General features: G+C 69.5%; 52 protein-coding genes and 1 pseudogene (1 of these 53 running past the window's edge). 44 read left to right on the plus strand and 9 right to left on the minus strand.

Features of this window, described 5'->3' with window-relative positions; all coding sequences use genetic code 11:
* Positions 1–107: 107 nt before the first annotated feature.
* A pseudogene (locus tag Q9R26_RS15615) lies at positions 108–302 on the minus strand (helix-turn-helix domain-containing protein); the annotation flags it as partial.
* A 154-nt stretch (positions 303–456) separates the two neighbouring features.
* On the opposite strand from Q9R26_RS15615, the gene Q9R26_RS15620 reads away from it, so the two are divergent.
* The 3 genes from Q9R26_RS15620 to Q9R26_RS15630 are packed head-to-tail and all read left to right on the plus strand — an operon-like array spanning position 457 to position 3,339.
* Positions 457–1,743, plus strand: a complete 1,287-nt coding sequence (locus Q9R26_RS15620; RefSeq protein ID WP_311227797.1) for an FAD-dependent monooxygenase — start codon at positions 457–459, stop codon at positions 1,741–1,743.
* Between the two features lie 43 nt (positions 1,744–1,786).
* Positions 1,787–2,578 carry an SDR family oxidoreductase gene (locus Q9R26_RS15625; protein WP_311227798.1) on the plus strand — a complete coding sequence of 264 codons (792 nt, stop codon included), beginning with the start codon at positions 1,787–1,789 and terminating at the stop codon, positions 2,576–2,578.
* The gene (locus Q9R26_RS15630) at positions 2,575–3,339 is read left to right on the plus strand and encodes an alpha/beta fold hydrolase (RefSeq protein WP_311227799.1); all 765 of its coding nucleotides are present in this window, start codon (positions 2,575–2,577) and stop codon (positions 3,337–3,339) included. Before Q9R26_RS15625 ends, Q9R26_RS15630 begins: the two co-directional genes overlap by 4 nt.
* 28 nt (positions 3,340–3,367) lie before the next feature.
* Here the strand turns inward: Q9R26_RS15630 and Q9R26_RS15635 are convergent, their stop codons facing one another.
* Positions 3,368–4,366: a LacI family DNA-binding transcriptional regulator gene (locus tag Q9R26_RS15635; protein WP_311227800.1), complete on the minus strand. Its 999-nt coding sequence runs from the start codon at positions 4,364–4,366 to the stop codon at positions 3,368–3,370.
* A 187-nt stretch (positions 4,367–4,553) separates the two neighbouring features.
* Here Q9R26_RS15635 and Q9R26_RS15640 point away from each other — a divergent pair, with 187 nt between their 5' ends.
* From Q9R26_RS15640 to Q9R26_RS15675, 8 genes are all read left to right on the plus strand, one after another.
* Positions 4,554–5,939, plus strand: a complete 1,386-nt coding sequence (locus tag Q9R26_RS15640; protein WP_311227801.1) for an MFS transporter — start codon at positions 4,554–4,556, stop codon at positions 5,937–5,939.
* A 71-nt stretch (positions 5,940–6,010) separates the two neighbouring features.
* Positions 6,011–8,533: a glycoside hydrolase family 2 TIM barrel-domain containing protein gene (locus Q9R26_RS15645; RefSeq protein ID WP_311227802.1), complete on the plus strand. Its 2,523-nt coding sequence runs from the start codon at positions 6,011–6,013 to the stop codon at positions 8,531–8,533.
* Positions 8,534–8,611: 78 nt separating this feature from the next.
* Positions 8,612–10,888 (plus strand): glycoside hydrolase family 3 N-terminal domain-containing protein, encoded by a 2,277-nt coding sequence (locus tag Q9R26_RS15650; RefSeq protein WP_311227803.1) that lies wholly within the window; start codon positions 8,612–8,614, stop codon positions 10,886–10,888.
* Positions 10,885–13,185, plus strand: coding sequence for a family 78 glycoside hydrolase catalytic domain (locus Q9R26_RS15655; protein ID WP_311227804.1), 2,301 nt, complete (start codon positions 10,885–10,887; stop codon positions 13,183–13,185). The genes Q9R26_RS15650 and Q9R26_RS15655 overlap by 4 nt, the downstream gene beginning before the upstream one ends.
* A 28-nt stretch (positions 13,186–13,213) precedes the next feature.
* Complete coding sequence (locus Q9R26_RS15660) at positions 13,214–13,777, plus strand: RpiB/LacA/LacB family sugar-phosphate isomerase (RefSeq protein ID WP_311227805.1); 564 nt, start codon at positions 13,214–13,216, stop codon at positions 13,775–13,777.
* Between the two features lie 31 nt (positions 13,778–13,808).
* The gene (locus Q9R26_RS15665) at positions 13,809–14,588 is read left to right on the plus strand and encodes a class II aldolase/adducin family protein (protein ID WP_311227806.1); all 780 of its coding nucleotides are present in this window, start codon (positions 13,809–13,811) and stop codon (positions 14,586–14,588) included.
* A gap of 23 nt (positions 14,589–14,611) precedes the next feature.
* Positions 14,612–16,096 (plus strand): rhamnulokinase family protein, encoded by a 1,485-nt coding sequence (locus Q9R26_RS15670; RefSeq protein WP_311227807.1) that lies wholly within the window; start codon positions 14,612–14,614, stop codon positions 16,094–16,096.
* Positions 16,093–16,848: an SDR family NAD(P)-dependent oxidoreductase gene (locus Q9R26_RS15675; protein WP_311227808.1), complete on the plus strand. Its 756-nt coding sequence runs from the start codon at positions 16,093–16,095 to the stop codon at positions 16,846–16,848. Before Q9R26_RS15670 ends, Q9R26_RS15675 begins: the two co-directional genes overlap by 4 nt.
* An 81-nt stretch (positions 16,849–16,929) precedes the next feature.
* Here the strand turns inward: Q9R26_RS15675 and Q9R26_RS15680 are convergent, their stop codons facing one another.
* Together Q9R26_RS15680 and Q9R26_RS15685 are read right to left on the minus strand one after the other, a co-directional pair.
* Positions 16,930–17,532, minus strand: a complete 603-nt coding sequence (locus Q9R26_RS15680) for a helix-turn-helix domain-containing protein (RefSeq protein ID WP_311227809.1) — start codon at positions 17,530–17,532, stop codon at positions 16,930–16,932.
* Positions 17,533–17,566: 34 nt separating this feature from the next.
* On the minus strand, positions 17,567–19,435 hold the full coding sequence (locus tag Q9R26_RS15685; RefSeq protein WP_396136836.1) for a glycoside hydrolase family 3 protein: 1,869 nt from the start codon (positions 19,433–19,435) through the stop codon (positions 17,567–17,569).
* Between the two features lie 117 nt (positions 19,436–19,552).
* Between Q9R26_RS15685 and Q9R26_RS15690 the strand changes: the two genes are divergently transcribed.
* The gene (locus tag Q9R26_RS15690; RefSeq protein WP_311227810.1) at positions 19,553–20,824 is read left to right on the plus strand and encodes an MFS transporter; all 1,272 of its coding nucleotides are present in this window, start codon (positions 19,553–19,555) and stop codon (positions 20,822–20,824) included.
* A 16-nt stretch (positions 20,825–20,840) separates the two neighbouring features.
* Positions 20,841–22,688: a glycoside hydrolase family 3 N-terminal domain-containing protein gene (locus tag Q9R26_RS15695; protein ID WP_311227811.1), complete on the plus strand. Its 1,848-nt coding sequence runs from the start codon at positions 20,841–20,843 to the stop codon at positions 22,686–22,688.
* A gap of 8 nt (positions 22,689–22,696) precedes the next feature.
* Here Q9R26_RS15695 and Q9R26_RS15700 read toward each other — a convergent pair whose 3' ends face one another.
* Entirely contained in the window at positions 22,697–23,563 is an 867-nt protein-coding gene (locus Q9R26_RS15700) for an AraC family transcriptional regulator (protein ID WP_311227812.1), read from the minus strand.
* Positions 23,564–23,655: 92 nt separating this feature from the next.
* Here Q9R26_RS15700 and Q9R26_RS15705 point away from each other — a divergent pair, with 92 nt between their 5' ends.
* The 30 genes from Q9R26_RS15705 (at position 23,656) to Q9R26_RS15850 (ending at position 52,879) form a co-directional block, all read left to right on the plus strand.
* Positions 23,656–26,964: a DUF5107 domain-containing protein gene (locus Q9R26_RS15705; protein ID WP_311227813.1), complete on the plus strand. Its 3,309-nt coding sequence runs from the start codon at positions 23,656–23,658 to the stop codon at positions 26,962–26,964.
* A gap of 60 nt (positions 26,965–27,024) precedes the next feature.
* On the plus strand, positions 27,025–28,035 hold the full coding sequence (locus tag Q9R26_RS15710) for a substrate-binding domain-containing protein (RefSeq protein WP_311227814.1): 1,011 nt from the start codon (positions 27,025–27,027) through the stop codon (positions 28,033–28,035).
* 75 nt (positions 28,036–28,110) lie between these two features.
* Entirely contained in the window at positions 28,111–29,697 is a 1,587-nt protein-coding gene (locus Q9R26_RS15715; protein WP_311227815.1) for a sugar ABC transporter ATP-binding protein, read from the plus strand.
* Positions 29,694–30,743, plus strand: a complete 1,050-nt coding sequence (locus tag Q9R26_RS15720) for an ABC transporter permease (protein ID WP_311227816.1) — start codon at positions 29,694–29,696, stop codon at positions 30,741–30,743. The genes Q9R26_RS15715 and Q9R26_RS15720 overlap by 4 nt, the downstream gene beginning before the upstream one ends.
* A 1-nt stretch (position 30,744) precedes the next feature.
* Entirely contained in the window at positions 30,745–31,836 is a 1,092-nt protein-coding gene (locus tag Q9R26_RS15725) for a zinc-binding dehydrogenase (RefSeq protein ID WP_311227817.1), read from the plus strand.
* Positions 31,833–32,807 (plus strand): hypothetical protein, encoded by a 975-nt coding sequence (locus tag Q9R26_RS15730; RefSeq protein WP_311227818.1) that lies wholly within the window; start codon positions 31,833–31,835, stop codon positions 32,805–32,807. Before Q9R26_RS15725 ends, Q9R26_RS15730 begins: the two co-directional genes overlap by 4 nt.
* 699 nt (positions 32,808–33,506) lie before the next feature.
* Positions 33,507–34,172, plus strand: coding sequence for an XRE family transcriptional regulator (locus Q9R26_RS15735; protein WP_311227819.1), 666 nt, complete (start codon positions 33,507–33,509; stop codon positions 34,170–34,172).
* A gap of 44 nt (positions 34,173–34,216) precedes the next feature.
* A complete protein-coding gene (locus tag Q9R26_RS15740) occupies positions 34,217–34,729 on the plus strand; it encodes a hypothetical protein (RefSeq protein WP_311227820.1) in 513 nt (170 codons plus the stop codon).
* A 95-nt stretch (positions 34,730–34,824) separates the two neighbouring features.
* A complete protein-coding gene (locus Q9R26_RS15745; protein WP_311227821.1) occupies positions 34,825–35,640 on the plus strand; it encodes a hypothetical protein in 816 nt (271 codons plus the stop codon).
* The gene (locus tag Q9R26_RS15750; RefSeq protein ID WP_311227822.1) at positions 35,640–36,782 is read left to right on the plus strand and encodes an alpha/beta fold hydrolase; all 1,143 of its coding nucleotides are present in this window, start codon (positions 35,640–35,642) and stop codon (positions 36,780–36,782) included. Before Q9R26_RS15745 ends, Q9R26_RS15750 begins: the two co-directional genes overlap by 1 nt.
* 419 nt (positions 36,783–37,201) lie before the next feature.
* Positions 37,202–37,897, plus strand: a complete 696-nt coding sequence (locus Q9R26_RS15755; RefSeq protein WP_311227823.1) for a L,D-transpeptidase — start codon at positions 37,202–37,204, stop codon at positions 37,895–37,897.
* A gap of 7 nt (positions 37,898–37,904) precedes the next feature.
* On the plus strand, positions 37,905–39,509 hold the full coding sequence (locus tag Q9R26_RS15760) for a hypothetical protein (protein ID WP_311227824.1): 1,605 nt from the start codon (positions 37,905–37,907) through the stop codon (positions 39,507–39,509).
* A gap of 8 nt (positions 39,510–39,517) precedes the next feature.
* Entirely contained in the window at positions 39,518–40,132 is a 615-nt protein-coding gene (locus Q9R26_RS15765; protein WP_311227825.1) for a hypothetical protein, read from the plus strand.
* Between the two features lie 19 nt (positions 40,133–40,151).
* The gene (locus Q9R26_RS15770; RefSeq protein WP_311227826.1) at positions 40,152–40,526 is read left to right on the plus strand and encodes a hypothetical protein; all 375 of its coding nucleotides are present in this window, start codon (positions 40,152–40,154) and stop codon (positions 40,524–40,526) included.
* 29 nt (positions 40,527–40,555) lie between these two features.
* Complete coding sequence (locus Q9R26_RS15775; RefSeq protein ID WP_311227827.1) at positions 40,556–41,266, plus strand: hypothetical protein; 711 nt, start codon at positions 40,556–40,558, stop codon at positions 41,264–41,266.
* Positions 41,266–42,762 (plus strand): hypothetical protein, encoded by a 1,497-nt coding sequence (locus tag Q9R26_RS15780; RefSeq protein ID WP_311227828.1) that lies wholly within the window; start codon positions 41,266–41,268, stop codon positions 42,760–42,762. The genes Q9R26_RS15775 and Q9R26_RS15780 overlap by 1 nt, the downstream gene beginning before the upstream one ends.
* Before the next feature lie 4 nt (positions 42,763–42,766).
* Entirely contained in the window at positions 42,767–44,386 is a 1,620-nt protein-coding gene (locus Q9R26_RS15785) for a hypothetical protein (protein WP_311227829.1), read from the plus strand.
* On the plus strand, positions 44,383–44,598 hold the full coding sequence (locus tag Q9R26_RS15790) for a hypothetical protein (protein WP_311227830.1): 216 nt from the start codon (positions 44,383–44,385) through the stop codon (positions 44,596–44,598). The genes Q9R26_RS15785 and Q9R26_RS15790 overlap by 4 nt, the downstream gene beginning before the upstream one ends.
* Positions 44,595–44,831 (plus strand): hypothetical protein, encoded by a 237-nt coding sequence (locus Q9R26_RS15795; RefSeq protein WP_311227831.1) that lies wholly within the window; start codon positions 44,595–44,597, stop codon positions 44,829–44,831. The genes Q9R26_RS15790 and Q9R26_RS15795 overlap by 4 nt, the downstream gene beginning before the upstream one ends.
* Complete coding sequence (locus Q9R26_RS15800; RefSeq protein WP_311227832.1) at positions 44,824–46,239, plus strand: hypothetical protein; 1,416 nt, start codon at positions 44,824–44,826, stop codon at positions 46,237–46,239. Before Q9R26_RS15795 ends, Q9R26_RS15800 begins: the two co-directional genes overlap by 8 nt.
* On the plus strand, positions 46,236–46,790 hold the full coding sequence (locus tag Q9R26_RS15805; RefSeq protein WP_311227833.1) for a hypothetical protein: 555 nt from the start codon (positions 46,236–46,238) through the stop codon (positions 46,788–46,790). Before Q9R26_RS15800 ends, Q9R26_RS15805 begins: the two co-directional genes overlap by 4 nt.
* 1 nt (position 46,791) lies before the next feature.
* A complete protein-coding gene (locus Q9R26_RS15810) occupies positions 46,792–47,868 on the plus strand; it encodes a hypothetical protein (RefSeq protein ID WP_311227834.1) in 1,077 nt (358 codons plus the stop codon).
* Complete coding sequence (locus tag Q9R26_RS15815; protein WP_311227835.1) at positions 47,865–48,617, plus strand: hypothetical protein; 753 nt, start codon at positions 47,865–47,867, stop codon at positions 48,615–48,617. The genes Q9R26_RS15810 and Q9R26_RS15815 overlap by 4 nt, the downstream gene beginning before the upstream one ends.
* Before the next feature lie 5 nt (positions 48,618–48,622).
* Positions 48,623–48,859 carry a hypothetical protein gene (locus Q9R26_RS15820; protein ID WP_311227836.1) on the plus strand — a complete coding sequence of 79 codons (237 nt, stop codon included), beginning with the start codon at positions 48,623–48,625 and terminating at the stop codon, positions 48,857–48,859.
* A complete protein-coding gene (locus Q9R26_RS15825; protein ID WP_311227837.1) occupies positions 48,856–49,575 on the plus strand; it encodes an HNH endonuclease family protein in 720 nt (239 codons plus the stop codon). The genes Q9R26_RS15820 and Q9R26_RS15825 overlap by 4 nt, the downstream gene beginning before the upstream one ends.
* 11 nt (positions 49,576–49,586) lie before the next feature.
* Complete coding sequence (locus tag Q9R26_RS15830) at positions 49,587–49,718, plus strand: hypothetical protein (protein ID WP_311227838.1); 132 nt, start codon at positions 49,587–49,589, stop codon at positions 49,716–49,718.
* Between the two features lie 17 nt (positions 49,719–49,735).
* Positions 49,736–50,011, plus strand: a complete 276-nt coding sequence (locus tag Q9R26_RS15835) for a hypothetical protein (protein ID WP_311227839.1) — start codon at positions 49,736–49,738, stop codon at positions 50,009–50,011.
* Complete coding sequence (locus tag Q9R26_RS15840; RefSeq protein WP_311227840.1) at positions 50,008–50,544, plus strand: hypothetical protein; 537 nt, start codon at positions 50,008–50,010, stop codon at positions 50,542–50,544. Before Q9R26_RS15835 ends, Q9R26_RS15840 begins: the two co-directional genes overlap by 4 nt.
* Positions 50,544–52,217, plus strand: a complete 1,674-nt coding sequence (locus Q9R26_RS15845) for a TraM recognition domain-containing protein (protein ID WP_311227841.1) — start codon at positions 50,544–50,546, stop codon at positions 52,215–52,217. The genes Q9R26_RS15840 and Q9R26_RS15845 overlap by 1 nt, the downstream gene beginning before the upstream one ends.
* Positions 52,214–52,879 carry a hypothetical protein gene (locus Q9R26_RS15850; protein ID WP_311227842.1) on the plus strand — a complete coding sequence of 222 codons (666 nt, stop codon included), beginning with the start codon at positions 52,214–52,216 and terminating at the stop codon, positions 52,877–52,879. The genes Q9R26_RS15845 and Q9R26_RS15850 overlap by 4 nt, the downstream gene beginning before the upstream one ends.
* Positions 52,880–53,176: 297 nt before the next feature.
* Here Q9R26_RS15850 and Q9R26_RS15855 read toward each other — a convergent pair whose 3' ends face one another.
* The 3 genes from Q9R26_RS15855 to Q9R26_RS15865 all read right to left on the minus strand — a co-directional run bounded on the left by Q9R26_RS15855 (position 53,177) and on the right by Q9R26_RS15865 (position 54,979).
* The gene (locus tag Q9R26_RS15855) at positions 53,177–53,521 is read right to left on the minus strand and encodes a hypothetical protein (protein WP_311227843.1); all 345 of its coding nucleotides are present in this window, start codon (positions 53,519–53,521) and stop codon (positions 53,177–53,179) included.
* 139 nt (positions 53,522–53,660) lie between these two features.
* On the minus strand, positions 53,661–54,491 hold the full coding sequence (locus Q9R26_RS15860; protein WP_311227844.1) for a DUF6036 family nucleotidyltransferase: 831 nt from the start codon (positions 54,489–54,491) through the stop codon (positions 53,661–53,663).
* Positions 54,488–54,979: a hypothetical protein gene (locus tag Q9R26_RS15865; protein ID WP_311227845.1), complete on the minus strand. Its 492-nt coding sequence runs from the start codon at positions 54,977–54,979 to the stop codon at positions 54,488–54,490. The genes Q9R26_RS15860 and Q9R26_RS15865 overlap by 4 nt, the downstream gene beginning before the upstream one ends.
* Before the next feature lie 119 nt (positions 54,980–55,098).
* Between Q9R26_RS15865 and Q9R26_RS15870 the strand changes: the two genes are divergently transcribed.
* Entirely contained in the window at positions 55,099–56,634 is a 1,536-nt protein-coding gene (locus Q9R26_RS15870; RefSeq protein ID WP_311227846.1) for an AAA family ATPase, read from the plus strand.
* An 18-nt stretch (positions 56,635–56,652) separates the two neighbouring features.
* Here Q9R26_RS15870 and mobF read toward each other — a convergent pair whose 3' ends face one another.
* Positions 56,653–57,671: the final stretch of a MobF family relaxase gene (gene mobF / locus Q9R26_RS15875; RefSeq protein WP_311227847.1), read on the minus strand. Its footprint extends 3,493 nt past the window's final position; only the last 1,019 of its 4,512 coding nucleotides appear in the window; its start codon lies off the right edge, out of view; it ends in the stop codon at positions 56,653–56,655.

The raw sequence follows: 57,671 nt of genomic DNA on the forward strand, positions 1-57,671 counted from the left end.
GCGACGGACACCCAGGCCCGCAGGTCGTCGCGGTCGGCGATCTCGTCGATGAGACGCTCACGGATCGACGAGATGACCGCGTTGTGCTTCTCGAGGATCGCCCGGACGAGGTCGAGCTTCGTGCCGAAGTGGTAGCTGACCGCGGTGTTGTTCCCCTGGCCCGCCGCTTCGCTGACCTGGCGGTTCGACACCGCCTGGATCCCGCGTTCGGCGAAGAGCCGCTCGGCGGTCTCGAGCAGCGCGGCACGGGTCGTGGCTGCCTGGTCCTCGCGTCGGTGTCGCTTCACGCCGTGTTCGTCCACTTCGCCCTCGTCATCCGTCGGCAACTCCCTCGAGAGTACACCACTCAATCACGTGCCTGAGCAAATGCGGTGAGTCGCTTCCTTAGGTCAATCGGATGACTTACGGTGATGTCAGGCGGGTGCAATCCCGACCGACCGAGGCGAGAGGACACGCATGACCACCACCACGGACCACGAGCGCCGAGCGCTCATCGTCGGACTCGGCATCGCGGGCATGGCGACCGCGATCCGGCTCCGGAAGGCGGGATGGGAGCCCGTCATCGTCGAGCGCGCCCCCGAACGACGTCCGGGCGGGCACTTCATCGCGCTGTTCGGGACCGGCCGGATCGCGGCAGAGCGACTCGGGGTCCTCGACCTCATCCACAACCGGACCAACCCCGACCACCACAGCTGGGAAGTCGACCGCAAGGGGCGCATGCGGCCCGGCCTGGGCTTCGGCACGATCCCGTCCGCGGCACCCTGGATCCTGCTCCGCGGCGACGTCGAGAACGGCCTGTTCCAGGGCCTCCCACAGGACGCCGAGATCCGGTACTCGACCAGCCCGACCGACATCCGACAGGACGCCGACGGTGTCGACGTCACGCTCCAGGACCGCGCCGCCGGCACCGAGTCGACCGAGCGGTTCGGCCTGGTCGTCGGTGCCGACGGGATGCGATCAGCCGTCCGCCGACTGACCTTCGGGCCCGACGCGAACTTCCTCAACCCGTTGGACTACATGGTCGCGACCGCCCTGCTCGAGCCCCAGCTCACGGGTGTGCCCGCGAACGACAGTGTCGTCCTGGCCGAACCCGGTCGGTCGTTCTGGACGTTCTCGTTCGTCGACCACGCGCCCAGCATGCTGTTCTCCTACCGGACCGACGACCCTGCAGGGGAACTGGAGCGCGGTGCCGTCGCATCCGTCGAGCGGGCGTTCGCCGGCAAGCCGACCGGTCCCTTCCTGGGTGAGGCGCTCGAGCGGTTCGCCGCCACCGCCCACACGGTCTTCGACTCCGCGCAGCAGGTGCGGATGCGGCAGTTCCACAACGGGCGCGTCGTGCTCGTCGGCGACTCGGCGTGGTGCATGACGCTCTACTCCGGGTACGGCGCTTCCTGCGCGCTGGCCGGCGGCGACCTGCTCGGGACCTTCCTCGAGCAGCGACCCGACGACGTGCCCGGGGCCCTGGCCGCCTGGAACGAGCGGATGTACCCGCACGTTTCCCACCAGCACAAGCTCGTCGGGCGTTCACGAACCCTCTTCACGCCGCACGACCGGCGCGAACAGGTCGCGCGCACCGCGCTCGTCCGTGCGCTGAACACGCGCGGCGTGCAGTCGCTCGCGGTGAAGCAGATGCAGCGGCACCCGACGCTCTCCATCAAGGACGGTGACCTCGCCGCGGCATCGGCACTCACCCCGACGCGGGTGGACCTCCAGGAACCCCTCATGGCCGGTTCGGTCCGATGACCGCGGACCACCCCACCACCGACACAGAACGGATCGCGACAGCATGACCACCCCACACACCGACCCGACGCCCGCCGCGGCGTCCGGCCGAGGACTCCTCGAGGACAAGGTCGCCGTCATCACCGGCGCCGGCGCCGGCATCGGAGCCGTCACCGCGAGGAGGTTCGTCGAGGAGGGCGCACGCGTCCTCGTGTCGGACATGAGCGGCGACGAGGTCCAGGTGACTGCCGCCCTCGGCGCGGCAGCCGAGCCCTTCCACGTCGACGTGACGAGCGAGTCCGAGATCGAGGCCGCGTTCGACCACGCGGTCGAGGTCTTCGGTCGGGTGGACGTGCTGGTCAACATCGCGGGAAACCCGGGCAGCCGTCGCGGCCCCGAGGTGACCGAGGAGGAGTACCACGCGATCACGGACGTGCACCTGCGCGGGACCCTCATGACGAACAAGCACGCCGCCCGCGTCATGATCGCGGGCGGCCGCGGCGGCGCGATCGTCAACTTCTCGTCGGCGGCGTCGTTCGGCGTCGACGGCAAGGTCTCCGTCGCCTACTCCGCGGCGAAGGCCGGGGTGAACGCGGCCACACGCTCCAACGCCGTGCAGTACGGCGGGCACGGCATCCGCGTGAACGCGATCGCGCCGGGGTTCACCACGAGCCTCATGCACCACGGCATCTCCCCGGAGGCACTCGCCGTGCTCGACGCGAAGTCAGCGCTGGGCCGCTCGGCGGAGTCGGAGGAACAGGCGAACGTCGCGGTGTTCCTGGCGTCCGAGCTCGCCTCGTTCGTGACCGGGGCGATCCTGCCCGTCGACGGTGGATGGACGGTGCGACTCGCATGAGGTTCGTCCTGGTCCACGGTGGGTTCCACGGCGCGTGGTGCTGGGACCGTGTCATCCCGGAGCTCGCGCGCCTCGGGCACGAGGCGGTCGCGATCGACGTGCCCGGCCACGGCGAACGTGCCGACGAGGTGCCGACGCTCGCCAGCCGGCTCGACGCCGTCGTCTCGGTCCTGGAGCCCGGGGACGTGCTCGTCGGACACTCCGGCGGCGGACACGAGGTCACCCGCGCCGCCGACGCCCGACCGGACCTCGTCCGGCACGTCGTCTACCTGGCGGCGGCACTGCCGATCGAGGGCAGGACGCAGCCCGAGGCCAGTTCGACGCGTCCGGGCGCGCACGGCGAACAGAGCGGCGTCGACGCGACGGGCATGCGGGAACACCTCCGCATCGGAGCGGACGGAACGATGGCCTTTGGGACGTTCGAGGGCGCCCGGGACTTCTTCTTCCACGACTGCGACGACGAGACCGCGCGGTGGGCGTTCGACCGACTGACCCCGGAACGCTTCGGTGAAGAGGGGGTGCTCCCGATCTCGGTGCCGCGGTTCTGGGCGGCCGAGCTGCCCCGCAGCTTCATCCGCTGCGCCGAGGACCGGTCGCAGCCCCGGTGGCTGTCCGACCAGGTCGCCGACCGACTGGGTGTGGAGCCGCTCGTCATCGAGGGGTCGCACTCGCCGTTCCTCAGCCGTCCCGCGGAGCTCGCCGAGCTCCTCGTGCACGCCGTCGGCACCTCGCCCGTCCGGGCACTCCAGCCGACCGTCTGACGGCGGCGGCACACCGGTCCCCGGCGGGTCAGGCCGTCTCGCCGGGGACCAGGACCGCGACGGGCGCCGGTGCGCCGTCGTCCGGTACCGCTCGACCCCCGTGGCCGCCGAGCTGAGCACGGAGCTCGGCGGTGACCTCGAGCACGAACCGGTGCATGTCGATCGCGATGGTGGTCAGGCGCGGGGACCACAGTTGGCCGGCCCGCGTGGCGTCGACGCCGATCACGGCGACGTCGTGGGGGACGGCGACCCCGAGCTCCCGCGCCGCTGCCACCATCGCGATGGCCGCGTCGTCGTTGTAGCACGCGAGCGCCGCACGGTCACCGCCGAGCAGCACGCGCTGCATCCCGGCCACGGCGTCCTCGAGCGTGGGGCCGACCTCGAGCTGCAGCGGTTCGGGCAGCCCGCGCTCCCGACAGAGCTCCTGGATCGCGGCGAAGCGGTCGGCCGAGTACGGGTCCAGGTGGCCGTCGTCGGTCCGCACGTACCAGAGCGGTCGGTCGCCGTGCCGCGCCAGCCGGTTGAGCTGCAGCGCGGCGATGCCCGGGTCCATGACGGCGGGCTGGTCGCCGTCCAGTGCCGGTACCACGACGGTTCCCTGCCGTCCCAACCGCCGGACGTCGCCCGCGTCGAGGACGCCGAGGTTGAGCACCGCGAGCGGACGGAGCGCCTGCACAGCGCGGATCGTGGCGTCGGGACTCGCGCTCGCGAACCGAACCACCACGTTCCCGCCGTACGGGCTCGTCTGCTGCATGATCTCGTCGACCGCGTTCTGGAGCGTGCTGCCGATCTGTGCGTCCGGGAGCAGGACGACGATCGTGTCGCTCCGACCGCTCACGAGTGAGCGCCCGGCGGTGGACGGTCGGTAGTCCAGGCTCGCAGCCGCCTCGTGCACGCGTCGCCGTGTGGACTCCGGGAACGACGACTCGTCCCCGCGGAGGATGCGGCTCACGGTCGACCGCGAGACGCCGGCGACCTTGGCCACGTCGACGCTGGTCGCGGGGCGGAGCGAGGCTGGTGTGGTCACCAGTGCATGTTCCCACGATTCGAGGGTCGTCTGGTGCCACGTGTTACCTCGTTCTCGGTGAACCGTTTCAACGCCGTCGGGCTTATCGCTTGTGCTCGGCGCTCCGTCCGTGCATACTCCTCAGTGTCACGTGGTACCAATCGCTACCCGACACCCGTCACCACCGCTGAACAATGGAGTTTTTGGCATGGCAACAGAACACGCACGCGGCGACGCGGTGGACCCGTCGGCCGCAGCCGTCGACGCACCGCTCGGTCCGTCCGCGACACTCGAGATCGGTTCCGCGCAGATCCACGGCGCGACCCAGGTCTCCGCTCCCGTCACGAAGATGAAGAAGCGCCAGCTGATCCCGATGTTCGTGGCGTACTTCACGCTCTACCTCGCCTGGATCGCGCCGGTGGGCTTCTCGCTCGCGGTCCGGATGGGCCAGCTCGACGAGGCGAGCAAGAACACCACCCTCGCCCTGGCGCTGAGTGTGCCCGGCATCATCGTCCTGTTCATCGCACCCCTCATCGGCGTGCTGAGCGACCGGACGCGATCGCGGTTCGGCCGGCGCCGGCCCTGGATGGTCGCCGGGACCCTGATCGGTGCCGTGGGCGCGCTCATCATCGGTCTGACCGCCACCATCCCGCTGGTCATCCTCGGGTGGACGATCTCCTTCATCGGGTACACGATCGTCGGCTCGATGATCGTCACCTACCTCGGCGACAAGCTGCCCGAGGAACAGCGCGGCAAGGTGATGGGCATCAACGGCTCGCTGTCGCAGGTGGCTCCCGTCGTCGGCACCGCGGTCGCGGGCGCGGCCTCCGCCTCGGCGGCCGCCATGTTCCTGATCCCGGGCGCGTTGGCGCTGGTCGGTGGCCTCGTGTTCATCGCCGTGATGAAGGACGAGCAGCTCACGACGAAGCCCCCGGCGCTGAACGTGGGCGGACTCCTGCGCGGCTACTGGTTCAACCCGCGTCGCCACCCGAACCTCGGCTGGGTCGTCCTGAGCCGCGCCATGGTGTTCCTGGCGCTGTCGTTCTTGAGCCTCTACACGGTCTACCTGCTCATCGAGCGACTCGGGTACACGGCCGCGCAGGTCGCCGGGCTGACGGCGTCCCTGGGCCTCGGCGGTGTGGTGATGGCGATCATCGGCGCGATCGGTTCGGGCTGGCTGTCCGACAAGCTCGGTTCCCGCAAGCCGTTCCTGTTCGTCAGCGCGCTGCTCCTCGCCGTGTCGCTCGTCCTCATCGCGACCATGAACAGCGTCCCGCAGTACGCGATCGCCACCCTGCTCAGCAGCTTCGCGATCGGCGTCTACGGCGCCGTCGACCAGGCGACCGGTCTCGACGTCATGCCCCAGGAGGGTGAGAACGGTCGCTACCTCGCGATCTTCAGTCTCGGCAACCAGGTCCCGCAGTCGTTCGGACCCCTGCTGGCCGCGCTCATCCTCAGCGTCGTGGGCGGGAACTACGCCTGGGTGTACGTCGCTGCCGGTGTGTTCGCCGTGCTCGGTGCCCTGGCGATCCTGCCGCTCCGGATCCCGCGTCGGAGCCGCGCCGCGGCCCCGGCTCCGGCCACCGCCGTCTGACCCGTGGCGGGGCCGGTCGACGACCGGCCCCGCCCACCGAGCCCCGCTCCCAGAACCGCACGAGGAACACCATGACCAGCAGTTCGTTCAACCACGGTTGGACCGTCGGCCCCAAGACCAGCATCTACGCAGCACTGCAGGGCGCGTCGTCGGACGCAACCGAGGTCACGCTCCCGCACGACGCCCAGTTCGCGCTCGAGCGGTCGCCGAGCGCGGGGGAGGGACCGCACAACGGGTACTTCCCGAGCGGTGCGTTCACGTACGCAAAGCGGTTCGACGTCCCGGAGTCGTACCGCACCAAGCGCGTGTCGATCGAGTTCCAGGGCGCGTACCGTGACGCGGTCGTCTTCGTCAACGACGTGTTCGCAGCACAGCGCCCGAACGGCTACTCGACCTTCACGGTCGACCTGGACCCCTTCCTGCGGTACGGCGAGACCAACACGGTCACGGTGGACGTGCGCGCCCACGAGGACTCGCGCTGGTACACGGGCTCCGGCCTCCACCGGGACGTGGTCCTGCACGTGCGCGAGCTCGTGCACCTCGTGCCGAACGGCGTCCGTGTCACGACTCCGGACGTGGACGAGGAACGGGCCGTCGTCGAGGTCGCGACCGACGTCCGCAACGCCTCGCTGTCGACGTCGACGCTCGCGCTCCGCACCGGTCTGCGTGCGCCCGGCGGTGCGGACGTCGCCGTGGACGTCGCCCCGGTCACCCTCCGGGCCGGCGAGGTCGTGACCGTCCGTCAGCGGCTGTACGTCGACTCCCCGGTGCGGTGGGACGTCGAGGACCCCGCGCTCTACACGGTGACGAGCGCGCTCGAGGACGTGCTCGACGTCGTCGACACGGCCGAGACCCGGTTCGGCATCCGGACGCTCCAGCTCGACCCGCGACGGGGCCTTCGCCTCAACGGGCGGACCGTCAAGCTCCGCGGGGCGTGCATCCACCACGACAACGGCCTGCTCGGAGCAGCGGCGGTCGGTGCAGCCGAGGAGCGCCGGGTCCGCATCCTGAAGGAAGCGGGCTTCAACGCCGTGCGCAGCTCGCACAACCCGATCAGCCAGGCGATGCTCGACGCGTGCGACCGACTCGGGATGCTCGTGGTCGACGAGCTCACCGACGTCTGGACGGTGTCGAAGTCGTCCCACGACTACTCGCTGGCGTTCCCAGAATGGTGGGAGCGCGACGTCGAGGCGATGGTCGCCAAGGACTACAACCACCCGTCGGTGATCATGTACTCGATCGGGAACGAGAACCCCGAGAACGGCGACGGACTCGCGGGACAGTGGGGTCGAGCGCTGGCCGAGAAGGTGCGCGCGCTCGACGAGACCCGGTACGTCACCAACGGCGTGAACGGCTTCGTCGCTGCGCTGGCCGAGGTCGCCGAGATGATGCAGGCGCACGCTGCCGCCGCCGCTGCCGCCGAGGACCAGGGCGTCAACGGCGCGATGAACGCCGGCGACTTCATGAACCAGGTGTCGGCGTCGCCCCAGGTCACCGCGAAGACCGCCGAGGCCTTCTCGGTCCTCGACGTGGCCGGCATGAACTACGGGGACGCGCGCTACGCGATGGACCGCGACCTGTACCCGAACCGCATCATCCTCGGCACCGAGACGTTCCCGTCCCACATCGCCGTCAACTGGGGCCTGGTGGAGGAGTTCGACCACGTGCTCGGCGACTTCACCTGGACCGGCTGGGACTACCTCGGCGAGGCGGGCGCCGGTCGCATCACCTACCTGGAGGACGGCGAGCAGCCGACCTTCGAAGCCGGTTTCCCGTGGCTCACGGCCTGGACCGGCGACGTGGACGTCACGGGCCACCGGCGGCCGGTGTCGTACTACCGTGAGACCGTGTTCGGGCTCCGGGACGAACCGTACATCGCCGTGCAGCGGCCCGAGAACCACGGCCGTCCGTCCTTCGCGGGTCAGTGGGCGTGGTCCGACACGGTCGGCGGGTGGAGCTGGCCGGACGCCGTCGGGAAGGAGACCACGGTGGAGGTGTACAGCACCGCCGAGGAGGTCGAGCTCGAGCTCAACGGCCGGTCGCTGGGCCGTCGCCCCGCCGGGCGGGCGCACGCGTTCCTCGCCACGTTCGAGGTCGTCGTCGAGCCCGGCACGCTCGTGGCGATCGCCCGCGACGCCGGCAGCGAGCGCGGACGGACCGTCCTCCGCTCCGCCACCGGGGACACCGTCCTGACCGCGTGGGCGGAGGACACCAGGATCGGCACCGACAGCGCCGCGCTCGCGTTCGTCCCGATCGAACTCCGGGACGCGGCGGGGAGCCTCGTGCACGCCGCGGACCGGCGGGTGCACGTCCTCGTCGAGGGACCCGCCAACCTGGTGGCCGTGGGGAGCGGACGCCCGGACCAGCGCGAGCGGTTCGACAGCGGCACCTCCGAGACGTACGACGGTCGCGCGCTCGCGATCGTGCGACCCACGGGCCCCGGGACCATCACCGTCACCGTCGCGGCCGAGGGACTCGCGCCCGTCACCGTCACCGTCCGCGTCGAAGCGGAGGAGCGGTCGACCGACGCACCGGGGGCGACGGCCGGGTCGTCGCGTCCCGCCCCGATGCCGACCGCGACGACGCCGGCCTGAGTGTCGACGCGGGAGACCGCGACGAACCGGGTCAGCACTGCACACGAACCACCAGAACCAGATGGAGAAGCACCACCGATGAGTACAGCGCCGTACCGGGACCCCGACCTCACGGTCGAAGCACGGGTCGCCGACCTGCTCACCAGGATGACCGTGGAGGAGAAGGCCGGGCAGCTGTCCCAGTACTTCTACATGGGGACGGGTGAGCGGGTACCGGACGACTTCGACCTCGACTCGCTGCCGCCGGAGCACCGCGCCTTCGTGGAGCAGCCGCGGATGGTCGAACGCGCGGTCGCCTCGGGCGGCGCCGGCTCGGTGCTCTTCGTCCGCGAACCGAACCTCGCGAACCGGCTGCAGCGCTCGGCCGTCGAGGACACACGCCTCGGGATCCCGCTGCTGTTCGGCTTCGACGTCGTCCACGGTCTCCGCACGATCTTCCCGGTCCCGATCGCGCTCGCGGCGAGCTGGGACCCGGAGCTCATCGAGGCCGTGCAGGGCGTCGCCGCCCGGGAATCGCGTGCCGTCGGCATCCACTGGACGTTCGCCCCGATGGTGGACGTCACCCGGGACGCGCGGTGGGGTCGCATCATCGAGGGCGCCGGTGAGGACCCCGTCCTCGGCGCGGCCGTCGCCGCTGCGCAGGTCCGCGGCTTCCAGGGCGACCTGGACGACGAGCACGTGCTCGCCGGTCCGAAGCACCTCGTCGGGTACGGCGCGGCGCGGGGCGGTCGGGACTACGACGATGCGGACGTGTCCGACGCCGACCTGTGGAACGTGTACCTCCCACCGTTCCGGGCCGCCGTCGAGGCGGGCGCAGCGAACGTGATGAGCGCCTACATGGACCTCAACGGGGTCCCCGCCTCCGCCAACCGATGGCTGCTCACGGACGTGCTCCGCGGCGAGCTGGGCTTCGACGGCTGGGTGGTGTCCGACGCGAACGCGGTGCGCTCGCTCGAGGTGCAGCACTTCGCGAAGGACCAGACCGACGCCGCGGCGCGCGCCCTGGACGCCGGGCTCGACATGGAGATGACGACGTTCGAGCCGGCGTTCGCGAACCTGCCGGCAGCGGTCCGCGACGGACTCGTCGACGAGGCCGTCCTCGACCGGGCCGTCGCCCGCGTCCTGACCGCGAAGTTCCGGCTGGGGCTGTTCGAGCGTCCGTTCGTCGACGCGGCCGCCGCCGCCGAGGTGCTCGACGCTCCGGAGCACCGCGAACTCGCCCGTACCGCCGCCGAGCGGTCCGTCGTCCTGCTGAAGAACGAGGGGGCGCTCCTGCCCCTGTCGGACACGTCCGCGCAGCGTGTGGCCGTCATCGGTCAGCTCGCGGACAGCAAGCGGGACACCATCGGCCCGTGGGTGTTCGAGCACGACACGGCCGAGGCCGTCAGCATCGTCGACGGGCTGCGCCACCGACTCGGTGACGACGCCCGGATCGAGCACGCCCCCGGCGTCGGGATCCCCGGGCGCGTCCACCCGTCGCCCTTCGACGCGATGGACCCCAGCGTCCAGCCGACCCCGGCCGACCACGACGACGACCGGGAACTCGACCGCGCGGTGGCCGCCGCTGCCGGAGCCGACCTGGCCGTGGTGGTCGTGGGGCAGCCCCAGAACCAGATCGGCGAGAAGGCCTCGGTGTCCACCCTCGACCTGCCGGGCCGGCAGCAGGAGCAGCTCGAACGCATCGTCGCGACCGGCACGCCGGTCGTGCTCGTGGTGCTCTCCGGGCGACCGCTCGACCTGCGGTGGGCGGACGAGCACGTCCCCACGATCCTCCAGGCCTGGTACCCGGGCACCCGCGGTGGCGACGCGGTCGCCGCCGTCCTCTTCGGTGACGCCGAACCCGCCGGTCGTCTGCCCTTCACATGGCCGCGCCACGTCGGTCAGGTCCCCGCGACCTACGCGCACCTGCGGACCTTCGCTCCGGAGGACCAGGACGCACGGTACTTCGACGGCGACGGCGCACCGCTGTACCGTTTCGGCCACGGCCTGACCTACGCCACGTTCGCGTACGCGGGACTGACGGTCGGTACCGACCGGTTGCCGGTCGGCGAGACCACCACGGTCTCGGTGGACGTGACGAACACGTCCGCACGCGACGGCGAGGACGTCGTGCAGCTCTACGTGCACCAGCGGCACGGGACGTCGAGCCGACCGGTCCGCGAGCTCAAGGGGTTCCAGCGCGTCGCCGTGCCCGCCGGCGCCACCCGGACGGTCACCTTCGAGCTCGGCCCGGACCAGCTCAGCTACTGGAGCGCCGCGACGCGCGGTGTCGTCCAGGACACCACGACCATCGACATCTGGGCCGGCGGCGACTCCGCCGCGACCCTGCACACCGAACTGGAGGTCTCGGCATGACCGGCGACACCGTGTGGACCGCACCCATGATCACCGCCGACACCGCGGGCGCCCCCGTCCTGGTGCGGACCGTCGCGGCCGAGACCGGACACGGCGCCGTCGTCTCGGCGCGGCTCCGCGCGACGGCGCTCGGCATCGTCGACGCGTGGGTGAACGGCGTCCGTGCCTCGGCCGACCTGCTCACCCCGGGGTGGACGACCTACGAACGCCGGCTCCGTGCCGTCGAGTGGGACGTGACCGACGCCGTCGGGGACACGACCACCGTGGCCCTGCACGTCGGCAACGGCTGGTACCGCGGGCGCCTCGGGTGGAACGGCCTGCGCGCCGCCTACGGCGACGAGCGCGCCGCCTCCGCCGAGCTCGTGCTCGAGTACGCCGACGGACACACGCAGCGGGTCGCCACGGACGAAACCTGGTCGGCTGCGGACAGCGGCACCACGGCCGACGACCTCTACGACGGCCAGACCATCGACGCGACCGGAGCGCACCCGCGCGACGCGCACCACCCGGGTTTCCCCTCGACCCTGCCCGTGCGGACCGTCGAGTTCGACGCCGGGACGATCGTCGCCTCGTCCGCGCCGCCCATCCGCGCGCAGGAGGAGCTCGTCCCGACACTGGTCGAGGTGCTGGACGACGGCGACCTGCTGCTCGACTTCGGGCAAAACATCGCCGGGTGGCTGCGGGTGACGGTCCGGGGGCCGCGCGGACACGAGGTCGTGGTGCGGCACGCCGAGGTCCTCGAGGACGGCGACCTCGCCGTCCGGCCCCTCCGCTCGGCCGAGGCGACCGACCGGTACACGCTCTCCGGCGACGAGGACACGTTCGAGCCGACCTTCACGTTCCACGGTTTCCGCTACGCCCGGGTCTCCGGGTGGCCGGAGGCCGCCGAGACCGTCACGGACCGGGTCCGCGCCGTCGTCATCGGCTCCGCGCTGCGGCGCACCGGGACGTTCGCGTGTTCCGACGAGCGGGTCAACCAGCTCCACCGCAACGTCGTGTGGGGGATGCGGGGCAACTTCGTCGGTCTGCCCACCGACTGCCCGCAGCGGGACGAGCGCATGGCGTACGTCGGAGACCTGGCTGCGTTCGCGCCGACCGCGGCCTACCTGTTCGACGTCCGCGAGTTCCTGACCGACTGGCTGGTCGACCTCTCGCTCGAGCAGGAGATGGCCGACGGGCAGGTCCCACTCATCGCCCCGAACTCCCAGAAGTTCGAGGAGTCCGTGGTCGAGGCGCCGGAGGGCGGGTGGGGCGACTTCCGTCCGGGCCCCATGGCGCTCTGGCAGGACGGTGCCGTCTGGATCCCCTGGACCGTGTACGAGCAGTACGGCGACGCCGGCGTGCTCGCCCAGCAGCGTGACTCGATCGACCGGTACGTCCGGTACGTCGAGGACTCCCTGGACGAGGCGGGCACGATGACCGCCGGCTTCCAGCTGGGGGACTGGCTCGACCCGGCCGCTCCGCCCGAGGACCCGCGTGCCGCCCGCGCTGACCGCGAGGTCGTCGCGACGGCGTGCATGTACCGCACGATGTCGACCGCGGCGCGCATCGCCGCGGTGCTCGGCGACGACGACCTCGCAGCGCACCGGACGGCGGTGGCCGCGCGCATCCGCGACGGCTTCCGGGCCGCGTACGTCGAGGCGGACGGCCGGATCCGGTCGGACGCGCCGACGGTGTACGCACTCGCGATCGTGTTCGGTCTCGTGGACGGCGACCAGGCCGCCGCCGCGGGGCAGCGCCTCGCCGAACTCATCGCCGAGGCGGGGTTCGTCATCTCGACCGGCTTCGTGGGCACCCCGTTCGTCCTGCACGCGCTGAGCGAGACGGGGCACGGGGAGACCGCGTACCGGCTCCTCACGCAGGAGGCCTGCCCGAGCTGGCTCTACCAGGTCGGCATGGGCGCGACGACCATCTGGGAACGGTGGGACGCCCTGCTGCCCGACGGCACGGTGAACCCCGGCGAGATGACCAGCTTCAACCACTACGCGCTCGGTTCGGTCGCCGACTGGCTGCACCGGGTCGTCGCCGGCATCCGACCGGCCGCGCCGGGTTCCGAGCGGATCCTGTTCGCCCCGCTTCCCGGCGGCGGCATCACCTCCGCGTCGGCGCACCTCGACACCCCGCACGGCACCGCCGGCATCGACTGGCGTGTCGACGACGGGACGCTGCGCGTGGAACTGCTCGTGCCCGTCGGCACGGAGGCGGTGCTGCGGCTCCCGGACGGGACGGAACAGACGCTGCGGGACGGCCGCCACGAGGTCGTCGCCGAGACTGCAGGAACGGTCGTCGGTGCCTGACGGCGCGGCGGGACAGGACACGAGGACGATGAGCAACACCACCGAACGACGAGTCGTCGTCGGCGCCGACTTCGCGGGCTTCGCGTTGAAGGAAGCCGTCAAGGCGCACCTCGAGGGCCGCGGATGGGCGGTGACCGACCTGACCCCCGACCTGGACGACGTCCCGATGTACCACCGGGTCGGCTTCCTGATCGGCGCACAGATCGCCGAGGCCCGGTTCCCGAAGGCGCTCGCCTTCTGCGGGTCGGGCATGGGCATCCACATCGCGGCGAGCAAGTGCCCGCACGTGCACGCCGCGGTGTGCGAGAGCGTCGAGACCGCCAGGCGAGCAGTGACGGCGAACAACGCCAACGTGCTCGCGATGGGGGCCTTCCACACCGCGCCACGGCTCGGGATGGCCATGGCCGACGCCTTCCTCGAGAGCGATCTCGGTGACGGGTACGAGGACTGGGACGGGTTCACCGAGTACCACCGGATCGGGTACGACGAGTGCGAACGATTCGACTACGAGGCGTACCGGGCGAACGGGTTCGCCGTTCCCGAACCGCAGAGCGCCGACCTCGGCCCCGAGCCGCAGCGTCTTGCGTTCTGAACGACCGGCCGAGGAAGCGACGGAGCGGAGCATGCACGACGACCAGACCATCACCACCCTCAGCGAGCTCGCGCGGGAGCTCGGCCGTCCGGAACGCGATTGGGCCACCCTCGCCGAGGGCAACGTCTCTGGCCGCGGAACGGGTGGGCTCGTCCACGTGAAGGCCAGCGGCGCCTTCATGGCGAACGCGACCGACGACGACATCGTCACCGTCGCGCTGGCGGATCTGCTCCGTCTGATCGACGACCCGGACGCCGGCGACGCCGAGGTGGCAGCCCTGTTCGACGCCGCCGCGGCGTCGAACGGCGGACGGCGTCCGTCCGTGGAGGCACTCCTGCACGCCGTCTGCCTGGAGGTACCCGGCGTCGAGGTGGTCGGCCACACGCACCCGGTCGCGGTCAACTCCCTGCTCTGCTCGGTCCAGGCAGACCTGCTGGTCCGGGGCGCGCTCTTCCCCGACCAGATCGTCGTCCTCGGCGCCGACCCGATGCTCGTCCCCTACGTCGATCCGGGCCTGGCCCTGGCTCGGACGGTCCGGTCCCTGCTCCGGGAGCGGACGCGGCCGCCGCGCGTCATCTACCTGCGGAACCACGGGATGTTCGCGCTGGGGGCCACCGCAGCTGATGTCGTGCACATCACCGAGATGGCCGTGAAGGTCGCGAGGGTGCTCGTGGGCGCGAGGTCGACCGGCACGGTCGAGTTCATGGACCCTGCTGAGGTGGCACGCATCGACACCCGTCCGGACGAGCTCCTCCGACGTGCATCGTTGGCCGCGACAGCAGTGCTCACCGACGCCTCGACCGGACCATGACGGCGTCGCGGACACTCGCGGCCGTGGACCTCGGTGCGTCCAGCGGTCGTGTCGTCCTCGGCCACGTCGAGAGCGGCAAGCTGGTCACGCGGACCGTGACGCGCTTCGCGAATGATCCGGTCGCCCTGCCCGACGGACTGCACTGGGACGTCACGTCGCTCTACCGGAACGTCGTCGCAGCGCTGGCAGCGGCGGAGCGCGCTGCGCCCGGCGACCTGATCAGCGCTGGGATCGACACCTGGGGGGTCGACTACGGGATCGTCCGCGACGCGCGCCTGCGCGGCATCCCGCACCACTACCGCGATGACCGGACAGCCCGGGTGATCGCCCCTGTCCACGCCGCGGTGTCGGCCGAGGACCTGTACCGGCGGAACGGCCTCCAACACCTTCCCTTCACGACCCTGTACCAACTCGCCGCCGAGGCGGAGGACCTCGGTGGGGCGGACCGGATGCTGTTCGTCCCCGACCTGCTGTGCTTCTGGCTGACCGGACGTCAGGCGACCGAGGAGACCATCGCGTCGACGAGCGGGCTGCTCGACGTGACGACGCGCACGTGGGACGAGGACCTGCTCCGTCGACTCCAGCTCCCCGTCTCACTGGTGTCGGACCTGGTCCAGGCGGGCACCACGATCGGAAGTGTTGCAGGAGCGCCGTCGTCTGTGATCGGACGGCCACTCGACATCGTCGCCGTCGGAGCCCACGACACCGCGTCCGCGATCGTCGCCGTGCCGAACGTGGGCCGTGACTTCGCGTACGTGTCGTGCGGCACCTGGGGGCTCGTCGGTCTCGAGCTCGATGCACCCGTGATCTCTGCCGATGCACGCGAGGTCGGGTTCTCGAACGAGGCCGGCGTCGACGGACGCACGACGTTCCACCGGAACGTCATGGGACTGTGGTTGCTCTCGGAGAGCCTGCGGTACTGGGAACCCGACGCCGGCGATGCGGAACGATCGAGCCTGTTGCACCAATTGCTGCAGCGAGCAGCGGAGGTGCCCTCCGGTCAGCCGGTCTTCGACGTCGACGACACGGTGTTCCTCCGCCCCGGCGACGTCCCCGGGCGCATCGTCGCGTGGTTGGAGGACCGCGGACTCCGTCCACCGTCCGGCCGGGTCGAGACAGTCCGGTGCATCGTCGAGAGCATCGCGGCGGGCTTCGCTGAGGCGCTCGGAGCCGCACTGGACCTCGTACCGACGCACCGGGTCGACGTCGTGCACGTCATCGGCGGGGGCGCCCTCAACGAACTGCTGTGTCAGTCGCTCGCCGACCGGACCGGGCTCGTGGTGATCGCCGGCCCCGTCGAGGCGACGGCCATCGGCAACATCGCTGTGCAGGCCCGCGCTGCCGGCCTGCTCGAGGGCGGCCTCACCGCCCTGCGTTCGGTCGTCGCCCGGTCCTGCAGCACCCGCCTCCACCGGCCGCGCGGCGCGAGCGCCGGCGCGGTAGGGAGGGGGCGCGCATCCGCTCCCGGTGGTTCCTCCACCGGGTACCCCCAGGAAGGAAGATCATGACCACCTCCACCTCCCGGTTCTCCGGCAAGGTCGTCATCGTGACGGGAGCAGGCTCCGGCATCGGCAGGGCGACTGCCGAACGCATCGTCAGTGAGGACGGCGCGGTCGTCGCCACGGACGTCGTGCAGGCGGGGCTGGACAGCCTCGCCGCCGAGCACCCCGGATCGGACATCCGCACCGTCGTCGGTGACGTGACGAGCGACGAGACGATCCGGGCGGTCCTCGCCGCAGCCGGCGGCCGCGTCGACGGTCTCGCGAACGTGGCCGGCATCATGGACGGGTTCCTGCCGCCGTCGGAGGTCGACGACCGGACATGGGACCGGGTGTTCCTGGTCAACGTCACCGGTCCGATGCGACTCATCCGCGCCGTCCTGCCGCTGATGGTCGATGCCGGCGCAGGTGCCATCGTCAACGTCGCGTCGGAGGCGGCGATCCGCGCGTCGGCGTCAGGAACCGCGTACTCGGCGTCCAAGCACGCGGTGCTCGGGCTGACCAAGAGCGTGGCGTTCTTCCACGGCCCGCAGGGAGTCCGAGCGAACGCGGTGCTGCCCGGGGCCGTGGCGACGGGCATCGACGGCGCGTTGAAGAGCGAGTACGCGGCGTCGCGGGTCGGCCCGATCATGCAGGCGGTGCTCCCCGCACCGGCGACCGCCGCCGAACTCGCGTCGTCGATCACGTGGCTGCTCAGCGACGACGCCGCGAACGTCAACGGTGCACTGCTCGCGTCCGACGGCGGTTGGTCGACGGTCTGACGCACGCTCCGCAGGACGGGAGGTCCGGTGCCAGCTGGCACCGGGCTCCCGTCCTGCCATCGCCCGTTCCTCGCGGACCGGTCAGGACCCGGTCGGCAGGACGGACAACGAGCTGACGAACGCACGGACGGCGCGCTCCGGGTCGAAACCGGGACGGAGTTCCTGCTGCAGCTCGAACCCGTCGAGGAGCGCCACCAGACCCGCGGCGACGGCGCCGGCGTCGAGGTCCGGGCGGATGCGTCCCGAGCGCTGCTCCTCCCTGACAGCACGTTCCGTCTCCACGTGTTGCCGTTCGTAGCGACGTCGGAAGTACTCGTGTGCCGGGTGCTCCTCGGCGACGGCCTCGGCGGAGAGGATGACGAAGACGCTGCTGAGCTTCCTGTTCTCGCGGTTGTGCGCAGCGATTACCGCCATGCGTTCGAGCAGGGGCGGCGCTCCGTGCCGTGCAAGCGCTTCGTCGACCTGTCGGTCACGGAGCTCCACCACCTCGGTCAGCAGGTCCTCCTTGCTGGCGAAGTGGTGGAGCAGTCCCGACTGCGTCAGGCCCGCACGGGCAGCGATCTCCCGCATCGAACCGCTGGAGTAACCCCGCTCCGCGAACACGTCGAGCGCGGTCTGGACGATCTCGCGCCGCCGCTCGACGCTCTTCCGGTAGGGGCCACGGGTGCCGGTCGACGTGCTCACGGGGAAACCGTAGCGGCGGGGGCGGTGCGCGACGCTACCGCCGCTCCGGGATCGGCACCCGCAGACGCAGACCGGAACCGACCCGGAAGAGCGGGTCGACGGTGTCGTTCGGCACGTCCGCCTTCGACCGGCGGACCGCGTCCATGGTCCGGGGGACTTCGACCGGCAGCCGACCTTCGGGAGGCGTGACACCGGTGAGTGCCCGCAGCAGTGCGTCGTCGGACACGCCGAAGGTGACGCTGAGCGCGGTGCTCGCCTCGGCGATCGGTGTCAGCACGGCCGGTCGGTCGAGCGCCACGTCGACGACCAGCGGGACGCGGGCGGCCAGTGCCCGCAGCCGTGCGACGAGTCCGGGGCGGAACTCGAGTGAGCCCTGGTGGAAGTAGGCCTCGAGGAACAGGTCGTCCCGTGGGTCGAAGGGCGCCGCCAGCCGGACGATGGCGAGGTCGGCCCGGTCGGGGTCGTCGACGACGGTGTATCCGTCCGGCACGGCCTCGGGGGCGACGCCCTCGAGCCAGAGCGCCGATCCCGCGCGGAGGGGCAGCACCGGAGTGCCACCGAGGTCACGGTTCTCGAGGACGGTGACGGACCGGGCCTGCGCGGACGCACCCGCCGCTCGCGAGACGGTGCTGCCGACGATCGCTTCGGCGGCGTCCTCGTCGACGTACGGGTCGTCGAACAGGCCGAGCTGGAACTTCACCAGGAGCAGGCGTGCGGCGGACTCGTCGATCCTCTGCTCGCTGACCTGGCCGCTCCGGACGAGGTCGAGCAGCAGGTCGGTGCACTCCTCGCCCCCGAACTGGTCGGCGCCGGCATCGAGGATCTTCCGCATCCGGCCGGCGGCGTCGAGATGCTCGACCCCCCAGGCCCGCGCGGGGAGCACCTGGGAGCCGACGACGTTGTCGTTGACGAGTTCCCAGTCGGTGACGATCACACCGTCGTAGCCGAGTTCATCGCGAAGCAGTCCCTGCAGGATGCGACGGTTGTACCCGAAGCCGACCTCCTCGACCGGTTCGCCGTCGAGGACGAGCCCGTGGGGCATGCCGTAGTAGGGCATGATCGCCGCGGTCTGCTGCTCGATCGCCGCCCGGAACGGCCGGAGGTGCTCCGCGAACATCCCGCCCGGGTAGACCTGCTCGCGCCCGTACGGGAAGTGCGCGTCCTCGCCGTCGAGCTGGGGGCCGCCGCCGGGGAAGTGCTTGGTGGTGCACGCGACGCTGTCCGGTCCGAGGGTCTCGCCCTGGAATCCGCGGAGGTACGCGCGCGTGTAGGCGACGACCCGGTCGGTGTCGGACCCGAAGGTCTGGAGCTGCCGTCCCCAGCGCGGTTCGGTCGCGAGGTCGATCTGCGGGTGGAGGGCCGCTCGGATGCCGACCGCTCGGTACTCGTCCCGCGCGATGCGTGCGAACCGCTCGATCGTCTCGACGTCGTCCAGCGCGGCGAGGCCCATCGACTCGGGCCACTGCGAGAACGGCCCCGCCGAGAACGAGAGACCGCTGTTCTCCGTGAACGCGTGGCGCGGGTCCGTGGACACCGTGACCGGGATGCCGTGCGGCGTGTCCGCGGCGAGGAGCTGGAGGGCGTTCGACCACCGGGCGGCGTTGCGTGCGGACGCGAGCGCGTGCACGTTGAAGTGGTTCATGTGCTTGCCGAGGACGACGGTGCTCGTCGGTGACTTGCTGATCGCTCCCGGTGTCTCGAGCAGGGTCCCGTCGGGGCCGCTCTCGATGACGGTCTGGAACATCAGCCCGACCTTCTCTTCGAGCGACAACCGCGGGACGAGGTCAGCGACCCGCTCCGCCGGGGAACGACGGGGGTCTTCGTACGGCGCCATCACCCCGTCCCCGTCGAGATCGCGGAAGGGGATCCCCTCCGCCGTGGTCCTGCGTGCGTCGTCCTCCACGTGCCCGTCCTCCTCGCGTCGTCGCCTCGGGAACAAAAACCATTCAGGCGAACGGTTTTGGTGTTACTGTAACCGAGTTCCCGGCCCCAGCCACCAGCAACGTCGCGAGGAGATGCAATGTCGCAGGCCGTCCCCACATCCACCACCCCGGCCGATCCCGACGGCCCCGACGCTGGTCCCCGTCAGCGGGAGAAGCTCGGTGCCCTCGGCGTCCTCCTCTTCCAGGCCAACTTCGGCTGGATGCTCGCAACGGGCGTGTCCGGCACGCTCCTGCCCGCGCTCATGGAGCAGGTCGACGCCGACGCGAAGGTCGCGCTATACGGCACCCTGACGTCGATCGGCGCCGTCGCGGGTCTCGTCGCGAACATCGTGTTCGGCTCGCTCTCCGACCGCACGCGCTCGCGATTCGGCCGCCGCAACCCATGGATCCTCGGCGGCGGACTCGTCGCGACGCTCGCGCTCAGCGCGATGTCCCTGGTGTCCGCGTTCCCGCTGCTCGTCCTGCTGTACGTCGTCTTCCAGGTCGGCCTCAACGCACTGCTCGCGCCGTTGGCCGCCGTGCTCCCGGACCGGGTCGCGCCGGCACGACGCGGCGTCGCCTCGGCGTTCATCGGGTTCGGCACACTGCTCGCGCAGAGCCTCGGCTCCGTCGTCGGGGCGGCGTTCCTGTCGAACATCCGCGTCGGCCTCGGGCTCGTCCCGTTCGTGCTCGCGCTCACCACGATCCTCTTCGTGGTCTTCGCCCGGGACTCGTCCACGCGTCACGAGCCGAAGCGGACCCTGACGTTCCGCGAGATCCTCGTCACGTTCCGTGTCCCGATGGACCGCGACTACCTCCTCGCGCTCTTCGGACGCCTGGTGCTGCTGCTCGCCTTCTACTGCGTCGTGCTCTACCAGTACTTCGTGCTGCAGGACTACGTCGGACTCGACGCAGCGGGCGTCGCCGGTACGGTCGCCCTCTCCGGCATCGTGCTCGCGGTCGCGTCCGGCATCGGCACCCTCGTCTCCGGACCGCTCTCCGACTGGATCAAGCGTCGCAAGCTTCTCGTCGTCATCGCGTCGCTCATCATCGCGGCGGCCTTCGTCCCGCTCATCCTCTGGCCCTCCACGGGCACCTTCCTCGGCTTCATCGGGGCTGCGGGTCTCGCCTACGGCGTGTACATCGCCGTCGACCAAGCCCTCATGAGCGACGTCCTGCCGAGCGACGCCGAGCACGGCAAGGACATGGGCATCCTCAACATCGCGAACACCGCGCCGCAGTTCATCGCGCCGGGTCTCGCGGGCATCGCGCTCGGAACCGGCATCGGGTACGGCGGGCTCTTCACGGTGGGAGCTGTGCTGGCCGTCCTGTCGGCGGTCCTCATCGGCTCGATCCGACGCGTCCACTGAACGGAGGGGAACCATCGTGAGCACGACGCGGTTGCAGACCCGGACGGCGCCCGACGGCACGGAGTTCCGTGACCTCAACGGGAACGGCGTCATGGACCCGTACGAGGATCCGCGCCTCCCGGTAGCCGACCGTGTGGCGGACCTCCTCGGTCGGATGACCATCGAGGAGAAGGTCGGCCAGTTCTTCCAGCCGAGCATCGAGGCCGGTGCGGACGGCTCGCTGGTCGAAGAGGGTGCCCTCGTCATGCCCGAGAGCACCACGCACACCGTCACCCGGCAGCACATCAGCCACTTCAACGTGCTGCAGCTCCCGACGGCGACGGCGGCCGCGCGGTGGCACAACCGCCTGCAGCAGCTGGCTGAGGGGACCCGACTCGGCGTCCCGGTCACCATCTCGACCGACCCCCGGCACTCCGAGCTCCGGAACGAGAACATCGCCACGGCGCTCACGGCAGGGGCCTTCTCGGCCTGGCCCGAGGCGATCGGACTCGCGGCACTCCGCGACGTCGACGCGGTCCGCGAGTTCGCACGGATCGCTCGCCGGGAGTACACCGCGGTCGGCATCCGTGCTGCTCTCCATCCCCAGGTCGACCTCGCCACCGAACCCCGCTGGGCTCGCCAGTCGACGACGTTCGGCCCCGACGCGGCACTGTCGAGCGCCTACGTCCGCGCCTACCTCGAGGGGTTCGAGGACCGGTCGGCCGACGGCGCCCTGCAGGGCACGAGCGTGGCCTGCATGACGAAGCACTTCCCCGGAGGCGGTCCCCAGCGGGACGGCGAGGACCCGCACTTCCCCTACGGGAAGGAGCAGGTCTACCCCGGCGGGATGTTCGACCACCACCTCGAGCCGTTCCGGGCGGCGATCGACGCCGGGACGTCGGCGATCATGCCCTACTACGGGGTGCCCGTCGGCGTCGTGCGGCACGGTCGCGCGATCGAGGAGGTCGCGTTCGGGTTCAACAAGCAGGTCATCACGGGTATCCTGCGCGAGGAGCTCGGGTACGACGGCGTCGTGTGCACCGACTGGCAGCTCGTCAGCGACGTCACCATCGGTGGCGCGTGGCTCCCTGCCCGGGCGTGGGGCGTGGAGCACCTCGACCGGGCCGCGCGCGTGGCGAAGATCCTCGACGCGGGGTGTGACCAGCTCGGTGGCGAGACCTGTACCGACGTCCTGCTCGGACTCGTCGAGTCCGGCCAGGTCGCCGAGTCCCGCCTCGACGAATCGCTCCGCCGGACACTCGCGGTGAAGTTCGAACTCGGACTCTTCGACGACCCCTACGTGGACGAATCGGCGGTCCTCGACCTGGTCGGGTCGCCGGACGCGGTCGAGGCCGGTTTCGCCGCGCAGCAGCGCTCGATGGTGGTGCTGTCGGACGACGACAGCGTCACGGTCGACGCTTCCACCGCGGTCTGGGTGGAGGGACTCGACGCCGAGGTGGCCGGCACCGTCGCCCGTGTGGTCGACCGGCCCGAGGACGCCGACGTGCGGGTCGTGCGGATTGATCCTCCGTTCGACCATCGGGACGAGTTCGTGCTCGAGCCCTTCTTCCACGCGGGCACCCTCGAGTTCCCCACGGAGACCATCGCCCGGCTGCGTGCGCTCCGGTCGAGCGGTCCGCTCGTCGTGGTCGTCCAGTTGGAGCGCCCTGCGGTGCTCACGCCGGTGCTCGAGGTCGCGGACGTCCTCATCGGGGACTTCGGTGCGACCGACGCGGCGATCCTCGCGGTGGTGGCGGACCGCGCACGTGCCCAGGGTGTGCTGCCGTTCGACCTGCCGCGCTCGATGGCGGACGTGGTGGCGGGCGCGCCCGACGTCCCGCACGACCTCGCGGACCCGCTGTTCCGGGCGAAGCTGTACGGCTGAATCGACTGTCAGTCGCGGGCACGCTCCCGGTACACGGTCGGCGCGACGTCGTGCACCGAGCGGAACACGCGGCTGAAGTAGAAGGGGTCGTCGTAGCCGACTGCCCGGGCGATCGCCTCGACGCTGTTCGCGGTCGTCAGCAGGAGTTCGCTGGCGCGCCCCATGCGCACCTGGGTCTGGAACCGGAGCGGACTCACACCGACCCGCTTCCGGAACTGCGCAGCGAAGTGGGACGGGCTCATCCGTGCCATCGCTGCGAGCTGCGCCACCGTCATCGGCTCGGCGGGGTGCGCGACGATGTAATCTCGTGCGGCATCCACCACGGGGAGCGCTGTGGCGCCGGCGACCTGCTCGGCACACAGCTGCGCCATGAGGTGCCATGCTGCGCCGGACGCAGCGAGGAGGCTGGCGTCGGTGTCGCCGTGTTCCATCGCGCCGACGATCTCCTCGATGAGGGACACCGGCCGGTAGACGTCCCTGAGGTGACGAACGGGTTGGGCCGCGGTCATGCCGCTCTGCCGCAGGAACTCCTCGAGGTCGCGCCCGAGCACGTGCACCCACCAGAGCGTCCACGGGTCGGCCTGGTCCGCCTCGTAAGCGTGTGGGACGTTCGGCGGCAGGACGACGACCTGGCCGCGCTTGACCTCGTGGACTGCACCGTCGACCCGGACACGACCCGCCCCGAGGACGCACACCAGCACGACGCACTGCGGAGTTCCGGCTGGCCGCTCCTTGCCGTGCGCCTGCGCGGTGGGGAAGTAGCCGGCGTCCGTGACGACGAGGTGTGCGATGCCCGGCTGGGTGAGGGCCTGACGGACCCGACGAGCGGGGAGGACACGGAGCCGCTGGCCAGGGAAGCCGTCTTCGATGAGCACGCCCCATCATTGCGCCGAGAAAGTCGTTTCGTCCAGGTTTTCCATCGGATCACCCGTTCCGGGCGCATCTGTGTCGTCCGTACGATCGGTGCATGCTCAACGAAGAGTCGAGGCTCGACCTCCCTCCGATCCCAGCGGACCAGCAGAACCTGGCCGTCGCCGCCTGGTCCGAACCGCTCGTCATTGACACGTACGAGCCACAGGAGCCGGACCGGTTCCCGCAGTTCCTGGACCGCCGCGTCTACCAAGGATCGTCCGGGCGTGTGTTCCCGTTGCCGTTCCACGAGCGGATCGCGTCCGAGAAGCGCCCGCACCGTTGGGAAGCCGTGCACCTGGAGAACCGGTGGGTCCGCGTCGTGGTGCTGCCGGAGCTCGGCGGTCGCATCCACATCGGGTACGACAAGACCGCCGACCACGACTTCTTCTACCGGAACAACGTCATCAAGCCGGCCCTGGTCGGGTTGACGGGGCCGTGGATCTCGGGAGGGGTCGAGTTCAACTGGCCGCAGCACCACCGTCCCGCGACCTTCCTGCCGACGGACGTCTCCATCGAGCGCGAGGCCGACGGATCGGTCACGGTCTGGTGCTCGGACCACGACCCGTTCGCCCGGATGAAGGGCATGCACGGGATCCGGCTCCGACCGGACTCCTCCGCAATCGAGGCGCGGGTCCGCCTCTACAACCGGAGCGAGCGCACCGAGACGTTCCTCTGGTGGGCGAACGTCGCAGCCGCGGTGAACGACGACTACCAGAGCTTCTTCCCGACGGACGTGCACCACGTGGCCGACCACGCCAAGCGGGCGGTCGCGACGTTCCCGGCGGTGGACGGCACGTACTACGGCGTCGACTACCCGGCGCGGGTCGACGAGGAGCACCCCGACGCGGACCGCCTCGACTGGTACCGCAACATCCCGGTGCCGACGTCGTACATGGTGACCGACACCGACGACGCGTTCTTCGGGGGGTACAACCACGGCCGCGAGGCGGGCTTCGTGCACTGGGCCGACCGCACGATCTCGCCGGGCAAGAAACAGTGGACGTGGGGCGACGCGCCCTTCGGCCACGCCTGGGACGCCAACCTCACGGACGCCGACGGCCCGTACGTCGAACTGATGGCCGGCGTCTACACCGACAACCAGCCGGACTTCTCCTTCCTCGAACCCGGCGAGACGAGGACCTTCTCGCAGTTCTGGTACCCGATCAGCGCCATCGGCCCGGCCATGCAGGCGACCCGTGAGGCGGCGATCCGCGTCGACCTGCCGGAGCCCGGCACGCTGCGGATCGGCGTCGCGGTGAGCGTCATCGCAGAGGACGCCGTCATCCGTGTCGAGGCCCCGGACGGCGCGCCGTTGGCCGTTCTGGAGGCGCGACTCACCCCCGACATGCCGGTGGTCGTTGACTGGGTGGCCCCGTCCGGCACGGACGCGGCGACCCTGCGGGTCGCCGTTGTGAGCGGGGACCACGAGCTCGTCCGGTTCGCCAGGCGACCCGCCGACGGCGCGGTCGAGGCTCCCACGCCCGCCGTCGCGCCACCCGCGCCCGAGGACGTCGGGACGATCGAGGAACTCGACCTCATCGGCGACTACCTCGAGCAGTACCGGCACGCGACCAGATCACCCGAGCCGTACTGGCAGGAAGCGCTGCGCCGGGATCCGAACGACGTTCGCGCTCACGTCGCGCTCGGGACCCGTCGGTACGCGTCCGGCGAGTACGACCAGGCGGTCGAACACCTCCAGTATGCCGTCGACCGGCTCGTGTCGTGGGCGCCGAACCCCTCCGACGGGCGAGCGCACTACCGTCTCGGCATCGCGCTGCTCCGCGCAGGTCGCATCGACGAGGGACGCCGCGCGCTCGGGAAGGCCACGTGGAACGCCGCCGATGCCGCCCCGGCCCACCTGGCGCTGGCCCGCAGCACCGCTGTCGAGGACCCGGCCGGTGCGTTCGAGCACGTGCGTGCAGTCCTGCGGAAGGACCATGAGCACCTGCAGGCGCGGGACGTCGCCGTCGTGCTGCTCCGTCGACTCGGCCGTGCTGCCGAAGCGGAGGTCCTGCTCGCGGAGACGCTCGCGGTGGACCCGTTGGACCAGTGGGCGCGTCACCTTGCGGGGCGGCCGGTGAGCGACGACGCCACGGTGCTGCTGGACGTCGCCCTCGAGTACGCCTCCCTCGGCGCGACCTCCGAAGCGCAGAGCGTCCTGGCCCTGGCAGAGCAGCGGGCGGACCTGCAGGCGCTCGGCCAGGTGAACGTCCGACCGCTGGTCGCCGTGCACATGGCAGACCTCGCGCTCCGTGCCGGGCGCCGCGAGGACGCCCACCGCGCCGTCGCGTACGCGGCCGCCGTTGATCCGACCAATGCCCTGCCGTCCCGGCTCGACGACGTCGACGCCCTGCGCCGCGTCCTCGCGTTCGACCCGTCGGCGTCGGTCCTCTGGTCGATGCTCGGCTCGTGGCTCTACGACCGTGGGCTCAGTCGGTCCGCCGTGGGGGCTTGGGAACGCGGCGTGACGGCCGGGCCCGACGAGCGGAACGCAGCCGTGCTGCACCGGAACCTCGGGGTCGCCGCGGTCAACGTCGATGGTGACCTCGACCGTGCGGCCGACCACTACGCCGCGGCACGGACTGCGCTGCCCGACGATGCCCGACTCCTCTACGAGACCGACGAGCTCGCCGCTCGTTCCGGTACGCCGGCCGCGGACCGCCTCCGGGCGCTCGACGAGCGACCCGACCTGGTGTCGGAGCGCGACGACCTCACCCTGAACCGCGTCGGCCTGCTCCTCGACCTCGGTCGGATCGATGACGCTCGCGCCGTGATGGCCGGTCGGCGGTTCCAGCCGTGGGAAGGCGGTGAGGGTGTTGCCCTGGCTGCCTGGGACCGCACCTCGTTGGCGATCGCACGCAGGGCACTCGAAGCCGACGACCCCGTAGCTGCGGCTGACGCGATCGAGTCGGCCCTGCACGCACCCGACTCGTTGGGGGAGGCTCGGCACCCGCTCGCCACGACCGCGGACCTGCACCTCGCTCTCGGTGACGCGCGCGCCGCGCTGGGGCGTGCCTCCATTGCGCAGGTCGCGTGGCGGACGGCCGCCGCGGCGACCGGCGACTTCACCGAGATGGCGACCGCTCCGTTCACGGAGCGCAGTGTCTGGTCCATCGCGGCGCTCGACCGTCTCGGACGGAAGGACGAAGCCCGTCTTCGTCTCGATGAACTCGAGCGCTACATCGAGGAGCTCGCCGTCGCACCGACAGATGTCGACTACTTCGCGACGTCCTTACCGACGATGCTCCTGTTCCACGCGGACCAGGCCGCCGAACGGGATGCGACCGTCGCGCGGCTCCGGTCCCTCCATGCGGAACTCTCCGCCACCCTCACCACTGACGTCGCGGACGCCGTCCGCGACTGACGACGCGGGCGATCCGCTCGACCCGGCAACGTCGCCGGCACCCGAAAGGAAAGCATCATCATGACCCGAACCCACCTCCGACGGGGCGCGATCGTGGCTGCCGGCATCGCCGCAGTCGCGTTGGCGCTCAGCGCGTGCTCCGTCCCGACCGCCGGCACCGGCAACGGATCGAGCCTCCGCATCGGCGCCATGTACCTCGACTCCCAGGGCTTCTACGGCGGTGTCAAGAAGGGCGTCGAGGGTGCAGCCGACGCCAGCGGCACCAAGGTCAAGTTCCTCGAGTCCACCTCCGCCGGCGACGTGTCGAAGGAGAGTTCCTTCATGAACACGCTCGTGTCCTCGAACGTCAACGCGATCATCATGTCGGCCGTGTCGACGGACGGCAGCCTCCCCACCGTCAAGCAGGCATCGAAGGCCGGGATCCCCGTCGTCTGCTACAACACCTGCGTCTCCGACAGCGCCGTGAAGCAGTACGTGTCCGCCTACGTCCTTGGCGACCCGGCGAAGTTCGGCTCCATGCTCGGTGACGAGGCCGCCGAGTACTTCAAGAAGGAGGGCATCGATTCGCCCAAGATGGGCGTCATCAACTGCGAGCAGTACGAAGTCTGCAAGGAGCGCTTCGCCGGCTTCAAGGACGCCCTCACGAAGGCGCTACCCAAGGCGCAGTTCGTCGCGAACCAGGAGGGTGCTGAGGTCGACCAGGCGGTCCCGACCGCCGAACAGATGCTCAGCGCCCACCCCGACCTGAACGGCCTCTACGGCGAGGCCGGCGGCGCGACCATCGGCGCGTACAAGGCAGTCGAGAACCGCGGACTCGTCGGCAAGGTCGCCGTGTTCGGTTCCGACATGACGAGCGACATCGCGAACGAGCTGAAGAAGGGCACCACCCTGAAGGCCGTCGTCGACATCTCCGGCATCGAAGCCGGGAAGCTCGCGTACAAGGCGGCTGCGAAGGCGATCGACGACAAGGGCAAGGACGCCAAGGGTGAGGTCATCCCCGCCCCGATCGACCTCTACCAGCCGAACGACGCAGCCAAGTGGCTCGAGACCCACAAGGACGGGCTGCCCTGATCGACGGCGCCCCTTGACGGTGGGGCTGTCGCTGACCGCTCCACCGTCCCCACCTTCCCCACGAGAGGTTCGTCAATGACGACAACACCACCTCCTGCCACTCGCACGGCCATCGCCGAGGTGCGCGGAGCACGCAAGCAGTACCCCGGAGTCCTCGCGCTCGACGACGTCGACTTCACCATCACGCCAGGGGAGGTCCGGGCGCTCCTCGGCCAGAACGGTGCGGGGAAGTCGACCCTCATCCGGCTGCTCTCGGGCGTCGAACGGCCGGACACGGGCAGCATCGTCATCGACGGCTCCCCGCTCACCGGCGGCGTCACCGAAGCCGGTCGACGAGGCGTGGCCACCTGCTACCAGGAGCTCTCCCTGATCCGTGACATCACCGTGGCGGAGAACCTCAGTCTCGGCAAGTGGCCCACCGGGCCGTTCGGAATCGACCGGCGTCGCATGGTCCGCTCCGCCCGCGTAACCCTCGAGCGCCTCGGTGCCGACATCGATCCCGACGCGGTGGTCAGCTCGCTCACCCTCGCACAGCAGCAGATCGTCGAGATCGCCCGCGCCGTGCAGGAAGAGCCGAAGCTGCTCATCCTCGACGAACCGACGTCCGCCCTCGCGACCGCCGAGGTCGACATCGTCCTGGCGACGGTCAAGCGACTCTCGGCCGAAGGCGTCGCGGTCCTCTACGTCAGCCACCGGATGGACGAGATCCGCCAGATCGCCGACACCGCCACGGTCATGCGCAACGGCCGAGTCATCGAGACGGTCGACATCGCCGGTGCAGACACGAACCGGATCATCCACCTCATGCTCGGCGAAGCACTCGAGTCGGCCCCGAGCGTGCGGAAAGCTAGCACGAGCGGCGAGGTGCTGTTGCGCGTGGAGGACCTCGTCCTCGCCCCGAAGCTCGACGGTGTCACCTTCGAAGCCCGAGCCGGCGAGGTCCTCGGGATCGCCGGACTCCTCGGCACCGGCCGCACGGAACTGCTCCGGGCCATCGCCGGGTACGAGCGCAGCCGATCCGGCATGATCAGCATCCGCGGCACCATCGCGACGAGGCCGACGTCACGGCGCATGCGGCAGCTGGGCGTCGGAATGACCCCGGAGGACCGGAAGGCTACCGGCATCATCCCGGGCCTCGGGATCGACGAGAACATCGTGATGTCCGACTGGAAGCGCGTCTCGGCCGGGGGCTTCCTCGCGACCGGACGGATCCGAGCCGCCACGAAGGCGCTCGGCCAACGGCTCGCGATCAAGGCCGACGACCTCTCCCGACCGATCAACACACTCTCCGGCGGCAACCAGCAGAAGGCCGTCATCGCCCGATGGCTGCACGCCGATAGCGACGTGCTGCTGCTCGACGAACCCACCCGCGGTGTCGACGTCCAGGCGAAGGCGCAGATCTACGACATCATGCGCCAGGTCGCGGACAGCGGGAAGGCGGTGGTGTTCGTCTCAAGCGAGGCAGAGGAACTGCCGCTCGCCTGCGATCGGGTACTGGTGCTCCGCGGCGGCCGGATCCGCGAGGAGTTCGTCGCGCCGGACATCACCGTCCCGGACGTCCTCGCTGCCTCCATGGGCGACCACCTCTCCGCGACCAACCCCCACTCCCAACGCACCATCCCGACGGACGTCGACGTCCACCGAGTGAAGGACCCATCATGACCACCACCGTCGAGACCATCCGAAGCACGACGACCGACGGACCGGGAGACGGCCGTCCGAACGCGTTCACTCGAGTCCGCCGATCGATCGGAGGGAACACCACGCTCGTCAACATCGTCGGACTGCTCGTCGCGATCGTCCTGCTCTACGCCTACCTCACGTTCAACGCCGTCGGCTTCTTCACCACGGCAAACCAGAGCGGCCTCCTCCGCGACGCCGCGCTGATCGGCGTCGCCGCGACGGGGATGACCCTCGTCATCATCGCCGGGGAGATCGACGTCTCCACTGGTCCCGCAGTCGCACTTTCGAGCGTAGTAGTGGCGTCGGGCATCTCCCAGTGGGGCCTGCCGACCATCGTCGCGATCATCGTCACCCTCGCCATGGGTACCGCGTGGGGTGCCGTCGCCGGCGTTCTCCGCGCGCGCTTTGCGGTGCCGTCGTTCATCGCCACCCTCGGCCTCTGGAGCGTGCTCCGCGGGCTGGCGCAGTTCGTGACGAACGCCCTGCCCGTGCAGATCCCGGACTCCGACCCGATCATGGACTTCCTGAACGGTGACGTCCTCGGGCTTCCGACCCCCGCCATCGTGATGATCCTCGCGTTCCTGGTGTTCGGCTTCATCGCGCGGAAGACGTCATTCGGTCGCTCAGTCTTCGCCGTCGGTGGCAACGCGCCCGCAGCACGGCTGGCCGGTATCGGTGTGCGCCGGGTCCGTGTGACGCTCTTCGCGATCATGGGCTTCCTCGGCGCACTGTCCGGCGTGCTCCTGACCGCACGACTCGGTTCCGGGAACTCGACCGCCGCGAACGGCCTGGAGTTCGACGTCATCGCCGCGGTCGTCGTCGGCGGCACCGCGATGACCGGCGGCCGAGGCAGCCTGATCGGCACTTTCCTCGGTGTCATCTTCATCACGCTCATCGGCAACGGTCTCGTGCTGCTCGGCGTGAACTCCTTCCTGCAGAACGTGGTCCGCGGCGTCATCATCGTGCTCGCGGTCCTGCTCAACGTGACCCTGTCCCGCCGTCGCGGGGCGCGAGAGGACGACTGAAATGACCAACACCGACACCACCACCATGCACGGCGTGTACCTGCCGGGCGACGAAACCGCCGAGCTGCGCAGCGTCCCCGTCCCCGAACCCGGCCACGGCCAGGTACTCGTCCAAGTCGGCGCCTCCGGCGTCTGCGGCAGCGACATCGGCTTCATCTACCGCGGCTACAAGACCCACAAGGGCCTGGACGGAGCACCCGCGTACAAGGGCGTCGTCGCCGGGCACGAGCCCTCCGGACGCATCGTCGCCGCCGGTCCCGGTGTCACCCGTTTCGGCGTCGGCGATGACGTCATCGTCTACCACATCCAGGGGTGCGGGCGCTGTCGCAACTGCCGCAGCGGCTACTTCATCAGCTGCACCGACCAGCCGCACAAGGCGTCCTACGGGTGGCAACGCGACGGCGGTCATGCAGAGTACGTCCTTGCCGACGAGTCGACGCTGGTCCCGCTGCTCGGCGACCTGACCTTCGTCGACGGCGCGCTCATCGCATGCGGGTTCGGCACGGCGTACGAGGGGCTGATCCGGACCCGCGTGCACGGCGGCGAGGACCTGCTCGTCGTCGGACTCGGACCCGTCGGACTCGCCGCCGCGATGCTCGGCCGGCTGTTCGGCGCCCGACGGGTGATCGGCGTCGAACGGAGCCAGGAGCGGATCGACTTCGTGGAGTCGACCGGTCTCGTCGACGACGTCGTGGTCGCGGACGAGCACGCTGTGGACCGCATCCTCGAGCTGACCCGTGGAGTCGGCTGCCAGGTGGCGGTCGACTGCTCGGGATCGGCTCCTGGCCGCTCCACCGCGGTCGAGGCAGCTGCCGAGTGGGGCCGGGTCGGCTTGATCGGTGAGGGCGGTCGCCTCGAGACGGAGGTCTCAGACACGCTGCTGCACAAGCAGCTCACGCTGACGGCGTCCTGGGTGACATCGCTGCAGGGGATGGAGGACGTGACCCGGATGCTCGCCGAGGGCGGCCTCCACCCGGAGATCGTCGTGTCGCACCGCCTCGGTCTGCTGGACGCCGACGAGGGGTACCGGATTGCCGCAGCGGGAGCGACGGGCAAGGTCGTGCTCGTGCCGCACACGGCTCCCGCCCGATGAGTGATCCGCTCCCGCTCGTCACCATCGAGAGGGGGCCGCTCCGTGCAGTGTTCGCCCCTACCCGGGGTGGCCGCCTGATCTCGCTGCGCGCAGGCGACGAAGAATTGCTCTGGCGGAATCCCGCGCTCGTCGACGAGCATCTCCGTCCAGTCCTGCCCGTTGAGCAATGGCCACGCGGTGAGGGCGGCATGGGGACGTGGGCCAACGTCGGAGGCTCGAAGACCTGGCCTGCCCCGCAGGGATGGTCCGGCCCGGACGAATGGGCCGGGCCGCCGGATCCGGTCCTCGACGCGGGTGCCTGGGATGTCGTGGACTCGACTGCCGCTTTCATCCGGATGCGCAGCGCCCACGATCCGCGGACAGGCCTGGTGATTGAGCGCGCCTTCGCCCTGGTCGGTAACGGATTGGAAGAACGGATCACGATGACGAACAAGGGAGATCGGACGACGCACTGGTCACCGTGGGAGGTCTGCCAGGTCCGCACGGATGACGGCGGGACGGTGGTACTCGATGGCGCGACCGCCGCCGACGAGGTTGACCTCGGCACCTGGGAGGGGACGGTCAGCAGCACATCAACGGCGACCGGCACTGCACTGTCAGTCGGGACGGGTGTCGCCAAGCGCGGGTACCGGAACGGCCGCACCGTCGCCTACCACCGCAAGTCGGGCACGGTGATCGCGCTCTCTGCGATCGAGGAGTCCGGCGCCAAGGGGCCGTTCCCCGATGGGGGCGCGATGTTCGAGGTCTGGCTGCAACGGCCAGTTGCATCGTCATTGGTCGATCTCGAGGGACTCCGTCCAGACGCACACCTCGTCGAGCTCGAGGTGCTCGGGCGCCGCGTCGCACTCGCCCCCGGAGACCAGCGGACGACCACCATCCGTTGGTCCGTCATCCTGGCTGACCAGACACCGCTGGCCCCTGGTCTGATGAGGCCTTCCGGCCAACCGGAGGACGAGTCACGGGAGCGCTGAGGAAGCGCTTCGAGGAAGGCAGGGAACGGCGCGGCTCGAGTGGCGGCGAGGACGCGCCGGGACCCAGCGCCGAAGCTGCGGCGCGGTGTGGGATCGATGAACGAGCGGAAGCAGTACGGAGCTTCGATCAGAACACGCGAACACCCCGACACGGAGGTCAGGAGCCACCAGGCGTCCCGCAGGAGACAGGCACGACGCATCGGGTGAAGTAGCAGCGAACAGAAGGGGAGACAGCTCAAAGCCGGCTGAGCTAGGAGACACCCCGGTTTTCCGACAGATGCGCTAGAAGCATCCGACGATGACCCTCGGGCTGGTTGATGGCCTTGCCCACGCGAAGATCACCGCCAGTGGCACCGCAACCCACGTAGCCGTCACTCCCCCATCATCCTCACGGAGGAACTGTCGGCTCAGTTTCAGCAAGAAGGTACGAGAGTTGTCGCCGTGCAGACCGAACGTTCCACCCCAACGTCTGAACTGCTGCGCCCCAAGGGCTCAGAGCAACCCGTTGGGCCTGCGCGCGGGCGCGCGTGGGTGTGGTTCGTTGTAGCCGGAGCGGTCGCCGCCGAGGCAGTCAATGTGGTTGCCATCGCTCTTGCGGCGTAGGCTGCGGCGCACCTCCGTTGCAAAACCGCAACGGCGCTGTATCTTTGCAAGGAGGCGCACTGACCCGACGCCTGCTAGCGTTTTTGAGTGGACCCAATGAGCGAATCATCCGCACAAGCCCTACACGGAGCGCTTGCCGCCGAGCTGCGGGCAGCGCAAGGTGTCGCGCATGTCAACGTGCGCGCATGGGCAGAACGCTCGTCGATTACCCATGACACGATCTACCGGATCCTGAACGGGAAGCGGCCGGTGACGGTCGTTGAGCTGGTCACGTTGTGCCGGGCAATCGACGACAATCCACTCGAGCTCTTAGGCCGTGCCGCCAAGCGCGCCTGCCTCGACCTGACCGACGACGTCGACGAGGTCGTCCGGTCGGACCGAGCACGGCTCGCGCTCGAAGCTGCAGGGCTCTGGGGCAACCTCGATGAGTCGTACACGAAGGCACGTTCTGCGCTGAGCAAGACGGGACACCTGCTGTCGCTGCGCGAGTGGCGAGCGTTCGTCGACGGCGCCGGCTCGCACTCATTGGTCGTCGCACTCGCTGACTTCCTCGAGGTGCCGGCGGACTACCTCCTGGGGCACACGGCCGAGGACGAGGCACAGCGAATCGACGCCCAGCTGGGGTTCGCGAAGTCGATGCGGTCGTTCGGCGTCACACAGATCGCGGCGCGCTCGCTCGACGAGTTGGATCCGGAGGAGATGGCGACGGTGGAGTCTGCGATCCGCGCGCTGATCGAAAAAGAAGAGGGTCCCCGATCCTAGACAAGTGAGTGCTCTCTGAAGGGGAGCGCTGGACGGGAGACACGATGCTAGGACGCCGCAGGGGGCAGGCCCCCCACCACGAGCCGGTCGCGGCGATCGCTGCGGCCCTGGTGTGGAACACACCGCTGCCCGAAGAAGCGTCCTTCGAGCACCTGCTCGCCGCTGTCTCCGAGATCTACGGTCGGCGGCTTGTCTTCGCCGAGACCGACGTCCCACTCCGGGCAACCACCGGCGTCTTGTTCGAGGCGAAGACGTTCACCGGGATCATCGTCGCGGCCCAGGACAGCGACTACTACAGCTTCCTCAGCCGCCTGCACGAGCTCTGCCACCTAATCGTCCGCAGCGCACCGGCAACGTGGTTCCCGCCGGGCACCACCCGTCCGCGGCAGCCGGATCCCGAGTCCCGGATGTTCCTCCGCCTGTGCCCACGGAACAGCTCAGAGTCGGGCGACGCTGAGTCGGTCCGAGAAGAGTTGATCGTGGAGGAGATGGCGCGCATGTTCACCCGCCGGTTCACCACCTACGCAGACACGACGGAAGAGGAGCACTTCGGGTGATCCAAAGCGTATGTCTCCTGGTCCTCATCGCGGTCGTCGTGATCCGGCACCGATCATGGCGAAAGCCCGCATGGTGGGCCACCGTCTTCGCAGCAGTGTCGCTCGCAACCTACGGAGTCATCGGCGCTCCACCCCTGGTCCTTGACGGCCTCCTCGGATCCCGGAACCTCCTCACGCTCGTCCGTGACGCCTCGGCCGTCGCGGCACTGGCGCTGTTCCACAACGCCGTCGCTGCCGAACGCGGGTTTCAACGCCGGCAGCTGCCCTGGTGGGCGATCGTCGCGGCGATCGCCGCGTTCTCGGTCCCGTTCCTGCTCATCACAGCACCCGCAGGGGACGCCTCACGCTTCGTACTCGACCGTCTCGACCAGGCAGCCGTATGGCTGTTCGCGACGCTGTACACCGCGATCATGGGCGCCCTCAGCGCCCACACGATCCGAATGCTGGCCGAGCGGCGAACGATCCCGACCGTGTTCTGGGTCATCGGGCTGTCCCTGATGCTCGTCAGCGACGTCATCGAGGTGATCTACCTCGGCATCGCGCACTTCGCGCCCGTCTCAGCCGCATTCCGAGAGCACTACTACTACGTGGCGAAGGAGCCATTCTTCTCGGGCATCATCATCGCCGTCGGCGGGTTCTTCTGGATCCTCGGCGCACGCAGCTTCTGGCGGGCAGCTGCTCGATGGACCGTCCGAATCGACGCCCGCAGCCACGGCCCCAGCTACCGAGAGGGCCGGCTAGCCCTCGTGCGTCCGGGCGGGTGGTCGAACAAGCAGCTCGCGTTCGACTCGGCCGCGAACGTCCGGGACCGCGTCAGGGTCGGGATCCAGGAGCTCTCGGCGACCGAACGCATCGTGTTCGGGCTCATCGAACGAACGCTGTCCAAGAAGCTCGGAGAGGTCACCCCCTGATGCTCGCCCTCATCATCATCGTCATCGCGGTCGTCGTTCTCGCCGCCGCGTACGCGGCGGCCGTGGTGTTCCTCGCCCGGGCGGTGGTCTTCCCGCAACGTGCTCGCCCGACCAAGATCGTGAGCGTCGACGACGACGGCCAGAGCGTCGTTCTCTCGAGCAACCCGCTCACCAGGTTCGACGGGATCCTCGGGCTGCTGTACGACAACGAGACGAAGCTGACCGTGCTGACCCCTGGCACGAAGGTTGCCGGCGACGGCAGCACGGTGACGCGGCAGCTCGCCGAGCGGGCGCCGCTCGAGGGGGGCACCGAAGGCCGCGCCTCGGGGAACGTGTTCACCGCGGCGAATGTCACCGGGACCGAACCGGTAGACGTCGCGATCGACACGGACCACGCGACGCAGCCAGCGTGGCTGTACGCCGGCGTCGGCACGAACTCGTCGACGTGGGTGCTCCACGTGCACGGCATGCTCGCCGGCCGCGACTCGGCCCTCCGGAGCGTCCGCGCCCTCGTCGGCACGGGCTACACCTCGCTCGTGATCTCGTACCGCGGCGACCGTGAGGCGGCAGGGGAGGGGCGTGCACCCTCGACACTTGGGCAGACGGAGTGGCGCGATCTTGACGCAGCGATCGCGTACGCCCGATCGCAGCGCGCAGCCCGCATCGTCGTCGTAGGCTGGTCGCTGGGCGCGACCGTGGCGCTCGAGGAGACTGTGCACGGGCCGCAGGGCGCCGCGATCGACGCCCTGGTCCTCGTGTCACCCGTCGTGAGTTGGGCGCGAACCATCCGGTACGGCATGACCCGGCAACGTGTGCCCCGCTGGCTCGCCGCTTCCGCCATAGGGCTGCTGTCCTCACGGCTCGGTGCACGCCTTCTCGGCCTACCGGTCACATTGCACCTCACTGACACGTTGCCGGAACCGTCCGTCCCAACCTTGGTCATCCACTCCGAGGGCGATCTGACCACTCCATTCTCGGCAACCGTGGCGTTCGCCTCCGCATCGGAGCGCGTAGCCGTGGTGCAGTTCCCCCCGGCGCCGCACGCGATGGAGTGGAACGCGAATCCCGACCGGTTCAGCGCGACAGTCGCGGACTGGATCGCTGCACATCTGCGACAGATTGGCGCACTGCGCGAGAAGTAACCCGAACTGGGGTCAACTCGTTGCGCTGATCTTGCAAATCTGCAACACTCGGGGCTATGAGTGGCGCGGATCGGTTTTCGTCGTGTGAGGCAGATGCCTCAAGCACGGTCCCGCCCCTAAGCTCGCGAACCGGGCTTTCTGACGGCTCTGGTTCCGCGTCCGTCGTCGGTAACGGCGACGACGGTCAGGTGCAGCCGCGTCGACCCCTCGCGCGCCTGCACCTGGCCCACCACCCGCGCGCGATCATCGTGCGGAGCGCTCTCGTGGCTGCAGCGGCCGCGGTCGTCGTTGGTACCTGCACCACAGTCGCCGTGATGTCTCGCCCGACCGAGCAGTTTTCTGCACCGACAGCCGCGCCGAGCACTGCGGTTTCGATCCCGGTTCGTCCCGGCCCATTCCGCGCTCTGACCGCCGGCCAGGTGGCCTCCCTGCCGGAGGCCCGGTACGACGCGGTGATCCCGGGCCTGCTCCGCTACGCCAGCACGAACACGACGTCGTTGACCCGTTCGGCGACGCTCACGAAGGACGTCGCCCTCTACGGTGCCGCGCAGAAAAGTGCAGTGGCGCACCTTTCTGCGACGAACTTTCTCGGCGACCCGACGACCGTCGTCCCGGTCCGGACGGACGGCGCGTGGACGCTGATCCTGACACCGGCACGCCAGCAGCTCCCCTCGAGCACGAACGGTGACGCTGCAGCGCAGACCGCCGCGTGGGTGCGCACGGACGCTCTCACCGCTGGAGAGGCCTTGCCGTCTCGCGTGGTGGTGTCCGTGCGCGAGCAGACGCTCAGCATCGTCACCGGCAAGGACGTCGCCACCTACCACGTGGGTGTCGGGACGAAGACAACTCCGACGCCGACCGGTGTCACCGGGTACCTGCAGGCCCGCTACCTCGACCCGAAGCAGGGGCAGAGCGTCCACCCGATCGAGTTGACGTCGCTGCACTCCGCGGCGAAGGACGAGCCGTTCGGTGGCTCGGACGGCGGCCTGATCGGGGTGCACTTCAACACCACCAGCTCCGGTGCGGTCTCGCACGGATGCATCCGGCTCACCGCCGAGGCGATCACGGCAGTCAACCGACTGCCGCTGGGTACTCCGATCACGATCACGAAGTGAGAGCACGATGACGGACACCACACACGACTCCGCTGACGTCGACGAGCGTCCCGCAGTCACCTGCCCGTTCTGCACGGAGGCAGTGCCGCAGGCAACGTTCTGCATGCGCTGCGGCCGTCAGATCGGCCAGCTCGACCTGACGAAGATCTTCACCTCCTCCGAGCGAGCCGCCGGCTATGCCGAGGTCGACCAGCGCACACCGCTGGCCCGGACCGGGGACGTCGACAGCTCTGTGCTCGACGAGCCCGAGGTGGAGCACGAAGAGCCCGTGGGTGAGACGGATGCCCGCCCAACGCTCCGCGTGCTGTTCGGCGGCCTGTTCGGCCGCAGCGCCCGCCCGACCGACGCCGCCGCCGATGCGCCAGCCGCTGAGGGGGAGGCCGCCTCGAGCGCCGAGGACGAGAACCCGAGCCTGCGGACCTTGCTTGCGGGCTGGTTCCACCGCACACCGGTGGACCCCTCGACCGAGAACGATGAGCAGGGCGACGACGCTGATACCGACAAGCCGGAACCCTTCCTCAGCGGCCGCGGGTGGGTCTGGGCTGCAGCCGCCGCCGTCGTCGTGGTGGGAGCGGCCGTGTCGCTCATCGCCACCAGCGGACACCAGGATCAGCAGAGCTCGACGGCGCAAGTCGCCTCGGCCCCCGCGACGACGCTGCCCGGCTGGGCGAAGAAGCCCACATGGGCGAAGAGCGGCGCGGTCGGCGCGGTCGGCGTGACCAGCGACGGGAACTACGTCGGCTACGCCCACGGGCGCACCGTCACCGTCCTGCACGCCGGCTCCGGCCGCACCGCCGCCACGCTGACCCTGCCGGGGAAGGCCGTCGGTGGCGTGTCCGCCGTGACCGTCGACGGCAAGCCCGCACTCGCGGCCGCGTCCAAGACGGCCGTCACCGTCTGGGGTGCCGGGAAGCTGCAGCTCGAGGCGGGGATCCCGACCGGCGGCGAGTTCCAGGTCCGCGCCGGCGTGCCGTTCGTGACCACCGACACCACCGCGGCGATGCTCACCGGCCACGGCGCCGTCCCAGTCACCTTCCCGCGGCCGGGGGCGCTCATCATGGCCGGCACCGCGAACGGACAGGTGCTGTGGGCCTCCGCTCGAGGGGAAGTCCTCACCGCGGCCACGAACGGCACCGTCACCCGCACCGCGAAGCTCGCTGCCCCGAAGAACGCGACGGAGATCTCCTCGTGGATCGTCGCCACCGACAGCACGGTGTGGGTGCGGTGGAAGACGAACGGCAAGGGCAGCGTCCTCGCCGCACACAGCGTCCGGGACGGGCGGATCGTCAGCACTGCCGGCACGAGCTCGGACGAAGCGATCGCGACCAGCCAGGACCGCTCGGCGCTCCTGACTGAGGGCACCGCATTCACCGCGTCCGGCCGGACCGTGCTGCTGCCGGAGGGGTTCGTCGCCGACGGTTTCGTGGGGAACCACCTCTACGGGGCCAACAGCGCGGGGAAGACCGCCTACCTCGACGGCGACACCGTCCGCACCGGCCCCGCGCCCACCGTCGCCCCGATCGCCACGACCGGCGCCGGGGACCTCATCACGGTCGCCAACGGCCGGATCAGCGCGTACCCGTCCACCGACCAGCACACCACCAACCAGTGAGGATTTCCATGCACACCCGCTCCCGCATCGCGCTGACCAGCGCCGCGATCGCCACCCTCGTCCTCGGCCCAGCAGCCATCAGCCACGCCGACACCCTCGACCCCGGCGTCGTCGCCGCCGTCGACGAGCCGACCGACCCCACCCTCCCGATTGATCCGACGTTGCCTGTCGACCCGATCCCGGCGGACCCGATCCCGGTCCCGACCGACCCCACGGACCCGACCGACCCGGGCACCGACCCGACGCTGCCCGTGGACCCGATCCCGGAGCCCTCCGAGCCCGCCCCTGCCGACCCGGAGCCGGTGGACCCGGAGCCCGCGCCCGCAGACCCGGAGCCGGCACCGTCGGAGCCCGCCCCGGTGGACCCGACGCAGCCGAGCGACCCTGCACCGGTGGCACCGACCCAGCCGTCCGACCCCGGTACGGCCGCGCCGGCGCCGTCCGCGTCGGCGCAGCCCGCCGCTCCGGCCCCGGCGCCGTCGGCATCCGGATCGTCGTCGTCCTCGGCCACTGGCACCGGCAGCACCGATGCCTCCAAGACCCGGGGCAGCAGCAGTGCAGCCCCGACTCCCCAGCACACCACCACTGACCCCGGAACGGCCCTCCCGGTCGTCGCCGGCTAACCCAGAAAGGCCTTGTCTCATGAGTGCTCTTCTCGCCCCGGTGATCAACATCACCACCAGTGCCGTCGTCGCAACTCACACCCCGTCGCACGTGGTGGCGGGTAACGCCGACATCAACCCGTTCGATGGGGTCAAGCCGGACCCGTCGTGGCTCGGTGACAACTTCACCACCCAGTGGAAGCTCGCGCTCGGCGGGATCTGGTTCGTCGTGATCCTGTTCTGCGCCTTCTTCCTCCTCCGCGCCGTCATGTCCCTGCGGCACTTCAAGAACGCGAAGATGCCGCAGAAGGCCGAGCAGGCCAAGGGCGCCGTGATCGGCACGTCCGTGATGACCGGCGCAGCGGTGATGGTGCCGGCGATCTTCGGCTTCATCCTCAGCGCCGTCAACGGCTGATCTGTCCACACGAGCGAGGGGAATCGCCCATGAGTAAGCAGCCCGCAGCCAGCACCCGCCGCCGCCGGAAGTGGTGGCTGATCCCAGTCGCCATCGTCGCCGCGGCGGTGCTGGTCGGTGTCGGCGTCACCGTGACGAACCTCGCCTCGCCGAACACCACCCGCACCCCGGCCGGGGCGAGCACGAAGGCCCCCACAGGCACCGGTAGTGCTGCCCCGGTCCAGGGTGTCGACTACGCAACCGGCTGTGTCGCTGGCGTCGGCATCACGTCGAAGGATCTGCTCGAGCTCCGCGAGGAGAAGCAGTTCACCCCGGCCGGGGCAGCGGAGTTCCTCGGCGCGTTCATGCAGCTCTACAGCGCCGCGGATCCCGACCGACGCCCGAACCTGCGGGAGACCGTCAACGACGTCACGGACGGCACCGCCCACTCGATGCTCGCGGCATCGGACCTGTCGAAGTCGGGTTACGACGACGGGCAGACGCATGGCGTCGACCTGTCCGGATCGGCATACCTCGTCCGGGACAGCACCGACACCACCGTCACCATCGCGTTCGCCGGCCTCACCACGACGAACGGCAAACCCGACCCCGCCGAAGACAGCGCCTCCCAGTACCAGTACACGGGTGGCACCTTCACCCTCACCACCAGCGCGCAGGGCTGGGTCATCTCCGACGCCGACCCCTCTCCCGGCTGGGACGAGGGCCTGACGTCCGGCACCAAGTACAAGGAGGGCTGCTGATGGCATGCCAAGCAGGAGCAATCGTCTGCGGCGGCGGGGAAGCCGTCGCGAACGGTCTGTCGTGGATCTCCGGCGTCTTCGCCAAGGGCAAGGGCGCGGTCGAGGGTGTGAAGAAGGGCATCGAGTTCGCCCAAGACCCCCTCGGGTTCATCACGCAGCAAGTTCAGGACGCCGTGCACGCCGTCGCCGGGGTACTCATCCCGTGGCTGCTCAGCGCCCTGCACCCGAACTACGACGCGCAGTGGTGGTTGAAGTCGTACGCGGTGTCGTTCTCGATGTCGATGTTCGTTCTCGCGCTGCAGCTGCTGTTCATCACCCTGCGCCGCAAGAACGGGTCCCTCGGCTCCAAGCAGCTGATCGAGTCGATCTTCATCGCCGCCCCCGCGTTCCTCATCGGTGCCGCCTTCGGCCCGGTGATCGGTATCGCGCTGACAAAGGTGTTCACCGCTGCCGGCGACTCGATCGCGGAGTGGGCGGTGAACTCCACCACGCAGGAGTTCTTCACCAAGATCGCCGAGCTCGCAGCCGACGGCGACGCGGGCGCACTGCTCGGATCGGCCGTCGTGTCGATCGTGGTCCTCGGGGCCCTGTTCCTCAGCCTGCTCGGGGTGGCGTTCATCTTCATCCTGCAGCTGGCCACCCAGTACCTCGTCGGCGCGGTCTTGCCGCTGGGGTTCGTGTGGATCGTGAATCCGGACACCCGGAAGATCGGGAAGGCCGTCCCGGTGATCTGGCTCGTCATCGGCATCACGCAGGTCGCGCTGATCCTTCTCGTCGGTCTGGCGTTCCGGGCCATCAACGGGATCTCGATCACCGCTGATCCGGGCACCCTCGGCAAGCTCGTCAACCCGATCCAGACGTTCGTGAACCTCGCCGTGCCGGCGGTCATCTCCTTCATCGTCGTGTTCGCGCCGCTGTCGATGCTGAAGTTCATTCCCCGCCCCGGCGGCGGTGGCGGAACCGCCCGTGGCAGCGGGTTCACCCCGCCGCAGGTGGCGCCGCAGATCCCGAACATGCCCTCCCATGCGCCGCAGTCCGCGCACCAGACCGCAGCCGCGCAGCCCGCCGGACAGAGCGGCGGTGGCGGGTATCAGTGGAACATGCCGACCGCGCCGGCGGAGCCCGCCGGCGGGTACGGGTACGGCGGCTCCCAGATCGGTGCTGCCGGCAAGGCCGCCGCCGGCGGCGCCAGTGGTGGTGCTGCCGGTGGCGGCGGACTCAACGTGACCGCGAACGCGGCCGGAACCGCCGGGAAGCACGCCGTCGGCGGTGCGGCAGGGGCCGTCGGGAAGGCCGGCGTGGGCGCTGCTGGCACTGGCGGTGCCACGGGCGGCGCGGCGGCCGCGGCCGGGACCGCGTCGACCGGTGTCGGTGCGCCGCTGGCGGTCGGAATGCTGCTGGCGAACTCGGCACTCAAGGTCGCACAGCAGGCCTCCCAGGCGGCGTCGACGGCTGCTGAGCAGGCCGTGGACCACGGCACCCACCAGGAGGCGTAAGCAAATGCGTACCTCGATCATCGGCGGCGACAGCGCCCACCGTGGCCTGTTCGGCGGCCGGATCTCCAAGGCCCGACTCTGGGCCGTCGGCTCGAGCATCGCGCTCACCCTGGTGCTGGTGTTCATCATCGGCCTGTGGGCACTCGCGATCGGCGTGGTCCTCATTGGCCTTGCCTGGTTCGCGACGATCGACACGGCGAACAACACCATCCTGCAGCGCCGTCTGAAGGCCGCCCGGTGGAAGGAGCGCCTCCGGCGCGGGACCACGAAGTTCGTCCCGTACGACCAGGACGGGTGGGACATGCTCACCGACCGGTGGGCGGAGGCTGCCACCCGCGAGGAGAAGCGGGAGTCCATGCAGGAGCTCCACGCGATGCGGGACACCCCGGACGGGGTCACCGGGATGCTGTGGCTGCAGGACGGCGTCGGCGAGCCCGGCATCCAGTGGCACCAGACCCCGGAAGGGGAGGAGTACCTCGCCGTCACGTTCGGTACCACCGGACAGGTCACCGGCATCGAAACCGACCAGGTCTTCGACGTTGCCTCCGCCGGATTCTCCACCGTGCTGGCATCCCTCGGAGACCCGCTCGGGTTCGCCAAGCGCATCCAGTCGATCAGCCGGGACATGCCCACCGACTCCGCCCAGCACGAAGCATGGATGGCCGAGCACGGTGACCCGTCGGTGCCGGCGAAGCTGCTGCACTCCTACAAGGACGTCATCGACGGTGTCGCCGCCGGCCAGCTGATGCAGCGGCCCATGTTCACCGTGTCGTGGCCGGTCACCGACCGGTTCGTCAACCGCGCCGCACGGTTCGGCGACGCCGCCCTCGGGTGGCGGCTGTTCATGGCGAACGAGATCGACGGGATGCGGCGCCTGCTCGTCGGAGCCGGATTCGAGAACGTGCATGCGCTCTCGGCCCGGCAGACCGCTGCCGTGATCCGGCACATGCAGCACCCTGGGTTCCCGATCGACCAGGTCGCCGACGTCACCCCCACCAGCGGATGGCTGCCCTCCGAGGACGCGTGGTCGTACACCACCTACGTCGGCGCGCCGAAGGGTGAGCAGGTGTCGGTGTCACTGTCCAGGACGGCCCGGGTCACGGCGAAGAACCTCGAGGTGATCGAGCGGAACGCACTGTGGATGGCGCCGCTGCTTGGCGGGATGCAGCAGCAGGTCGTCCGCACCATCGCGTGGCACATCGAAGGGTCCCCGCAGGACGAAGCCCGCCACCTCGCCGAACAGGACCGGGTCTCCGACACCGCCGACCAAATCAAGCGCCGCAAGGACGGCCAGCTCGAAGACGTCGCGCTCGACGTGGAAGCAGACGCCGCCGCGCGCCGACACATGGACCTCAAGCCCGGCACCGGGCACGCCGGCGCGAACTGGGTCGGCTACATCACCATCACCGACGGCACCGAACGGGGCCTAGCCGACGTGTCCGAGCTCCTCGAGGACGCCGCCAGCCGCGCCGGCATCCGGAAGCTCGAATGGCTCGAAGTGGACTCCGCGACTGCGAACGCGTTCACCTGGCCCGTCGGCCGCGGCATCGCGCCGGCGAACGTGTCGATCGGCTCGAAGGTCGAACAGTTCGCGCAGGGCAAGGAAGCGAAGGAAGCCCTGTGACCGCACGCGACGACGTCTACACGACCGTGACGACGCTTCTGCCCGCTGGTGAGGGCGACCAGCCGCGCCGCTCCCGGCAGATCCGCACCCGTATGCAGGCCCTCAACCTCTGGGCCAAAGAGGGGTGGCGGCTGCGCGACAGCATCGACGTCCCCGCCGGAGACGTGATCGAAGTGCACGACACCCTCGAACGAACAGGAACGAACCGATGACCACTCGATTCTTCATCCGCCAGAGTGCGCCCGACGGAGTCACAGAGGCGGCGCCGACCATCCGGCGAATCCCATTCGTCGACACCTCCATGCTTCGCCCGACTCGGAGGGTCCGCACCGGCAAATCCGCCGTCATGGCCTACCTCGCGGCGTCAACGGCCCAGCCGAACCACTTCGTGCTCGGCTCCGGCACCCACAGCCAGCTCACTGAAGGGATCACGACCGATGACTGACACCGCAACGCTCATGCCCGATGATGCGACGCTGCCGGTCGGGGACTGGGAGTTCCCGCGGTTGGAGCCCCGCGGCTACGTTGAGCCGCGTCGGTGGCCGTTGAAGCGCACCGGCTACTACGGCGGCCCTGTCAAGGGTGCCCCGTCGACGTCGCGGCAGGCTGAGATCCTCAATGGCGCGATCTTGGAGTCCCCGATGCAGTTCGAGGGGCTGCTGTCCGGGGTGGAGACGCTGTCGAAGACCCCGTCCGTGAACGACCCATTCCAGGCGTACGCGATGGGGAAGGTCGACTCGGCGAACGTGGTCACGATCGGCGACGTCGGTGTGGGGAAGTCGACGCTGATGAAGTGCGACTACGTCCTCCGCGCGCTGACGCTCCTCGGCCGCCGGGTGGTCGTGGTCGACAAGAAGCAGATCTCGCCGACGCAGCCGTACGGGGAGTACTCCACCACCGCCGAAGCTGCTGACGGCACCCGCATCCTCCTCGCGCTGGGCAACCCCGAGGGTGTGACAATCAACATCCTCGACCCCGCCCTGTGGCAGACCCGCGACGTTCCCGGAATCGCCGGTGCGCTGCAGGTGGTGCAGCAGACCGCGACGCTGCTGAACGAAGGCACGCCGCTGGACACGTGGGAGTTGAAGGCGCTGCGGATCGCACTGCAGAGCGGTGTCCGGCAGGCCAAGGACCGCGGCCGCGTCGCGAACATCTACGACGTCCTCGACCACGCCGGCGTCATCAGCGACGAGCTCCACAAGCAGCTGAGCCCCTCGGCGCTCGAGCGGATGCACGAAGCAGGCCTCACCGTCCGGTTCATCCTGGAGCGGCTCCCGGAAGAGCTGCCCGGCCTGTTCGACGGAGACACCTCCTCGAGCGTCAAGCTCGGCAAGAAGCTGACCGTGTTCGACATCTCCCAGCTGCCCGAGGACGGGCCCGCGGTGTCGATCGCGATGATGCTCGCCAACGCGTGGACCCTCGGCACCATCCGCCGGTCCGAGGAAGGGTGGAAGACCACGTTCTGCGTCGACGAGGGCTGGTTCCTCGTGGGCGGGCCGATGGGGAAAGTCATCCAGTCGAACGCGAAGCTGTCGCGGAACTACGGCCTGTCGAACGTGGTGAACATCCACCACATCTCCGACATTCCCGCCGACGACCCAGCGGTGGCGTTCATCAAGGAAGCCGGCACGATGCACCTGTTCCGGCAGTCGAAGGCCGACGACGCGGTCGCGGCCGCGCAGATCGCCGGCCTCAAGCCCGGAGCGGCGGAGCAGCTGATGACGCTGCCGAAGGGGCAGCATTTCAAGAAGGTTGGTCTCGACGCCGAGGTGCGGATCGCCCACTTCCGGTCCGAGCTCGAGAAGGAGATCACGGACACCTCCGCCGCGCTCACCGGGACGGTGACGAAGTGACCCGCCCCGGCGTCGCGATCGCCGCCGCCGTGGTGATCGCCGCCGCCCTCACCGGGTGCGCCAGCACCGGCACCGACGCGACGTCGTCGCAGCCGCAGGTGTCCGTCCCGGCCGCAGCGCCGTCCGCGACAGCCACCGAGGATGCCGGGCAGCCGAAGATCACCGGACCCGGCCAGGTGACCGAGTCCGCGCAGCCCACCGCCCCGGCCGATGCGGAGGATGCCATCACGCCCGCGCAGGAAGGCGCCGCGACGGGAGCGGCGTCCGGGTTCGTGTCCGCGTACGTCGACAAGCGTGTCACCGGTGACGCGTGGGCGAAGGGATGGATGCCGTACCTCACCACGCAGGCGCAGGCCGCGTACGAGGGCACCAGCCAGCAGGCGGTCCCCGGCACCACTCTCTCCGGGACGGTGCAGCTTGAGGACGGTGGCACTAATGGCGCCGCGATCGTCGACGTCCCCACCGACGCCGGCACGTACACGGTGCAGCTCAACCAGGTGAACGGCTCCTGGAAGGTGCTCCGCGCGATCCTCCCCGGCGAGGACGGCTGACATGGTCAAGTTCGTTGTCGGCGCCGTCGCGGTCATCGTGTTGTTCATCGGGATGCTCCTCGGAGCCTCCGGTGGCGGCTCGTCCGCGGCCGCGGCGTGCGGCACCAGCGCCGGCGACACCGGAGCGGTGACGAAGGACCTGCCGAAGAAGGTCGGCACGTGGGACGCCGACCAGGTGAAGATGGCCGCGCGGCTCGTCGCGGCCGCGCACGAGGTGAAGGTCAACGAGCAGGCGACCACGATCGTTGTGATGACGGCGATGGGTGAGTCGTCGCTGACGAACCTGAACCACGGTGACGCTGTCGACAACACCACCATCGGTGTCCTGCAGCAGGACTCCAGCTACGGGGAGCGTGCCGACCGGCTGAACCCGGAGAAGGCCGCGAAGGCGTTCCTGGCGAAGCTGGTCAAGGTGCCCGACTGGGAGACGCTCGAACCGACGCTCGCGGCGCACAAGGTGCAGGTCAACGCCGACCCGTACCACTACGCGAAGTTCTGGACCGGCGCGCAAGAGATGGTCGCCGCCGTCACCGGCGCCGCGACCACGTCCGGCTGCGACGTCTCCGGCGACCAGGTGGAGCTCGCGAAGACGCTCAAGGCTGCGTGGGTGAAGGGCACCTTCACCGATACGTACCACCCGCAGATGGTGGAGCAGGAAATCCTCCCCATCGTCGACGGGACCACGAAGGACGGCTGCCAGGTCGACACCCGCATCCTGCAGCTACTCGTCGCGGCGCTCAACAAGTACGGCTCCGTGCAGATCAGCGACATGAACCGTCCCTGCGTCGGCATCGGTACGCACTGCACGTCCGGGTCGCTGCACTGCAAGAACCCGGCCGTGGCCGTGGACTTCAACGCCGTCGGCGGAAACGTGCTCCTCGGCTCCGGGAAGCAGGACATCGAGTTCCTGCAATGGCTCGACACCGTGATGCCCCACGGCTCCCAGGCGGGGCAGGTGCAGTGCCGGCCGAACACGCAGCTGTCGAACCTGCGGCAGTTCACCGACCCCTGCTCGCACCAGCACATCGACCTCGGCTCCACCACAGAGCCCCTGAACCTCGGCAAGGACGCCTCATGAGCACCCTCACCATGCCGCTACCCGCAGGCACCGTCACATTCGAGATCCTCGACCAACTGCAGGAGCACGCACCCATCAGCTGGGGCGGACTCACCGCACCCACCGGCGAGCTGCACTCGCCCCTCCGAGGTGACGCGTGGCCGGACTACTCCGTGTTCCCCGACCGCACCAGCACCGACCAGGTGGTCGTCCTGCGCCGCTGGGCCGACGGTGGCCGCGGCAGCGACGTCGTCCGCTTGGATCGCCGCACCATCGGCGACGCCCTCAACCACCTGCAGGTGGCAGGGCCAGTGTGCCGGTTCGCGATCGGTCACGACATCGACCCGTTCGATGGGGACGGTTCCCGCGACCTGCCCGTGCTGTCCGTGTGGACCGGGCCGGTCGTCGACGCCGTCGACGTGCCGGCGTCCAAGCCTGGACCGGACCTCCGCGGGCGCGTGCGGTTCCGCGACCGTCTCTCCGACCGCACCAACGTGCTCGATGAGCATCCCGGCCTAGTCGCGTGGGAGAAGCTCGTCCTCGAGCAGACGGCCTCCCTCGAGGAATGGGTACTGCGGTCCGGGCCACGCGTCGCGGACGACCTCCAGGTCCACGAGCACGCCTCGGAACTTGGCACCCTCGATGACGTACTGACGTGGGCGGAGCAGTGGCTGCACACCGCATACGACTCGCCCTATCCGATGGCCGTGAGCTCGTTCGTGGTTTCCTCCCGCGGCGCCGGACAGCCAATGACGGTGCGGGTCTGGTGAGCGTCGTGGGGAAGATCGTCGACGCCGTCGCAGGAGGGGTTGACGAGGTCCACCGGACCGTCGCCGCGTACAAGGCCGCCCGAGAAGCACGCGACCTCGCGATCGCCGAGGCCGCCCTGACGGTCGGCCACCACCGAGTCGCTCAGGAAGCCGGCCTCTCCCCATCGCGGGTGCGGCAGATCCTCCACGACGTCACCACACCGCAGGACCACCACGATGACCGGAAAGGGGACCCACAGTGAGACGCCGCACGAAGCAGCAGCTCGTCACAGCGGCCGCCCTGCTCGCGGCCGCGGCCGTCGGGACAATCGCCGCCCCCTACGTGCACCCCACGACCGCAACCGGCGAAGTTCGATCGACGTCGACGGGGCAGCCGTCGCCCTCGAGCACAGTGTCCGCGGCCGAAGGGCTGCGGGATCTCCGCGGCCTGGAGATCTCCGACGAGTACGTGCCAGCGGACTACGACCGGGACGCGTTCGGTCAGGCGTGGGCCGACACCGACCGGAACGGCTGCGACACCCGCAACGACGTCCTCCGCCGCGACCTCACGGCCGTTGTGACCAAGCCGGGCACCAACGGGTGCGTCGTGCTTTCCGGGACGCTCCACGACCCGTACACGGGCCGCACGATCGCGTTCGAGCGGGGGAACACGTCGAGCCTGGCGGTGCAGATCGACCACCGTGTCCCGCTCGCCTACGCGTGGCGGCACGGCGCTGCGTCGTGGACGGACGCGCAGCGGGAGCTGTTCGCCAACGACCAGGCGGCGAATCTCGTCGCCGTCGACGGGTCGGCGAACGAAGAGAAGTCCGACTCCGGGCCCGCGGAGTGGATGCCTGCGAGCACCGGCGACGCCTGCAGCTACGCGGAGTCGTTCGTGACCGTGGCCACGAAGTGGCAGCTGTCGATCGCCACCGCCGACGAGCGCGCTCTCGACCGCACCCTGACCGCCTGCAGCTGAAGGACACGACGATGACCGACAAGCCCGTTGACACGGACCGTTCCGACGCACCGCGGTTCGGCATGTCCCGTACCCGCGTGGTGTTCCTCATCCTCGCCGTGGCGGCCGCGGTGTTCTTCCTCGTGCTGGCGGCAATCGCATGAAGCGGCCGACAGCGCCAATGCCCGAGCCGCAGGCGACGGTGCGGCGTGGCCGCCTGGCGATCGCGCGGCTGTGTCTGCTCCTCGGCGCACTGTGCGGGGTCATCGCCACCGTGGTGGGGCTGCCCGTCGTGCAGCTGCTTCCGGGCGGCCCTGCGACGGAACCGGAGCTGCACCTGACCGCGCAGGCGGTCTGGGCGCTACTCGGCATCGCCCTCCTCATCACCGGCAACGTGATCGTCGCCGGCGAATTCAACCGCATCGACTGGGAATGGCAGCTGGAGGACCTCCTATGACCCCGATCCCCACCGAATGGGACATCAACCACACCTGCGGGCACACCGTCCGCAAGAACCTCTCCGACAAGCCCGCCGGCCAACGCGCCGGCACCGCACGGTGGTTCGCGAAGAACCGGCAGTGCCCGGAGTGCGAAGCGGCGCAGCGCGCCGCCGAGGACGCCGAGCTCCGCGCCGAAGCGGAACGCGACGGCATGCCCGAGCTCGTCGGCAACGACGGCGCCGTGCAGTGGGCGGTGCTAATCCGGCAGGAGTTCCTCCGCACATCCTTCCGCGAGCTCGTCGAGACGAACCTCGTCGACCCGGCAGTGTTCCAGACCGACGTCCTCGAGGCGGCCCGCCGCGTCACGGCTGCTCGGTGGTGGATCGACAACCGAGAGATCCCCGCCGTCGACCTCCCGGAGCTCCTCGCGGAGCCCGGGCCAGGGGCGATCGCGAAAGCACCCGCGCCGGCCGCCGCCGCGAGCGCGACACCTGACCCTGCACCCGCCGCCGGCTGGGTGTCGTTCTTCGACAAGGAAGCGAACCGCTGATGGACACGATCAAGGAACTCTGGGCCACCGTGTCGGTGTACCTCTGGATGGCCGTGGTGGTCGTCGCCGGCTGGACCGGTCTGCACATCGCCGCCGGCCAGGACCCGCAGGTCGCGCACCTGTCGTGGAACCCGCTCGTCGTCGCCCTCGACGCGCTCAAGGGTCGGTTCCGGATGCCGGAGAACGGCATCGTGTTCGCCATCGGAGCGATCATCGTCGCCGTGGTGATCCTCATGGTGCTGTGGTTCGCCGTCCCGGCGATCTGGCACAAGGTGTTCGGCCCGGCGAAGCCGAAGGCGGAGGAGGGCTTCGCCGGCGTGCAGGAGCTCCAGGATCGCGCTGAGATCGGCTACAAGGTCGAGACCACCGAGCCGTACGCCTATGTCGAAGGGCACCCGATCCGCGCAACGACGGAGGACGTGGCCACGGTCGTCGCGCCGCCCCGGTCGGGGAAGACGATGCGGCTGGTCATCCGGCTCATCCTGAAAGCGTTTGGACCGGTCGTGTCGACGTCGACGAAGCCCGACGTGGTCCGCCTGACCGCCTGGCTCCGGTCGAAGGTCGGCACGGTGCACGTGTTCGACCCGGAAGGGGTCACAAACTGGCCCACGCGGGTCAAGTGGGACATGCTCTCCGGCTGCAAGTCGGCGAAGGAAGCGACACGGCGGGCGAAGACGATCATCGCGGCACGCCCGCTCGCGGACGCCGGGAACGCGAAGTTCTTCGCCGGCACCGCACAGAACGTGTTGCAGTGCCTGCTGCATGCGGCGGCCCTCGGCGGTTACACCATGCGTGACGTCGTGCTGTGGTCGAAGGACTTCTCCGATGACACCCCGTACGACATCCTCCGCGAGCACCCGAACGCGAACCCGGGATGGCTGTCGGACCTGCGCCGCTTCTGCCGGTCGGACTCCCACGAGACCGTCGACAGCACTGACATGACGCTCCGCCTGGCGCTGGAGACGTTGGCGCTCGAGGAGATCCTCGACAGCGTCTGCCCCGAGGAGGGCGACCCGGTGTTCGACGTCGATGCGTTCATCGAGTCCACGGACACCCTGTACCTGCTCAGTGAGTCCGGCGAGGCGTCACTCGCAGCGCCGGTCATCACGGCGCTGGTGTCCACGATCGAGCGGCGCGCGAAGGCACACGCGACGAAGTACCGCAACGGCCGACTGCCGAAGCCACTGACGCTCATCCTCGACGAGGTCGCGAACATCGCCCCCATCCCCGGGCTCCCGGCGCTGGTCACCGACGGCGGCGACCGCGGCATCATCACGTGGTCGTTCCACCAGGACCCGAAGGACGCCGAGACCCGGTGGGGGAAGGCCGGCGGGAACAAGATCCTCAAGAGCTCAAACATCCTGGCCGTGCTCGGCGGAATCAAGGATGAGGAGTACCTGGAGAGCCTGTCGAAGCTGTGCGCGGAGAAGGAAGCCGAACGGGTCGGCACCACCGAGTCGGCCAACGGCATGTCCACGTCGACGTCGACGTATAAGGAGCGGGTGCTGACCGCCGGCGCGATCCGTCAGCTCGAGCCCGGCAAGGGGTTGCTGTTCTACCGCGAGCTCCCCCCGGCGATCGTCGACCTGCCCGGCTGGTGGGAAGAAGACGACAAGGCCGCCATCGAAGAGGGCCAGACCTGGGCCTTCGAGCAGGAAGGGATCGCAGCATGACCGACGTTGACAGCGCCGCGCCGGACCCGGACGAGAACGCCGGGGAGAGCGGAGCGCCGCTGACGCCGGAGGACCGGATCACGGCGCTCGAGCAGCTCGTCGTGCCCATGTTCAAGGACTGGGCCAGCCGTGACGCCGCCGAAAACGACGAACCCGCCATCGGGACCGCGGGCGCCGTCGCCGAGACCGCCGAAGAAGACGCCGGCGGCCCCTGGTCCTGGGCCCGCGTGAACGATGAGCGCCGGCAGGCGCTCGCGGGCGAACTTGCCGCGTTCGTCACCTATCTCGCGGACCGGTACCTCCGACACCTCAGCGCGGAGGCGTACCCGTTCGCACCGCGCTGGTTCGAGAACCCCGTCGCGGTGGAGATCCTCACCGGTGTGATGGTCGCCCACCAGGCGGTCTACACCGACTACAAGACCGAGCCGAGCCGGGACCTCGCCGACTGGCACGAACACATCCTCTGGCCCGCCCTTGATCGCATCAAGGCGCTCGGGCTGTTCCCGAACGGCGAGGTCAAGCCACGGAGCCGGAAGGTCGACGTCGACGACGAAGCGCGGGCGTTTCTCGCCGGCGAGCTTGCCGAGCAGGGCACGTCGGAGCCGGCGTCCACAGCGGTGGATGTGCACGACGCCCCGACCGGGCCAATCACGCTGCCGTAGCAGTCAGCAGCCCCTTGATTAAAGTCCGCGCGAGTAGGGGAGTGGCAACAGCGTGTGCGACCTCGCACCTGATCTTTGAATTGATTTTCTCGTAAGGGATGGCTACTCATTCCTGCAGCTGTTCTCTGGGAAACTAAAAACAGACCGCATTTGGGCAAACTATTTACACAGAAAATGCTCGAATAGTGTCGCTGCTGGGTATTTTCTATACTCGGCGGCGCCCGAGGCAATCGGCTAAGCCGTCAGAGAAACATCTGACAAGACAGGACCGGCAGATGGAACCGCATTGCCAGAGACCTACTTCACGTGCAACATTTCCCGAGCAACTTGGCGCAGTTCCGGCCCGAGGAGGCGAACAATAGGGGACCGCCGACCGAGACTTTCGACAAAGGATACAGCTATCGCATTCTGCAACCATTCCTCGCCGCAGGCATAATCGACATCCAAATTATCAAGCGTCATTCGAATACGTGCATCCGTGGGATCGAGCCGGTATGTGGCGGAGATCTGAATGACAACGTCACCTAGGAACAAGTGCTCCATGAGATTCCGGTTGTCATCCCAATTGACCGCGTCGTCGAGCAGGTGCTTGTATTCGGGGTGCTTGGCCACGAACTGTTCGCCCCAGTCGTTCGGTGTCAAGGCTTAGCCTCCCATCGCGTTCTGCAGATCATCCAAGAGCGCCTGTGCTACTTGGCGATCAGTGGTCGGCGTGTCGTGAACTGACATAATCAATATTATCGGCGCGCGCAGGCTGGACCGCGCTTCGCGCAGAGGCTTACTAGCTGAGGCCGCGGCGCTGCTGCTCCTGCTGTCGTTGCGCGTCCGCAGCCGCCTGCTGACGGCGAACCTGTTCGGCACGTGCCTGAGCCTCGGCGTCCGCCGCAGGGCGTTGGGCCGACTCGTCTGGCCGGGCGGCACGGCCGGCCTGCAGCTCGGCGGCGACGTGCGAGGCGTCGTCTGGCGCGGCCGGATCACGGCGGCTGATTTGGCGGACCTCAGCGGCATACTGCTGTACCAGGTCAGCGGCGCTCGGCGACCGAGTGCCAACCGGTTCGGTGGCTTCCTCGCGGTTCGCTGCAGCACGCGCCGCGACCTCGTCGGGGAGGTATTGGTGCCGGGGCAGTAGCTGTGTTTCCGGGTAGGTGCTCTCGAGGAGCTCCCGGCCTTGGTCAGCGGTCCGAAGGCCCGCGGCGTTGAAGAGGGTCGCGGCGTCGTCGAGGTCGCGGTCATCACGCGCGGCGTGCATCTTCATCGCTAGCAGGTACTCCGGTGGTGGCACCTGCACGAGAAGATTCTCCGATTCGAACACGACGCGAGTGTCGTGGACGTCACCGGGGAGGAAGCCTTTCACCGCGTCGTTCAGCCAGTCCGGTTCGAGGCCATGCGGGCCGCTCATCTCAGCGGCGACCTGGCGGACCGCGCCGGTGGGTGCGAACAGCGCGTCGACGTCGCGGGTGACACGGCTGCCGTCGTAGGCAAGCGCCATTGCGGCACCGCCGACCACGAACAGCTGTGCGTGCTCGCCGACGTTGGCGAGGCGATCGGAGAGTTCCTGGAACAGACCGCCAAGCCGGTCGGCGTCGAGCTCGTCGCCGTGCGGGTCGCTCATGCGCGTGACAGGGCGTATCGGGTGATGAAGATGCCGCGCTTGCGGAACGCCGGGGGGCTGTCGGCGACAGCCTCGTCGCGGAAGAGCGCCGGCGTTGTCGCGAACCACTGGCCCGGCACGGTCCGGGCAGTGTCGGCCGCCCACGCCGGGGGCGTCCAGGCATCGGCTGCGGCGAGGTGCTCGGCGAGGGCTGCGAATGCGGCATCGAGTTCCCGCGACCCGGTCGGCGCGGGCTCGTCGGCGAAGACGTCCGCGGCGGCCGTGGTGCCGGCGCGACGGAGCGAGGAGCGATAGTCGTCGAGGGTCTGGAGGATCCCGAATCGCCACGCGGCCGCGGCGGACTCACCCGCGCGCAGCAGGTCGGTGATGCGAGCGGCATTGCCGGCCGCGGTGTGACGCACGCCTATGTTGGCGACAACACCGCGTGGTTGCGCATCCGAGCGTCGACGAAGCTCATCAACAGACAACACCTCGCCTCGGTACGCCACGACTGTCCTCCTCCGTCCGCTCCCATTGTCGTACGCAGTGTCCGCTGGCACCACCTCGCAGCGGTGGTGTCCCCTTTCAGGGGCTATGCACCACCAGGCATGTGAGGCAGGCTCAGGGCATGGGTTTTGGGGTAGAGGTGCGCAGTGAGCTACGTAATTCGGACCGAGAGGCGCTGAGTAAGCGGGTTCTCCAGCGAGGGTTCGGCCGGTATCTGCAAGCCATCAATTTGGTGAACCTGCGCGCATACACCGATGCGCAGATTCGTTTCGACTTCCCGGTGACCGCGCTGGTCGGTGCCAACGGTGCCGGCAAGACCACTGTGCTCGGCGCCGCCGCATTGCCGTACATCGAGGTGCAGCCCCGTTTGTACTTCGCGAAGAGTGGCGCGTACGACTCCAGCATGCAGAACTGGCGCGTCGAGTACGAGCTCGTCGATGACCGTCGGAACCTCGTGAAGCGGACGGCAAGCTACCGTCAGGAGCGGTGGAACCGAGAGGCGGTCGAGCGGCCAGTCCGGATCTTCGGCGTCACTCGAACTGTGCCCGCCACCGAACGGAAGGACCTGTCACGCGCCGTCGGACGTCAGTTCAGAGGATTTGGTGAAGCGCCTCTCTCTCCCGAGGCGGTGAAGCATGTAAAGAGCATCCTCGACAAGGACGCAGAGAGCTACGTCCTAGTTGACACCGTGCGTTCCGGGTCCAACAAGAACCAGATCTACGCCGCTCGAGAAGCGCAGGGCATCAACTACTCCGAGTTTCACTTCGGAGCAGGAGAGGCCAGCGTCATCCGGATCGTACGCGACATCGAAGAGGCACCCGACGGATCCCTCATCCTCATCGAGGAGATCGAAAACGGCCTACACCCGGTGGCAACCCGTCGCCTTGTCGAGTACCTCATCGAGGTTGCACGCCGGAAGTCATGCCAGATCATTTTCACGACGCACTCGAACGATGCCCTCGCACCGCTGCCAGACGAAGCAGTGTGGGCGTGCGCTAAGGGAAAGATCACCCAAGGCAAGCTCGACGTTGCCGCTCTGCGGGCACTCACCGGCCGCGTCGAGGCTAGCTTTGCGTTCTTCGTTGAAGACACCTTCGCGGAAAAGATGGCGACGGTGGCACTCCGAACCTACGCCAAAACAACCAACGTTGAACTTCCCGGCATCGAGATCTACGGCGTCGCCGGGGAAGCAAACGTCGAGTCCTTCACTCGCAGTCACAATAAAAACCCATCAACTCCGTTCGGCGCCGCAGGCATCTTTGACGGCGACATGCGCGAGAAGGTGGACACCGAAAACGGTCTCGTTGCATTCCCGGGGGACGCCGACCCGGAAGCGCACATTATCCAACGCGTCGAAGATCGCATCGAGGCCATCGCTCCACGCCTCGCGTTGAACCTCGGGCTGCCATCCTCGGATCAAGGGCGTGTGATCGAAGTCACGCGATCAGTCATGCGGACCAACAAGGACCCGCACCTGCTATTCGCACAGATCGGCGACCAACTCGACTTCCTCGGCGAAGGAGTCGTCATCAACGCCTACCTGACGCAATGGGCGCAGAACTACCCGGAGGAAGTAGCAGCAATCTTCGAACCGCTGCTCGATCGGCTCCCGAGACGACAGGCCGAGCCCGAGCCCTCGGACGCTCCGTCAAGCTGAGAGAAACGCCCTCGCGGACTAAAGCCGAGGCCCTCGGCGCTGCTCCTGCTGCCGCTGACGGTCAGCAGCCTCCTGCTGACGTCGGATCTGCTCGGCGCGCTGCTGCGCCTCGGCCGCCGCTGCGTCGCGCTGCGCCGCACTCTGACCGGCCTGCTGGGCGGCAGCTTCACGTGCACGAAGCTCCGCCGCGAGCCGCGCAACCTCAGCAGCCGCAGTAGTCGGCTGCTGGGCGGTCGGAGCGGCTTCCTTGGGCTGCTCCTCCACCGTGGGACGCGCGTCGGATACCGCCGGCACCGCCGAGGGGGCGTTCCGTTCGGCGCCGTCGCGATCGCGCATCCATCCGGTGCGGCGGAGGTCCTCGTGGGCCTGCTCGGCGTCGGCGAATGCGTGGCGGGTGTCGCGGTCGACCAGGCCCGGGTCGGTGAGGCGGTAGGCGTCGTCCGGAACGCCCTGCGCGGAGCGGTACGCCGCCACGGTGGCGACCTGCTCACGCCAGGTCTCGCGTGCGTCGCCCTCTGCGGGCTGCGTGCCGTACTGCGCCACCCATGCCGGCTTCTGCTCGAGGAGGCGGTCCACGTCGACGACGACGGCCGTGTGGGGCATCGTGGCCGTCGACGTCGTGGTGGTCCGCGCGGTGGGGTCGATACCCATCCGCTCGAGCGCGGCCGCGGACGCTTGCTCACGGGCGAGGCGGTCCTGCTGCGTGCGGATCTCCAGGCCAGCAGCGCGGGCGTCCTGCCAGGCCTGGACGGCGTGGGCGCCGCGGGGCTCCTCGCTGAGGACGGCTTCGCTCGCGGGCACCTCGAACGCTTCCCGGTAGGCGACGATGCGGCCCATGTTCTCCCGCCACTGCTCCGCCTGCGCGGGGTCCGCGGGCACGCGGCCGAACGGTTCCGCCCACGCCGGCGGCTCGGCAACGACCTGGTCGACCAGGGAGGTGATGCGGTCGCGCATGAGCTCCTGCTGGCCGTGCAGCCAGGTGCGCACGCCGGGGTCTCCGAGCTGGTCGTTGAACGGTGTGACCCACTTCGGCAGAC

It is taken from the genome of Curtobacterium sp. BRB10 (assembly GCF_031844325.1).
Lineage (GTDB): Bacteria > Actinomycetota > Actinomycetes > Actinomycetales > Microbacteriaceae > Curtobacterium > Curtobacterium poinsettiae_A.

What these genes read in the sequence shown, in the direction of transcription:
- Q9R26_RS15620 (WP_311227797.1), top strand. Translation starts at nt 457, where the DNA reads ATGACCACCACCACGGACCACGAGCGCCGAGCGCTCATCGTCGGACTC.
- Q9R26_RS15625 (WP_311227798.1), top strand. Translation starts at nt 1,787, where the DNA reads ATGACCACCCCACACACCGACCCGACGCCCGCCGCGGCGTCCGGCCGA.
- Q9R26_RS15630 (WP_311227799.1), top strand. Translation starts at nt 2,575, where the DNA reads ATGAGGTTCGTCCTGGTCCACGGTGGGTTCCACGGCGCGTGGTGCTGG.
- Q9R26_RS15640 (WP_311227801.1), top strand. Translation starts at nt 4,554, where the DNA reads ATGGCAACAGAACACGCACGCGGCGACGCGGTGGACCCGTCGGCCGCA.
- Q9R26_RS15645 (WP_311227802.1), top strand. Translation starts at nt 6,011, where the DNA reads ATGACCAGCAGTTCGTTCAACCACGGTTGGACCGTCGGCCCCAAGACC.
- Q9R26_RS15650 (WP_311227803.1), top strand. Translation starts at nt 8,612, where the DNA reads ATGAGTACAGCGCCGTACCGGGACCCCGACCTCACGGTCGAAGCACGG.
- Q9R26_RS15655 (WP_311227804.1), top strand. Translation starts at nt 10,885, where the DNA reads ATGACCGGCGACACCGTGTGGACCGCACCCATGATCACCGCCGACACC.
- Q9R26_RS15660 (WP_311227805.1), top strand. Translation starts at nt 13,214, where the DNA reads ATGAGCAACACCACCGAACGACGAGTCGTCGTCGGCGCCGACTTCGCG.
- Q9R26_RS15665 (WP_311227806.1), top strand. Translation starts at nt 13,809, where the DNA reads ATGCACGACGACCAGACCATCACCACCCTCAGCGAGCTCGCGCGGGAG.
- Q9R26_RS15675 (WP_311227808.1), top strand. Translation starts at nt 16,093, where the DNA reads ATGACCACCTCCACCTCCCGGTTCTCCGGCAAGGTCGTCATCGTGACG.
- Q9R26_RS15690 (WP_311227810.1), top strand. Translation starts at nt 19,553, where the DNA reads ATGTCGCAGGCCGTCCCCACATCCACCACCCCGGCCGATCCCGACGGC.
- Q9R26_RS15705 (WP_311227813.1), top strand. Translation starts at nt 23,656, where the DNA reads ATGCTCAACGAAGAGTCGAGGCTCGACCTCCCTCCGATCCCAGCGGAC.
- Q9R26_RS15710 (WP_311227814.1), top strand. Translation starts at nt 27,025, where the DNA reads ATGACCCGAACCCACCTCCGACGGGGCGCGATCGTGGCTGCCGGCATC.
- Q9R26_RS15715 (WP_311227815.1), top strand. Translation starts at nt 28,111, where the DNA reads ATGACGACAACACCACCTCCTGCCACTCGCACGGCCATCGCCGAGGTG.
- Q9R26_RS15720 (WP_311227816.1), top strand. Translation starts at nt 29,694, where the DNA reads ATGACCACCACCGTCGAGACCATCCGAAGCACGACGACCGACGGACCG.
- Q9R26_RS15725 (WP_311227817.1), top strand. Translation starts at nt 30,745, where the DNA reads ATGACCAACACCGACACCACCACCATGCACGGCGTGTACCTGCCGGGC.
- Q9R26_RS15730 (WP_311227818.1), top strand. Translation starts at nt 31,833, where the DNA reads ATGAGTGATCCGCTCCCGCTCGTCACCATCGAGAGGGGGCCGCTCCGT.
- Q9R26_RS15735 (WP_311227819.1), top strand. Translation starts at nt 33,507, where the DNA reads ATGAGCGAATCATCCGCACAAGCCCTACACGGAGCGCTTGCCGCCGAG.
- Q9R26_RS15740 (WP_311227820.1), top strand. Translation starts at nt 34,217, where the DNA reads ATGCTAGGACGCCGCAGGGGGCAGGCCCCCCACCACGAGCCGGTCGCG.
- Q9R26_RS15750 (WP_311227822.1), top strand. Translation starts at nt 35,640, where the DNA reads ATGCTCGCCCTCATCATCATCGTCATCGCGGTCGTCGTTCTCGCCGCC.
- Q9R26_RS15760 (WP_311227824.1), top strand. Translation starts at nt 37,905, where the DNA reads ATGACGGACACCACACACGACTCCGCTGACGTCGACGAGCGTCCCGCA.
- Q9R26_RS15765 (WP_311227825.1), top strand. Translation starts at nt 39,518, where the DNA reads ATGCACACCCGCTCCCGCATCGCGCTGACCAGCGCCGCGATCGCCACC.
- Q9R26_RS15770 (WP_311227826.1), top strand. Translation starts at nt 40,152, where the DNA reads ATGAGTGCTCTTCTCGCCCCGGTGATCAACATCACCACCAGTGCCGTC.
- Q9R26_RS15775 (WP_311227827.1), top strand. Translation starts at nt 40,556, where the DNA reads ATGAGTAAGCAGCCCGCAGCCAGCACCCGCCGCCGCCGGAAGTGGTGG.
- Q9R26_RS15780 (WP_311227828.1), top strand. Translation starts at nt 41,266, where the DNA reads ATGGCATGCCAAGCAGGAGCAATCGTCTGCGGCGGCGGGGAAGCCGTC.
- Q9R26_RS15785 (WP_311227829.1), top strand. Translation starts at nt 42,767, where the DNA reads ATGCGTACCTCGATCATCGGCGGCGACAGCGCCCACCGTGGCCTGTTC.
- Q9R26_RS15795 (WP_311227831.1), top strand. Translation starts at nt 44,595, where the DNA reads ATGACCACTCGATTCTTCATCCGCCAGAGTGCGCCCGACGGAGTCACA.
- Q9R26_RS15800 (WP_311227832.1), top strand. Translation starts at nt 44,824, where the DNA reads ATGACTGACACCGCAACGCTCATGCCCGATGATGCGACGCTGCCGGTC.
- Q9R26_RS15810 (WP_311227834.1), top strand. Translation starts at nt 46,792, where the DNA reads ATGGTCAAGTTCGTTGTCGGCGCCGTCGCGGTCATCGTGTTGTTCATC.
- Q9R26_RS15815 (WP_311227835.1), top strand. Translation starts at nt 47,865, where the DNA reads ATGAGCACCCTCACCATGCCGCTACCCGCAGGCACCGTCACATTCGAG.
- Q9R26_RS15830 (WP_311227838.1), top strand. Translation starts at nt 49,587, where the DNA reads ATGACCGACAAGCCCGTTGACACGGACCGTTCCGACGCACCGCGGTTC.
- Q9R26_RS15835 (WP_311227839.1), top strand. Translation starts at nt 49,736, where the DNA reads ATGCCCGAGCCGCAGGCGACGGTGCGGCGTGGCCGCCTGGCGATCGCG.
- Q9R26_RS15840 (WP_311227840.1), top strand. Translation starts at nt 50,008, where the DNA reads ATGACCCCGATCCCCACCGAATGGGACATCAACCACACCTGCGGGCAC.
- Q9R26_RS15845 (WP_311227841.1), top strand. Translation starts at nt 50,544, where the DNA reads ATGGACACGATCAAGGAACTCTGGGCCACCGTGTCGGTGTACCTCTGG.
- Q9R26_RS15850 (WP_311227842.1), top strand. Translation starts at nt 52,214, where the DNA reads ATGACCGACGTTGACAGCGCCGCGCCGGACCCGGACGAGAACGCCGGG.
- Q9R26_RS15860 (WP_311227844.1), bottom strand. Translation starts at nt 54,491, where the DNA reads ATGAGCGACCCGCACGGCGACGAGCTCGACGCCGACCGGCTTGGCGGT.
- Q9R26_RS15870 (WP_311227846.1), top strand. Translation starts at nt 55,099, where the DNA reads ATGGGTTTTGGGGTAGAGGTGCGCAGTGAGCTACGTAATTCGGACCGA.